This window comes from Brevundimonas sp. FV1ye28 (assembly GCF_058681135.1).
Genome location: NZ_CM178731.1, coordinates 1,404,139 through 1,461,809 on the forward strand (window position 1 = coordinate 1,404,139; position 57,671 = coordinate 1,461,809).

The window sequence follows — 57,671 nt, forward strand, 5'->3', positions numbered from 1 at the left end:
GTCGTTGCGGATGACACCCTTCACATTGTCGAACGTCCCGGCGGTGACGAAACCATCGGTGACGGTGGCGCCGGCGCGCAGGGCCGGGCCAGGACGGCAGGTCGCGGTCTGGACCTGGGTCGGGCAGTTGCCGGAGGAACCGCCCCACGCCAGCGGCAGCTCGATCCCGCGAAGGATCTGCGTGTTCTGGAACTCCGAATAGAAGCCGTCGATCGTCGTGTGGAAGCGGTCGTTGGGACGGAACTCGACCGTCCCCATGAAGCCGTCGCGTTCCAGCTCCGACGACATGACGTAGGGCTTGGAGCCGCCCAGCAGGAAGTCGCCGGCCGCAGTCGTCGGATAGCCCCAGCTGTTGTAGCGCTCGGACTGGTACGGGCTCTCGATGTGGGCGTAGCCCAGGGCGATGCCGATCGTGTCGTCGGCGAACTGGTCGATATAGGAGACGCTGTAGCGGACGCCGTTGTCGCTGGTGCCCGAGTTCAGGGCGCCGATGTCGTTCTGCTCGTAGCGGACGTTGGCGGCGATGGCGCGACGGCCATAGGCCAGCGGACGGATGGTCTGCAGGTCGACCGTGCCGGCCAGGCCCTGACCGATCAGCTGGGCGTCCGGGGTCTTGTAGATGGTCACGCCGCTCAGCAGTTCCGACGGATACTGGTCGAACTCGACACCGCGGTTGTCGCCGGTGGTGACCTGCTCGCGGCCGTTCAACAGGGCGGTGGTGAAGTCGGGACCGAGGCCCCGGATGGAGATCAACTGACCACGACCGTCCAGGCGCTGGACGGTCAGGCCCGGCAGGCGGGCGAGGGATTCGGCGATGGAGACGTCGGGCAGCTTGCCTATGTCCTCGGCCGTGATGACCTCGACGATGGAGGTGTTGCGCGCCTTGGCGGCGATCGAGGATGCGATCGAGCCGCGAATGCCGGTGACGATGATCTCTTCGACCTGGGTCGAATCGTCGTCCTGCGGCGTGGTCTGGGCCTGAGCGACCCCGGCGAAAGCCAAGAGGCTGAGAACGCCCGCAGCGCCTCCGGCCATCAGACGCGCACGCGTGTTGAAGCGGTTGATCATCGTCATCCTCCCTGCGGTCGTCTCGCGATTCTTGTGAAGCGATGCGGACCAGTTGCGCAAAAATATGCAAACTCTGCGCGATGTTGCAAGCCTGTAATGCAGCCGGCTGAATTGAGACCAGGCACAAATCCAGCCGGCAAGCCCGATATTGCGGTGCAACATGCCCACAGGTGCGACGATCTGGCGTTGCCGTTGCCGCATTGACAGGGGACGGCAGGCCTGCAAAATCTTGCAAAGAGGACTGCCGGGCTTTGCATTCGGCGGCATCAAGGAGGAACGAAGCGATGACCCCATCATCCCGTCGCGGACTCGGCCGGGCCCGCAGCATGGCCCTGGGCGTCGTCGCCGCCCTGCTTTCGAGCACCGCGGTCGCCCAGATCGCCGCGCCGCAGGCAGAGTATCGCGCGCGCCTGCCGCAGGATGAGGTGATCTATTTCCTGTTGCCCGACCGGTTCGACAACGGTGACGCCGCCAACGACACAGGGGATATTCCCGGCGGTCGTCTTGACCACGGCTTCGACCCCGCCCACGAGGGCTTCTATCACGGCGGCGATCTGGCCGGGATCGAGCGGCGTCTGGACTATATCCAGGGGCTGGGCGCGACCGCGATCTGGATGGCCCCCATCTTCAAGAACAAGGCGGTGCAGGGCGAACCGGGGCGTGAGTTCGCCGGATCGCACGGCTACTGGATCACCGACTTCACCCGCGTCGATCCCCACTTCGGCGACGAGGCGGCCATGCGCGCCCTGGTCGAGGCGGCCCATGCGCGCGGCATGAAGGTCTATATGGACATCGTCGCCAACCACACGGCCGACGTGATCCGATACCGGGAGTGCCCGGCCAACGACTGCGCCTACCGCAGCCGTGCGGACTATCCCTACACCCGGCGCGGCGGCGTGGATGGCGAGGCCATCAACGACGGTTTCACCGGCTGGAATTTCGATCGGCTGACGCGTGACGACTACGCCTACACGCCCTACGTCCCGGCGGGCGAGGAGACGGTCAAGGTTCCGGCCTGGCTGAACGACCCGGCCTTCTATCACAACCGGGGCGACACGACCTTCCGTGGCGAGAGCTCGCTCGACGGCGACTTCGCCGGGCTCGACGACCTGATGACCGAACACCCGCGCGTGGTCGAAGGGATGATCGAGATCTATGGCGACTGGATCGATCGCTATCAGGTCGACGGCTTCCGCATCGATACGGCCCGGCATGTGAACCCGGAGTTCTGGCGGGCCTTCGTCCCCGCCATGCTGGCGCGCGCCGAGGCCAACGGCATCCCCAACTTCCACATCTTCGGCGAGGTCTATGACGTCGATCCGGCGGTGACGGCGCGCTTCACTCGCGTCGACGGCTATCCGGCGGTGCTGGACTTCGGCTTCCAGTACACGGTGACCGACATCGTCGCCCGCGACGTCCCGCCCGACCGCTTGGCCAAGGTTTTCGCGTCGGACGCCCTCTACGAAGGCGGCGAGGTCGGGGCGATGGGCCTGCCGACCTTCCTCGGCAACCACGACATGGGCCGGATCGGCGGCTTCATCACCAAGGCCAAGCCCGACATCTCCGACGCCGAACTGCTGTCGCGCCAGACCCTGGCCCACGCGATGATGATGTTCAGTCGCGGCGCCCCGACCATCTACTACGGCGATGAGCAGGGCTTCACCGGCGACGGCGGATACGGCGGCGCGCGACAGGACATGTTCGAGACCAGGGTCGCCTCCTATCGCGACGACCGCATCGTCGGCGGGGCGCAGCAACCCTTCTCGACCGAAGCACCGCTGTACCGCGCCATCGCCGATATGGCCCGCATCAGACAGGCCGACGTCCGGCTGCGGCGGGGGCTTCAGACCGTGCGCTTCGCGGCCGAGGAACCGGGCCTGTTCGCAGTCTCGCGCCGGATCCCGGACGCAGCCGGAGAGACCCTGATCGTCTACAACACCTCGACGACTCCCATCACCGCCAACATCGAGGTGGACGCCGCCTCCGCCGACTGGTCCTCTTCGCACGGTGCCTGCCCCGAGGCGGCGACCGCCCCCGCCAGCGTCCGGGTCACCGTGCCTGCGCTCGATTACGTAATCTGTTCTTCCGAAGGTGTGCGTTGACCGCTGAACCCCTGAGCCAAGACCTGCACCCCCTCGCCTCGGGCGGCGTCGCGCCTGCGCGGGAATGGTGGCGCGGCGCCGTCATCTATCAGGTCTATCCGCGCAGCTTCGCCGACACCAACGCAGACGGCGTCGGCGACCTGCGGGGGATCACCGCACACCTGGAGCACATCGCGTCCCTGGGCGTCGACGGCATCTGGCTTTCGCCCTTCTTTACCTCGCCGATGAAGGACTTCGGCTACGACGTCTCGGACTATGTCGGCATCGATCCGATCTTCGGCACGATGGCGGACTTCGACCGGCTGGTAGAGAAGGCCCGTGCGCTGGGTCTCAAGATCATCATCGACCAGGTCTATTCCCACACCTCCGACGAACACGCCTGGTTCCAGGAGAGCCGTCAGGACCAGACCAATCCCAAGGCCGACTGGTACGTCTGGGCCGATGCCAAACCGGAAGGCTCGCCGCCCTCGAACTGGATGTCCGTCTTCGGCGGTCCGGCCTGGACCTGGGATGCGCGCCGGCACCAGTACTACATGCACAACTTCCTCAAGGAGCAGCCGCAGCTGAACGTGAGGAACCCGCAGGTGCAGGAGGCGCTGCTGGCCGTCGCCCGCTTCTGGCTGGACCGGGGCGTGGACGGCTTCCGCTGCGACGCGCTGAACTTCTCGATGCACGACCCGGCCCTGACCGACAATCCGCCGGTCCTGACGCCCGGCAAGCGGACTCGCCCGTTCGACTTCCAGCACCACGATCACAACCAGTCGCACCCCGACATCCTGAAGTTCCTGACCCGCCTGCGCGGAACCACCGACGCCTATCCGGGCGATCGCTTCCTGGTCGCCGAGGTCGGGGGCGAGAAGGCCAACGAGGAGATGCACCTCTACACCGAGGGCGCCGATCGCCTGCATTCGGCCTACGGCTTCCTCTATCTCTACGCCGACAAGCTGACGACGGATCTGGTCGATCGCGGACCCGCCATGTGGCCGGGCACCGAGGGCGAGGGTTGGCCGTCTTGGACCTTCTCCAACCATGATGCGCCGCGCGCGGTGTCGCGCTGGGCCGAGGGGCGCGACCCCAAGGCCTTCGCCGAGATGGCGCTGCTGCTGCTCATGTGCCTGCGCGGAAACGTCTTCATCTATCAGGGCGAAGAGCTGGGCCTGCCCCAGGCCGATGTGCCGTTCGAGCGGCTGGTCGATCCCGAAGCCATCGCCAACTGGCCCGACACCCTCGGCCGCGACGGCGCCCGCACCCCCATGCCGTGGAAGACCGACAACGGGTTCGCCGGATTCTCCGAGCACGAGCCCTGGTTGCCGGTCGATCCGCGCCACCGCGCTCTGGCCGCCGATGCGCAGGAACGCGACCCGAACTCGACCCTGCACCTGGCCCGTCGCCTGATCGCCCTGCGCCACAGCCACCCGGCCCTGCGCATCGGCTCGATGACCATGCTGGAGCGGACCGGAGACCTTCTGCTGTTCCGCCGCGAGGGCGATGGCGAGACCCTGCTCTGCGCCTTCAACCTGGGGCACGATTCCGTCGCCTGGACGCCGCCCGCCGGCTGGTCCGTGGTCGAGGCGGTGAACCAGACGGACGCCTTCTCCGGCTCGCTGGTGCCGATGGCGGGACTGATCCTGTCCGGGCCGACCGGATGAGGTCAGCCGCCGCAGGTCTCGCGCACGATCAGGTCGGTGGGGATGCGCTCGGAGCGCCCGCCACCCTCTCCGGCGTGGTCCAGCAGTTTGGAGACCATCAGCCGGCCGGCCTTCATCGTGTCCTGGGCGATGGTCGACAGGGCCGGTCGCGAGTAGCGACTGAACGGCACATTGTCGAAGCCGATGACCGAGACATCCTCGGGCACCCGCCTGCCCGCATGCAGCAACGCCCGCACGGCGCCAAGGGCGATCAGGTCGGACGCCGCGACGATGCCGTCGAAATCCAGCCCGCGCCGGATCATGGAATCGACCGAGGCTTCCGCGCTCTCGACCTCGAAATGGGCCGGCACGATCAGGTCGGGATCGACGCCCAGACCCGCCGCCTCGATGGCCTCCTGATAGCCGCGCTGACGCTGCATGGCCTCGGGCGGATCGAGGTCGCCGAGGAAGACGATGCGCCTGCGCCCCAGCCGCGCCAGATGGGCCGTCGCCCGTCGCCCGCCGTTGATGTTGTCCGACCCGATCGAGCAGTAGTTCTGGTCCGGCAATTCGGCGCCCCAGACCACGAACCGGCCGTCCGTCTCCGCCATCCGGTTGAACGCCGAGTGCAGGGTGGATTGACCCAGGAAGATCACGCCGTCCGCGCGGCTTGTCGTCATGGCGGCGTTCAGGTCGTCGATGTTCGCGGGCGAAACGTGGCTCATGACCAGATCGCAGCCGCGCTCGCGCGCCGCCTCCCCCACCCCGGCCAGAAGTTCCAGGAAGAAGGGATCGCTCAGTCGCCCTTCCCGTCCCTGCGGTCGCGGGGTCACCAGGGCGATGGTGCCGGACGCGCCGATGGGACCGGCGGGCATATAGCGGCGGAACGGATAGTCATGCTCCTTCGCCAGCTTCCAGATCGTCTGCTTGGTGCGGGCGTTGACCGCAGGACTGTCGTTCAGCGCCCGCGAGGCGGTCGAGATCGACACCCCGGCAAGGGCCGCGAGGTCTTCCAGACGGGTCGATCGCTTGCTCAAGCGACCGCCCCCAACACTGCAAATTTTGCTGCAAACCACGTCATTGCGTCATCTGCACATCGTGCACGGCGCTTGGCAAGAGCTTCGATCTAGAAGCCGAAAAGGAGTGAAGCCGATGCGTATTCCGTTGCTCGTTCTGGCGCTGGGTGCCCTGTGTTCGCCGGCTCTGGCCCAGAACGCGGCGCCCGCGCCTATCACCGTCTCCTCGCCCAACGGGGCCCTGACCGTGGCCGTCACCACCGACGGCGACGGCCGTCCCAGCTACAGCGTCAGCCGCCTCGGCCGCCCGGTTGTGGATGCCTCGCGTCTCGGCTTCATCCTGACCGATGCGCCCAAGCTGGAGCGCGGCCTGGCTGCCACCGCACAGCCCGCCACCGATCACGACGACACCTGGGAGCAGCCCTGGGGCGAGCGCCGGTTCATCCGCAACCACTACCGCGAACTTCGCGTCCATCTGCGCGAGACGACCGCCCTGGCGCGGGTCTTCGACGTCGTCTTCCGCGTCTATGACGACGGCCTCGGCTTCCGTTACGAGTTCCCGCAGCAGGACGCGCTTCAGACCGTCCGCATCGGCTCGGAGCTGACCGAGTTCAACATCGCCGAGGACGGCGAGGCCTGGTGGATCCCCTCGCACGAGTGGAACCGCGAGGAATATCTGTATCATCGCACCTCGATCGAAGAGGCGTCCAACACCCAGACGCCGATGACGATGCGACTGGACTCGGGCCTCCATGTCTCGATCCACGAGGCGGCCCTGATCGACTATGCGGGCATGAACCTGCGCCGCGCCGAGGGCCGTCGCTTCGTCGCCGACCTGACGCCCGGCTTCACCAATGCGGCGGTCGAGCGCGAGGGGCCGTTCAACACCCCCTGGCGCACGCTGCAGATCACCGACACCGCCGGCGGCCTGGTCGAATCCGCCCTGATCCTGAACCTCAACGAGCCGAACGCCATCGGCGACGTCAGCTGGTTCAAGCCGATGAAATACGTCGGCATCTGGTGGGACATGCACCTGGAGACGCGCAGCTGGAACTCCGGTCCCAAGCACGGCGCCACCACCGACTACGCCAAACGCTTCATGGATTTCGCAGCCGAGAACGGCTTTGGCGGGGTGCTTGTCGAGGGCTGGAATGTCGGCTGGGACGGCCAGTGGTTCGGCAACGGCTCGGACTTCTCCTTCACCCAGGCCTACCCCGATTTCGACATCGAGGCGGTGACCGCCTACGGCCGTGAGCGCGGCGTCGAGCTGATCGGCCACCACGAGACCGGCGGCAACGCCTTCCATTACGAACAGCAGATGCAGGACGCCTTCGCCCTGAACCAGCGTCTGGGCATGCATTCGGTGAAGACCGGCTACGTCGCCGACGCCGGCGGCGCCCAGGTCGCCGGACCGGACGGCCGATCGACCTTCACCTGGCATGAAAGTCAGGCCATGAGCCGCCACCATCTGGCCGTCGTCCAGGCCGCGGCAGCGCATCAGGTCGCCATCAACGCCCACGAACCTTTCAAGGACACGGGGCTGCGCCGCACCTATCCCAACATGATCTCCCGCGAAGGCGCGCGGGGCATGGAGTTCAGCGCCTGGGGCCAGCCGGGCAATCCGCCCGAGCACGAGGTCAACCTGGTCTTCACCCGGCTGCTGGCCGGACCGATGGACTTCACGCCAGGCATCTTCGGCATGAACACGCGTTCGCCAGACGGCGTCGCCACGACCTGGGCCAAGCAGCTGGCGCTATACGTGACCATCTACAGCCCGATCCAGATGGCCGCCGATCTGCTGGAGAACTACGAGGCCAATCCCGGCCCGTTCCAGTTCATTAAGGACGTCGCCGTCGACTGGGACGACACCCGTGTCCTGAACGGCGAGGTCGGCGACTTCGTCACCATCGCGCGCAAGGAACGCGGCAGCCGCGAGTGGTTCCTGGGCTCCATCACCGACGAGAATCCGCGCGTCCTATCGGCGTCGCTGAGCTTCCTGGAGCCCGGCGTCCGCTATCGCGCCGAGATCTACCGCGACGGCCCGAACGCCGATTGGCGCGACGGAAACGGCCGCAGCCGCACCGACATCGTCATCGAGCAGCGCGAGGTCACCTCGGCCGAGACCCTGACCCTGCAACTCGCCCCCGGCGGCGGTCAGGCGATCCGCTTCGTGCCGCTCGGACGCGGCCGGTGAGCGCCGCTCTGATCCTTCTCCCCTTGCGGGAGAAGGTACCCGGAGGGCGGATGAGGGGTCACGCCGACCTGTCCGTTTGGCTTCGACACGCTTTCCGTCATCGCCCGCGTGCCCCCTCATCCGTCAGGCTTCGCCTGCCACCTTCTCCCTCGAGGGGAGAAGGGCAATGAGTTCGCCCCTCCTGACGATCCGCCCGCGGCTGAACCCGCTGGCGATCATGAACATGTGCGTCGGCTTCTTCGGTATCCAGATCGGCTTCGGCCTGCAGAACGCCAACACCAGCCGGATCTTCCAGACCCTGGGCGCCGAGGTCGACAGCCTCGCCATCCTGTGGATCGCCGCACCGCTGACGGGTCTGCTGGTTCAGCCAATCATCGGCCATTTCAGCGACCGCACCTGGACGCCGCTGGGGCGTCGCCGACCCTATTTCCTGGCGGGCGCGGTGCTGACGTCCCTGGCCCTGATCGCCATGCCGAACAGCCCGACCCTGTGGTTCGCGGCCGCCATGCTGTGGATCATGGACGCCTCGATCAACATCACCATGGAGCCGTTCCGCGCCTTCGTCGGCGACCTGTTGCCGGATGAGCAACGCACCGCCGGCTACGCGATGCAGAGCTTCTTCATCGGCACGGGGGCGGTGTTCGCCTCCTGCCTGCCCTGGATCCTGTCCAGCCTCGGCGTCTCCTCGGTTGCACCCGAGGGCGTCACGCCCGACAGCGTTCGCTGGGCCTATTATATCGGCGCCGCCTGCCTGTTCTCGGCCGTGCTCTGGACCGTGATTTCGACCCGGGAATACAGTCCCGAGCAGGTCGCAGCCTTCGACGCCGCGCGCCCCCTGCCCGGCCATTCCGCCGGCGAGGAGGCCCCAGCACGGTCGGCGAAATCCTACATACTCGGCGGCATGATCTGGGCTGTCGTCGGGGCGGCCGCGATCATCGGCGTGGCCGTCAGCGGGCTCGAGAAGGAGCTCTACATCGCCGCCGGCGGCATCACCGCCTTCGGCCTGCTCCAGATCGCCGTCGGCGCCCTTCACGCGGCCAAGGCCGCCAACGGCATGACCGAGATCGTCGACGACATCTTCCGCATGCCGGAGGCCATGCGCGGTCTGGCCGTGGTCCAGTTCTTCAGCTGGTTCGCCCTGTTCGCCATGTGGATCTACACCACCGCCGCCGTCACCGCCGTCCATTACGGCGCGACCGACACGACCTCGGCGGCCTACAACGCGGGCGCCGACTGGGTCGGGGTCCTGTTCGGCGTCTACAACGGCGTCGCGGCTCTGGCGGCCTTCGCCATTCCGGTACTGGCGAAGAAGACCGGCCGTCCGGGAGCCCATGCGATCAATCTGGTGCTCGGCGGGTTCGGCCTGATCGGCATCTTCCTGATCCGCGATCCGGGCCTGTTGTGGCTGCCGATGATAGGGGTCGGGTTCGCCTGGGCGTCGATCCTGTCGATGCCCTACGCCATCCTGTCGGGCGCGGTGCCGGGGCGCAAGATGGGCGTCTACATGGGCATCTTCAACATCTTCATCGTCGTACCGCAGCTGGTCGCCGCGACCATCCTCGGCCTGATCCTCAAGCACCTGTTCGCAGGCGAGGCCGTCTGGGCGCTCGTGATCGGCGGGGTCTCCTTCTTCATCGCCGCGATCTGCGCCCTGTTCGTCAAGGAGCCGAGATCCAGCCCTTCTTCCCTTCTTCCGCCCGCGTGAGAGTGATCCCGATGTCCAGACTGATCCCGGCCCTGCTGCTCGGCGTCGCCCTGAGCCCCCTGGCCGCCTGCGCCACCATGAGCCAGCCCGCGCCGTCGGAACCCGCCTTCGTTCCAACCCTCAGCGATACGCCCGCTCCCGGCGCACCCGGCGCGGCCCCCACCTGGGTCAGCGCGGTCAAACAGGGTGTCGGTTCGTCCTACGAGGCCTATGTCGACGGCCAGTATCGTGACGGCGGCCCGACCGGCGCCGTCTCGCGCGTCTGGTTCTCGATCGCCGACGGCATCCTGACCGAGACCATGTACGGCCTGATCCATGAGGCCCAGATCAAGCAGATGCGCTTCGCCGTGATGACCGAGACCGGTCTCTCCGTCGAAGGGACCGACACCACCTCGCGCATCGAATACGCCCATACCGACGAGGCCGGCAGGCCGCTGGCCCCCTCCTACCGGATCGTCATGCGCGACAGGCAGGATCGCTATGAGATCACCAAGACCATCTACACCGACCCCGACAGCCAGACGCTGATCGTCCGCGCCGAGGTCCGCGCGCTGAAGGGCAGCATCACCCCCTACGCACTGCTGGAACCGCACATGGCCAACACCGGCGTCGGCGACAAAGGGTCGGTCGGTACGCTGGACGCGCCGCGCTACGACGATGCGACCGGTCCCTATGGGGTGCTGCGCGCGTCGGAGGGCAACGTCCATCTGGCGGCCGTGACCTATGAGCCGTTCACGGCCGCCAGCGTCGGCTTCGTCGGCACGTCAGATGGCCTGACCGACCTCGCAGACGGCCGGATGGACCACGCCTGGCGCAGTACGGGCGATGCGACCGGCAACATCATGCTGACCGGCGCCCTGCCCACGATCGCGGAGGGAGAAGCCGGCTTCCACACCTTCGCCATCGGCTTCGGCGCGAGCGAACAGGCGGCGTCGGATGCGGCTATCGCCAGCTATCGCACCGGCTTCGACAACGTCCTGGCCAACTATAACGGTCAGGGCGACGCCGTGGGTTGGGAAGACTGGCTGGCCACGCTCACCGAACTGCCCCGCCTCGCACAACAGTCCACCGACGAGGGCAAGCTCGCCTACGCCTCGGCGCTGATGCTGAAGGTGCAGGAAGACCGGACCCACGCCGGCGCCCTGATCGCCTCTCTGTCCAATCCGTGGGGGGATACGGTCGACGCCACCCAGTCCTCGACCGGCTACAAGGCCGTCTGGCCGCGCGACTTCTATCAGGTGGCCATGGCCCTGATGGCCCTGGGCGACACCGAAACCCCCGCCGCCGCCTTCCGCTACCTGCCCCAGGTCCAGGTGACGGCCCGGACGCCCGGCAATACCGGAGCGACGGGCTGGTTCCTGCAGAAGACCCATGTCGACGGCCAGATCGAATGGGTCGGGGTCCAGCTGGACCAGACCGCCATGCCGATCATGCTGGGCTGGAAGCTGTGGAAGGCGAGCGAGGTCTCCGACGCGGAGATCGCCGAGATGTACCGCCGGATGATCAAGCCGGCCGCCGACTTCCTGGTCACCGGCGGAACGATCGCGCTGGACTGGAACGACCGCACCGTCACCCCGCCCTGGTCGCAGCAGGAGCGCTGGGAGGAGCAGGAAGGCTATTCCCCCTCGACCACCGCCGCCGTGATCACCGGCCTGACGGTCGCGTCAGAGATCGCGCGCGCGTCCGGCGACGCCGCCTCGGCGGACCGCTACCAAGCGACCGCCGACGACTATGCCTCGAAGGTCGAAGCGCGGATGTTCACCACGGAAGGGACGCTGGGCGACGGCGACTATTTTCTGCGCCTGAGCCGCAACGAGGATCCCAACGACCGGCTGCCTCTGGGCGAGAACAACGGCCAGCCCGCCCTGCCGGAAGACCAGATCATCGACGGCGGCTTCCTGGAACTGGTGCGCTACGGCGTGCGCGCGGCCGATGCGCCCTCGATCCTGGCCACCCTGCCCGAATACGACGACCAGCGGCGCGAGGACCGGCTGCGCGTCCGCTACGACCTGAACGGCGTCCCCGGCTGGCGGCGCTACGGCAACGACGGCTACGGCGAGAACACCCAGACTGCGGGCAACTACGGCGTCGGCGGCAACACGCCCGGCCAGCGCGGCCGGGTCTGGCCCATCTTCACCGGAGAGCGCGGTCACTACGAATTGGCCCGCCTGCTGGAAGACGGCACGCCGGATCCCGCCGCGATCGACCGCATCCGCCGGACCTATGTGCGCGGCATGGAGCGGTTCGCGAACCAGGGGCTGATGCTGTCAGAACAGGTCTGGGACGGCGTCGGCGCGACACCGGGCGGCTATCAGATCGGCGCAGGCACCGACTCGGCGACCCCCCTGGCCTGGAGCCATGCCGAATATATCAAGCTGCTGCGATCGCTGGCGGATCGTCGTGTCTGGGACCGCTATGCCCCGGTCGAGGAGCGCTACGGCCGATGACGCGGCACGCGATCGTGTGACCGAACAGCCCACCGCGCCGCGCTTGAGCGACCCGAGCGACACCGGACGAGAGACGCCGGCGCGGCCCGGACCCGAACGCTCAACCGGTCGACGTATCGTCGGAGGTCTCGACAGGCTGGGTGGACCGGCGGACCACGAGATCGAAGGGAATGACGACGCCGGCCGGCAGGTCATCGTCACCGGCCTTGGCCCGGATCAACAGACGCGCCGCTTCGGCCGTCATGGCCGCGATAGGCTGGGCGATGGCCGTCAGGGGCGGGTTACTGAACTTCACGATCGGGGTGTCGTCGAAACTGACGATGGCCAGGTCTTCGGGCACGTTCAGCCCGGAAGCGGTCGCGACCCGCAGGGCCGCGAGGCCCATCTGGTCGTTCGAGGCCACCAGGGCGGTCGGACGATCCTCGAGGGTGCAGAAGGCCTCCATGGCGGCGGTCCCCGATGCGAACGAAAAATCGCCTCGCTCGATCAGCGCCTCATCGACCTCCAGACCCCGTTCGGCCAGCGCCTGCCGATAGCCTTCCAGGCGCTCTCCGCTTATCGTCCATTCATCGCTGCCGGTGATGAAACCGACGCGCGTGTGACCCAGGTCCAGCAGATGGGCGGTCGCAGCCTTGCCTGCCGCTCGATCATCCATCGAGATGGCGAAGCCGAGCCCGTCGTCCACCGAACCGATCCGGGCGAATGGCAGTCCCATCTGGACCAGAAGGTCGATGATGAGCATGTTGTCCGAATGCGGCGGCGTCAGGATGACGCCATCGGGGTGCAGGGCCGCGATGGCCGCGCCAACCTCCCGCTCGACGTGGGACGAATGGGTGTCCACCAGCTCGAAGATCATGCGGTAGCCGTGCTCGGCGCATTCCAGCATGCCGCCCAGCAGCATCTTGTCGACCCAGTCGGTGCCCTCGCCCAACCGCCATCCCTCGATGGTCCGGTCGCGATCGTTCAGCGCCAGCAGAAGATAGGAGCGGGAGCCCCCCATGCGCTGGGCTGCGAGACTCGGCACATAGCCCAGCTTCTCGACCGCCGCATTGACGCGGTCGCGCACCTCGGGACGAACGTTCGGCCCGTTGTTGATGACCCGCGAGACGGTCTGGAGGGACACGCCGGCCTCGGCCGCGACGTGCTTGATGGTTACGGAGCGGCGCACGCTGCTCCCATCCACGACTGTGGGACCGATCTGCTCATAAGGTCACGCTAGCCGATCCCGTCTCTGCCGTCGCGTAAAGATCAGGCGGCTTTCTGGGGCATTTCGGCCGCGCAGTGCTGGGCGATGAACTGAGCATGGGTCGGCAGGTCGTCGACGACCCGCTTCAGCAGTTCGGCCGCATGGTCCAGCTGTCCCGGCATGCCGTCGAACGGAATGCGATCGACCAGCGGATGATAGCCGCGCGGCCGCACCCCCATCCCCTCCATCACCGACTGCCAGCTGACCGCACGGAACAGCTCGTCCAGCCCCTCGGCCAGGCTGCCGTTGACACGGAACAGGTCGATCTTGCGCTTGAGCCCCGGCGGCAGTTCCATGTCGCGGCATTCGCGCCAGAAGGCCGTGTCTTCCCGTTCGGTCGTGCAGTAGTGCAGGACGATGAAGTCGCGGATCTCCTCATAGTCCGTCCGCATGCGGCGATTGTATTCTGCGGCCAGAGCTGGGTCGCAGTCGCGGTCCGGCAGGAGGCGGAAGAAGAAGTCCATGCCTCGGTAGATCAGGTGGATCGCTGTCGATTCCAGCGGTTCGATGAAGCCTCCGGCCAGCCCCAGGGCCAGGACGTTCTTGTCCCACAGCCGGTCGCGGACCCCCGTCTTGAACGGCACCACCATCGGCTTGACCACCGGCGCCCCCTCGACCTGGCTCATCAGGGTGGCGGTCGCCTCGTCGTCGCTCAGGTATTTGTTGCAGAAGACGTAGCCGTTGCCGGTACGGTGCTGCAGCGGGATGCGCCAGCGCCAGCCGAAATCCTGCGCCTGGGCCATCGTATAAGGCGTGGGCGGCCCGACATTCTCGGTCTGGACGGCGATGGCCCGATCGCACAGCAGCCAGTGGGACCAGTCCTCGTAGCCGACGCCCAGGGCCTTGCCGATCAGAAGGCTGCGGAAGCCCGAGCAGTCGATGAAGAAGTCCGCCTCCACCGTGCGTCCGTCCTTCAGGATCAGTTTCTCGACGAAGCCGTCAGGGCGAACAGCCACATCGTCGACGATGCCCTCGGTCCGCGTCACCCCCCGCGCCTCGGCATAGGTGCGCAGGAAGCGGGCCACGCGTTTGGCATCGACGTGCAGGGCATAACTGGCGCCCCCGACCGGCGTGCGCGCCGCCTTGAACGGCAGGGTGAACTTCCCGGCCTTCGCCATCGCGGTGGCCGGGGCGAAGTCCTGTAATGCGCCCGTGTATCCGTTCGCCCTGGCCTTCAGCCACAGCTGGTAGAAATCGGCCAGATCGACCGGCGCGCCGATGGTCCCGAAGGGATGGAAATACCGCTCACCCTTCGTCTTCCAGTCCTGGAATTCGATGCCCAGCTTGAAACTGGCCTGGACCTCGCGGATGAAGACCTGTTCGTCGACCCCCAGCTTGGCCAGCAGTTGCAGGAAGGGCGGGACGGTGGACTCGCCGACGCCGATGGTGCCGATATCGTCGGACTCGACCAGTTCGATCCGGCCCATCGCGCCCTTGAAATGTTCGGCCATCAGGGCGGCGGCCATCCAGCCGGCGGTGCCGCCTCCGACGATGCAGATCTTGCGGATCGGGCGGTTGGGATCGGCGTCCATTGAGCCCTCCATCAGGCGGCTTTTGGCGAGGGGAATTGAGACAGGAAGGCCCCGTGACTGGGGGTGCGGGCGACGACGTCGGCGATGGCCGTCTTCATCTGCATCATGCTGGCCGCGAGGTCCTGCGCGTTGACGCCCTCGACGGCGGGATCGATGCGGTCCGGCATGCGATCGAACCCGTCGTAGATGGCCAGCCAGCTGGACGGATGGAACATCTCCCAGCGATAGCGGACGAACTGTCCCCTCGCCTTCCACAGCTCGACCTTGCGGGCCAGGGTGTCGGGGATTTCAGCCTCGCGACGCTCGCGCCAGAAAGGTTCGTCGCGGCCGTTCAGCCAGTAGTGCAGGATGATGAAGTCGCGGGTCCGTTCCATCTCGCGTGCCGACTGGTCGTTGAACTCGTCGATGACGGCGGGGGCGAAGGTCTTGTCGGGGAACAACGACTTCAGCCGCTCGATCCCGTTCTCGATCAGGGCGATGCTGGTGCTTTCCAGCGGCTCAAGGAAGCCGGCGGACAGGCCCAGGGCGACGCAGTTCTTGACCCAGGTGCGGTCGCGACGACCGGGACGGAATCCGATGCGGCGCGGCTCGGTGATCGGCCTGCCCATCAGGTTGGGCATCAGGGCATCCAGGGCCTGCTGATCCGTCATGTGGCGGCTGGAGAAGACCAGTCCATTGCCGGCGCGATGGCGCAGCGGAATGCCCCACTGCCACCCGGCCGCATGGGCGGTGACGCGGGTATAGGGCGCGGGGTCGACGTCCGGCGCATTCTCGCTCTGAACGGCGAAGGCGGCGTCGCAGTCGAGCCAGCGCCCCCAATCCTCGTAGGCCGAACCCAGGGCCTCGCCGATCAGCAGGGCCCGGAAGCCGGAGCAGTCGACGAACAGATCACCCCCGACCTTTCGCCCATCGTCCAGCGTCAGGGCCTCGATGAAGCCGTCCGCAGGTCGCAGGTCGACGCTGGCGATACGCGCGTCGATCCGGCGGACGCCTGACCTTTCGGCATAGGCCCGCAGATGTTTGGCAAAGAGCGACGCGTCGAGGTGCAGGGCCCAGTCGAACACCGAGAGGGACGACGGCGGGTTCGGCGAGGGCTCGACGAACTTCCCGGCCTCGGCCAGAGACGCGCCCAGCGAATAGGCGGCCAGCGGCGTGCGATCTCCCGCCTGCCGTTGCTTCATCCAGTAGTTATGGAACCCCACCCCGCCCAGGTCCTGTCCATACAGGCCGAAGGGGTGGATGAAATCGGATCCCGCGCCGCCCCAGCCGACGAAGCGGATGCCCAGCTTGCAGCTGGCTTCGGTCGCACCCATCACCTCGGCGTCGGTCATCCCGAGCTGGGCGTAGAAGCGGCGGATCGTGGGAATGGTCGCCTCGCCGACGCCGATCGTGCCGATCTCGGAGGACTCGACGACCGTGATGGTCACCGGGCTGTGTCGCAGATGTCGGGCCAGTGCCGCGGCCGCCATCCATCCGGCGGTGCCGCCGCCGACGATGACGACGTCGCGAATGGCGGTATCGGACGCAGTGTCCATGGCGGGTCCTCGGCGGGTAATCTGGATACTCGAAAAGATTGGCCGGCGACAACGCGAAGGTCGCCGCCGGCCGAGGCTTCAGGAGATCTAGAACCGGGCGCGAACGCCCACGAACCAGCGCGGTTCGAACTCGTTGCGGGAGTGGAACTGTTCCGCCCCCTTTTCGAATTCGAGATAGTATTCCTCGATCTCGCCAAAGACGTTGGACCCGTTGGCGTAGATGGTGATGTCGTCTGTCACGTCATAGGTGATGTTGACGTCCACATACTGGGCCGTGTCCTGGTAGATCGGGATGGCCCCGAAGGTGCTGGCCAGGCGAGGCGTGCGGTAGTTCCACGCGATCCTCGTCTGCAGCCGCTCGCCCTGATACCAGAAGGCGGCGTTGATCTGCTGTTCGGAGTTGTCCGGGAACGGCAGGTCTTCGCCCGACAGGTTCTGGGCGTTCTGCGAGCTGTCGGAGAAGGTGTAGCTGCCGTCGAAACCGAAGTCGCGCAGGAAGCTGCCTTCATCCAGATAGTCGCTGAGCGCGAGCTTGGCCCCGACTTCCACGCCTTGCAGCGAGCCGCCTTCACCCTGGACCGGACGGTTGACCGGCACGGTGCGGCGAATGATGCCGTCCCCGTCGGCGAAGCGGCCGTCGTTGACCGTGGCGCGGGTGACGAAGCTTTCGATCTCCAGCTTGAACAGGGCGATGTTGAACATGGTCGCCTGACCCAGATAGTACTCCAGGCTGAGGTCGTAGTTGTTCGACCGCCAGGGATTCAGCTCCGGGCTGCCCGCGAAACTGGCCCCGGTCACCCGGCGGATGCCGACCGGCGGCGCCGTGGGATCGTCAGGCGTCGGACCGGCCGAATCGGCCGTCGAGACGGTGACTCCGCCGCCGTAGTTGCCAAGATCCAGGGGGATCATGGTCTTGTTGTAAGCGGCACGCAGCTTCAGTCGGTCGTTAAAGTCGTAGGTCAGGTTCACGGACGGCAGATAGTCGGTGTAGCTGCGCGACGAGACCGTGTCGCCGACGTCGAGGTTGGTGTCGCCGTAGTTGCGGGTGTCGCCGGTCTGGTTCTGGCGCACGCGCAGTTCGGTCCGGATCGCCTTCAACCCGATGTCGCCGGTCAGGTTGCCCAGGGCGATGGAGGCGTTGGCATAGGCGCTGTCCTCATAGAGGTCGACGTCATAGCTGTTGCCCGGGATGATGACCTCGTAGGCGCTGCCGAACACCCGCTGCTGGAAGCCGACCACGTCGTCGAAGTCGCGCGGATCGACGACCCAGACCCCCGGCAGACCCCGGGTTATCGACCCGTAATCATCTAGGAAGAAGGTGTTGTTGTTCGCGTTCAGGCGGGTCGGACGGTTGACCGTATAGCCCTGGAAGATGGTCCGGGGGTTGGTCGCGCTGACCGGCAGAGCCGGGTTGAAGCCGGGATTGGCCACCTGTTCCCCGGCCGAGCACTGGTTCTGGTTCATGACGACGTCGATCGCCTTCCACTGAACCGAACAGCCGTTGACGTCCGAGAACAGGTGGAAGCTCGTGATCTCCACCTCGCGCGCGGAGTGACGCAGGCCCACGTCGACCTTGGTGATGAAGCCCAGCGCGCTCTCGCCCTGGAACTCATAGCTGCCGTCCATCCGCAGGACCGTCAGCTCGGACTCGTTGCGCTGGTTGCCTTCCGACGAATAGGCCGCGACGGCATAGCTGTCCTGGTTCGACATGTAGTCGGTCAGCGGACGCGTCCCCAGACCGCCGACGATCGGCCGGTCGAAGCCGCTCCAGACCGTCTGCCCGCCGCCGATGTTCAGATGCAGTTGCGGGTCGTTGCCGATGCCGAGCGGGTTCGGATTGATGTAGCGCCCGCCAGCCGAACCGATGACGCCGTTCGAGTACTGCGACGCCGGATACTGGGCCGCGATCGCCGCCGAGTAGAAGGGTCCGCGGGTCCGGTCCAGCGGATCGCGGAACAGGGTGAAGGCGCGGTCGGGCGCGTACTGCCAGTCCGACAGATCGCCCTGAACCTGACCGTTCATGCTTAGAAGCGAGGCCTCGCCATGCAGGGCGCGGGCCGAGAAGGTGAAGGGGCCGCCCCGGTCGTAATCCAGCTCCAGATTGAAGTTGGTCGACTCGTTGTTCTTGGTGCGGTTCACGGTGAACGAGTTCATCCACCAGACGTCGAGATCGTACTCGGTGACGTCCAGCCAGGGGTTGCCGTTGTCGCCGTTCACGCCGGTCGTCGTCGAGGCCGTCGGCGTCGTCCAGGTCAGGCCGTTCCAGCGGTTCGAGATGTTCAGGCCGGCGGCGCGGTCATGCTCCTCCAGCTTGGTGTAGAAAACTTCGCCGGTCAGGGTGAAGCCGTCGTCGATCTGCCAGGTGAAGGCGCCGTTCAGGCCGGTGCGCGTGCGCTCCACCACGCGGGCGAAGCTGTCATAGCCGTGCGGCGCGATCCAGTTGGCGTCCGAGCCGCCCCAGTCGTTGTTGCCGAACACCCCGCCGGAAACGCCGGAGTAGTTGTTGCCCAGGTTGCTCTCGCTATAGACGCCCGACAGCATCACGCCGAAGCGGTCGTTGCGCCAGTTCAGCAGGCCGTTGAACAGATAGTCGTGCTCGCGCGTGTCCTGGCCGGTCGCGTACTCGGCGGCCTTGGCGACCGTCAGCCCCTCGTCGAAGTTGAACGGGCGCTGGGTGCGCAGATCGATCGTGCCCGAGATGCCGGAGATGGCGTTGCGCACGTCCATCGACTTGAACACGACGATCGAGTTCATCAGCTGGGCGGGCACGTCGTTCAGGTTCGGCTGCGCGCTGCCGAGGTTGCCGGGCGCCAGATACTGTTCGCCGTTCAGCAGGGTCACGACCTGCGGCAGGCCGCGAATGTTCACCGTCGCGCCCTCCCCGGCGCTCCGCTGGATCTGGATGCCGCTGATGCGTTGCAGGGCGTCGGCGACGGTGACGTCCGGCAGCTTGCCGATGTCCTCGGCCGAGATCGCATCGACGATCCCGGTACTGTTGCGCTTGATGTCGATCGACTGGGCCTGGGAGGCGCGAATGCCGGTGACGATGATCTCGTCGACGACGGTCTCGTCCTGGTCGAGCGGCGCGGTCTGGATCGGCGCGGTCTGTCCAAAGGCCGGCGAGGCCAGCGCGGTGCCGGCCATAAGGGCCGTCAGAATGGATCTCTTGTGCAGTCTCATGATGTTTCCTCCTCCGTGGTCGCCGCCTCTGGGTGCGGCTTTGTCCAATGTGTGCGTATTCAGGGCTTCAGGGTTTGCGTCGACAGCTGCGCCTCTCCCCCAAGAGTGTTGTCGAGCGCGTCTCGTCCGATCTGGACGCGATAGGGTCCGGCCGCGATCCGCCAGCCGGGTGCGGCCGTGTCGTATTCGGCCAGGATGCGGGGCTCGGCGGTGATGACCACCTCGCGGCTTTCGCCGGGCCTCAGCGACAGGCGCGACCAACCGGCCAGCCGGCGGGCGCCGTCGCCATGGGCGACATAGAGCTGGGGCAGGTCGGCGCCCTCGCGGTCGCCCACATTGGCAACCCGGAAGGTGACCCGCAGCCGGTCGCCGTCCTCGATCTTGAGGTCGCTGTATTGGAACTGCGTGTAGCTCAGCCCGTGGCCGAACGGGAACAGCGGCGCATGGCTCTCGCGCTCGTACCAGCGATAGCCGACGTCCGAACCTTCGGGGTACTCGACCGGGAAGGGCTCGAAGCCGACGGCGGCGCCTGACCCGGCGTTGGAGGCGGCATCCGACGCCTTCAGTTCCACAAGGCCGGGGACGGTCGGTCGCGGCGCCTGGTCGGCGCTGCGCGGGAAGGTGATCGGCAGACGCCCCGATGGGTTCACCTGGCCGAACAGGATGCGCGCGATCGCTTCGCCGCCGCGCTGGCCGGGATACCAGGCCTGGACCACGGCCGCGACGTCCTCCAGCCACGGCATCAGCACGGGCCCGCCGGTCTCCAGCACGACGGTCGTGTTCGGGTTGGCGGCGGCGACAGCGGCGATCAGGACGTCCTGATCGTCCGGCAGGGAGAGGGTTTCGACATCCTGCGCCTCGGTCGTCCACTGGGTCGCGAAGACGACGACCGCGTCCGCGCCCTGGGCGGCCCGCGCTGCGGCGGCCGCGTCATCGCCCGCGACGAACTCGACCTCGGCGTCCGGCGCGACGGCCCGGATGGCATTCAGCGGCGACGACGCGTGATAGGTCAGCCGCGCGAACGAGGCCGCCGCGCCCGACGTCAGCGGGATCTCGATCGGCGCCCCGCCGACGGAACGCACCTGGGACGAACCACCCCCGGACAGGACTCCGACGTCGGCATGACCGCCGATCAACACGATCCGTCGCGCGGTGGCGCGCAGCGGCAGCGCCCCGCCTTCGTTCCGCAACAGGACGATCCCCGCCTCGGCCGCACGCTGGGCCACCTCGGCGTTGGCGGCGTAGTCGATCGTCTGGGCCGTCGCGGGGACCGGCGTGTCCATCGCGCCCGTCTCGATCATCCCGATCAGGATTCGGCGCACCATGTCGTCCAGCCGCGCCTCGGTCACCCGCCCCGCCTCGACCGCCTCGGCCAGGGGCGCGCCGAAATAGATCTGGCGATCCAGTTCCTGACCTGACTCCTGGTCCAGTCCGCTGTTGGCGGCCTTCTCGGTCGAGTGCACCGCACCCCAGTCCGACATGACCCAGGCCGGATAGCCCCAGTCGCGCTTCAGCACCTGGTTCAACAGGAAGTCGCTCTCGCAGGCATAGTCGCCGTTGACGCGGTTGTAGGCGCACATGACCGAGCCCGGACGCCCGCGCTCGATGGCGATCTGGAAGGCCAGCAGGTCGCTTTCACGCAACGCCGCCTCGTCGAGGCGCGCGTCCATGATCATGCGCCCCGTCTCCTGGCTGTTGAAGGCGAAATGCTTGACCGTGGATACGATGTTGTTCGACTGGACGCCGCGGATGTGCTCGCCCGCCATGACCCCGGCCAGCAGCGGATCCTCGCCCAGATACTCGAAGTTTCGCCCGGCCCAGGGATCCCGCGTCAGGTTCACGCCGCCGGCCAGCAGGACGTTGAACGTCTTCGCCCGCGCCTCGGACCCGATCATGACGCCGCCCGCATGGGCGATGTCGGTGTCGAAGCTGGCGGCGGTGGCAAGGCTGGACGGTAGGGCCGTGGCCACGTCCCTGCGGCGTTGCTCGACCTGGTTGGCGACGCCCAGGCTGGCGTCGCTTTCCCGCAGGGCCGGTATGCCCAGACGCGGCACGCCCGGCACATAGCCTGCCGACGGGATCATCTGATCCAGCGGCGCGCCCGGCGTGCGGTCCGCCATCGGCGGGAAATAGCCGTGAACCAGCTGTAGCTTTTCTTCCCGGGTCAGTTGGGCGACCAGGGCCGACGCGCGGGCCGCTGCGTCGCCGACCGTCGCCGAGGACCCGGGCGCGACCTGTTCGAAGGCCCAGGCGGCGGCGACCGGCGTCTGCACGGCCATCAGGGCCACGGCGGCCACCGACAGGTTCCGCCACGCTCTCAATCTCGATGCCGTTCTCATGATCCCTCCAAGTCCAGGCAAGGGATTTCTGGCCGAACGATCCCACAGCGCACGCACAGCGACCGGTCCGCGAAATGACGGCTACGCCATTTCACACGCCCACTCGAAACAGACACGATCCGCGGACCGTGTCGCGCCGTCGCGGACACTGGAAGTCATCGCCCCGGTTTCGTCCCCGAACTTGATCGGCGGCGGACGTCCAGCACTTCGACTTCAGTCATCTGTACGAGTGATCGACTCGATTTTCCGTCCCTTGGAGGGTCTACGCCCTCTCACATGTTGGTAGAGCACGAGTTGAGAGCGTTCACAATCACAAACCGGCCACAAATGGTTACAGCCCGGCCGGAGCGACTTTAGCGTAACAGTTGCGGGCCTTCGGCGTCCGCGAAGCGCTTAGACGGACTGTTCGCGGATCTGGAACAACAGGATCAGGGCCACACCGGCCAAGGCCGTCAGCACGAGCAGAAGAGGCTGGAAATCCCCCTCCCCCGCCATGGCGAACGCCAGGGACGGCGCGATCAGAGCGGGGATGGTGTTCGTCAGGTTCAACAGCCCCATGTCCCGCCCCCGATGCTCGGGCGTGATCAGAAGCTGCATCGCATAGGCGCCCTGAAGCGCCAGGAAGAGGCCCACCCCGGTCGCGAACAGCACATAGCCGGAAGCCGCCGGACCCCATTGCGGCAGCAACGCCATCAGGGCCAACCCGGCCGTCATCATCGTAGCCGTGATCAGGAGGAAGGGTTTCCTCAGCCGCACCGCGTCCGACAGCCGCCCCAGTGCGATGGACAGGGGAACCAGGAGGATGGTCACTGATCCGGCCAGCCAGGCCACCTCACGTGCGATTTGTGACGGCGACGCCGGGGGTCCCGCCCGGTCCACCGTCTCGAAGTAGAAGACGAGATAGGCGAACAGGATGCTGCCTGCGATCTGGATCAGCAGGCGAGCCGTCCAGATGCGCGCCAGATTGCGTCTGCGCCCTGCTCCCGCCTGGTTGACGGGAACCGAGGCGGGCACGATCGCCCCGCGCCTGCGACTGATGAGAAGAAAGGGCGCCACGCAGGCCGTCACCAGACCGCCGACGATCGCCAGCTGCGTGGCTTCGGTCCAGTCCGCCGACGCCGTGACCGCCATCCCCGCGAGAGCGCCCAGGGTGTAGGCCGCCCCCATCAAGCCTCCTGTCAGACCCTTCTGCTGATCCGGGATTTCGTCGGCCGCAATGGCGCTGAGCGGCGCCAGCATCAGGTTGAGCGCCCCCTGGAACAAGACGATGCCGACGATGAGGCCAGCCCGGGTCGAGACCGCGTGCAGGACCGCGAAGGACGCCAGTGTCAGGACCAGACCCAGCGCCACCCAGGGACGTCGTCCGCGGGGCCGCAGCACCGTCCTGTCGCTGACCATCCCGACCAGGATGTTGACCACGCTGGCCACGACCGCCCCGATCAGGGTGGCCAGACTCAACAGGGCGACCTTGTCGTCAGGCGCGATGGCCTCGACCTTAATCGGCAGGATCAGGGTCAGCAGCGGCACATAGGCGATGACGCCTCCGCCCCAGGCCAGGGCGTAGAGCGCCAGGAAGCCCAGTCCGCGCGGCTGGACCGGCGATACCGCGTCGGCGGAGGTCAGGGTCTGGCTCCGAAGGTTCGCCGCATGCGCCATTCTGTCAGGTCAGTGCGCCCGACCACAAGCCAAACGCCGCGCCCATCCAAGCCGGCCGAGGCGAGATACCGGCGTTTTTCGCTCCCGGCCTGGCGATCAGGACGTCGGCGTGGCCCGAAAGTCGCGGACTTCGAACGGTGCCTCAACCCTCAGCGCCGGACTTCCGGTGACGATCACGGGCCGGTCTGGCTCGCCGGACAGACGGTGTCGTTGTTGTTCGGCGCCAGCCGGATCTCGGAGACCGAGACCGTGAAGGCCGAGGCGGTCGTCAGGCCGAACGGCACGTCGATCGCCGCCATGTCCACGCCCTCTCCGCCCAGGCAGGACAGCCGCACCTTCATCGTCCGCCACGCGTTCAGCGGCGCACCCTGGAACAGGTCGGTCACATCGGTCCGACCACGGCCGAACATCAGCCCTACGTCGCCTTGCGGCGCGGCATCCACCCGGTAGCGGAAGCTGATCGCCAGCTCGCCGTTGGCCTGACGAGACAGGTCGATCGGCACGCCCTCGATATAGGCATCGGCCGATCCCGAGCCCGAGAAGGCGAACTGCTGGCCGCTTTCCTGCGCCAGGTCGTCGATCGGCCGGACGCGCACGCCGTCGCGCGGACTGGAGGCCGCCTTGACCGTGCCGGGCTTGTTCTGCCCCCCGGCGTCCCGCAGCATCAGGCCCCAGGGTGCGACGTAGCGGCCGTCGACGAAATAGCTGTCGATGCTGGAGGCCACGCTCTCGACGCCGCTCTCTTCGGACATCATGCCGACCTCGCCCGGCCTGTCGTAGGTCAGGCCATAGCCATAGGCGAACTGCGGATCATATCCCGGCTCGCCCCGGTTCAAAGGCGTCCCGGTCGCATCCTTGGGCCAGCTGAACGACAGCGTCCCGTGGAAGTCGTTGCGCGGCCGTCCATCGGCGTCGCCGATCAGGACATCGGCCACGCCCCCACCTTCCGTGCCCGGCAGCCAGGCGGCGACGAAGGCGTCCGAGGCGTTGAGTTCCGGATTGATCCACATCGGCCGCCCCGACAGGAAGACCGACACGGTCGGCACCCCCGCCGCCTTGAGCCGACGCAGCGTCTCCAGCGGTGCGTCCGGCACGAAGTCCAGCGTGTCCACATCGCCCTGGAACTCGGCGTACGGCATCTCGCCGAAAACGACGATGGCCACATCCGGCGTGTCGGTGAAGGCGCCGTCGGCGCTCAGCATCGCCGTCCCGCCTGCAGCCTCGACCGCTTCCTCGATCCCGCCCCAGATCGACTGGCCTTGCGGGAAGTCGGCATTGGTGTTGCCCGTCCCCTGCCAGGCCAGGGTCCAGCCGCCCGACGCCTGACCGATGTCGTCGGCCGCCGGTCCGGCCACCAGCACACGCGCCCCGGCCCGGATCGGCAGAACGCCCGCCTCGTTCTTGAGCAGGACGAGCGACTTGCGCACCGCCTCGCGCGCCAGGGCGCGATGCTCGGGCGAAGCCAACTGGCTGAAGTCGCCTTCGACCGGCCGCTCCGCCCGGAACACCCCCGCCTTGACCTTGGCGCGCAGGATGCGACGCACCGCCTCGTCCAGCCGTTCTTCGGAAATCCTGCCGGCCCGAACATGCTCCAGCGTGCTCTCGTAGAGAGGCTTCCAGGTATCGGGCGCCATCAGCAGGTCGACGCCGGCGTTGATGGCCAGGGCGCAGCTGTCGTTGCTGCATCCCGGCAGTTGCCCGTGCGCGTTCCAGTCCGACACCACGAAGCCGTCAAAGCCCAGCGGCCCGCGCAGCACGTCGGTCAGCAGGCTGTGGTTGCCTGTGTGCTTGACCCCGTTCCAGCCGGAGAAGCTGGCCATGACCGACAGAACGCCCGCGTCGATCGCGGCCGGATAGCCGCCCAGATGGATGTCGATCAGCTCCCGTTCCGATCCCCGAAAGTCGCCCTGATCCTCGCCCTCGAACGTGCCGCCGTCCGCCAGATAGTGTTTCGCCGACCCCGCGATGCGGCCGGGCGCCAGGGGCCGATCTGCCGACAGCTCTCCCTGAAGCCCCAGCGTCATCGGCCCGGCATAGGCGCGCTGCACCTCGGGGTCTTCGGCATAGCCTTCATAGGCCCGACCCCAGCGGTCGTCGCGCGGCACGGCCAGCGTCGGTCCGAACGTCCAGTCCGCGCCGGTGACCGCGACCTCCATGGCCGTGGCGACGCCGATGCGGTGGATCAGATCGGGATCGCGCGCCGCGCCCAGGCCGATGTTGTGCGGGAAGATGGTCGCGCCCGGCACATTGTTGTGCCCGTGCACGGCGTCGATGCCGTAGATCAACGGAATGCGCGCGCCCGGCCGCGCTGCGGCGGCGGCGCGGAACGCTCGCGCCAGATCGACCCAGGCCTGGGCCGGCGCCTTGTCGTCGCCGCCTGGGCCGGAGCTGCCGCCCGCAAGGATCGAGCCGAGCGGATACTGCGCCAGATCGGCCGGCGTGATCGCGCCGATGTCGGCCTGAATCGTCTGTCCGACCTTCTCCTCCACCGTCATCCGGCTCATCAGCTCGGTGACGAAGGCCTCGGTTTCGGCGTCGCTCATCGCGTCGGGAGAGGCGGCGCGTGGCCAGACCTGCGGATCGGCGGTCGCGGCCGGTGGCACGCTCAGATCCTGCGCTGTCGCTCCGATGGGCGCTGCGAGCAGGACGGCCAGAACCGCCGTCGATGACAGTAGATTTCGCATGGATTTTCCTCGCCCTTTTGAGTTCCCGTGCGCCGCTCTGCCGGCGGCTCTTTGATCAGGATCGCCGAGTATGTGCAGCTCAAGCTGAGATTGTCACCGAAATTGTGAACGCTCTCAATCAGGGCGGCGTCATCGACCCGGAAGACGAAGCTCGAGGCCCTGGCAGGACGGTCAACACGTCGCCGGGCCCGCGACCAGGGCTCCCGGCGGGCGATCCAGCCGATCGCTCAACTGACTTGTGGAGGGCGGCCTTCCGTCCGCCCGATCTGGCCAGAACGGGTCGAAGCGCGCCGACGGGATCGGCGCGCTGCAAAATGGCTTTGGCGCGGGTCCGGCGAGACAGGCGACCAGCGGCGAGCCCCAAGGCTCGGCCGGAGTCGGATCAGCTGGGCGTTTCGCCGGCGAGCGAACGCGCCAGAGCGACGACGATGCGGCGCTGGTCCGAGGTCTCGATGCGACCGTAGGCTTCGAGCAGCGCCTTCGATCCGCTCACCGAGAACAGGTCCAGACCGTCGCCGCCCGGCTCTTCGGCGTCGAAGAAGGCGCTGACGGGCTGGCCGAGGGCGTTGGAGATCAGCATCAAACGCGAAGCCGAGACGCGGTTGGTGCCACGTTCGTATTTCTGGATCTGCTGGAAGGTGACGCCGGTGGCCTTGGCCAGGTCGGTCTGGGTCAGACCGCGAAGCTCACGAACGGCACGGATTCGTTGACCAACGGCGATGTCGATCGGGTTAGGCGTGGGGGATGTCATAAGGCGACGCTATAATATTCCCATCGGCCGACGCAACTCGCGCTCGCCTTTCACGCGATATGCCTTCCCAGATTCCGAGCGCGAGCGCGATCATCAGACCGTAGAACATCAGGTACAGGGTCGAGATATAGGCCCGCGCCATGATGACCGGATCGATCATCATCCCGACGTGGCTGAGAACCGCCAGAAGCTGGAATGCGCATCCGAACAGCAGCCAGACCCGGTGCGTCCTGACCAGCAGATAGAGGAAGACCGCGAGGTTCGCGGCGTCGACCATCAGAATCTTCCACTGAGGCGAAGTCCAATCGTCCCAGTTCTGAACCAGTGGCGACAGGATGGCGGCGATCACAATGGAGATGGCGGCGATTCGCTCGGTGCGCGCGCCTTTCCAGATGGCGGCGCCGCACACCAGGATGTTCAGCACCACCCCGCCGATCTGCGCGGCCGTGGCCAGGAACAGGACGTCGTCGTTGAACATGCAACCGCTCGCGGCGCGCCGGTTCGGCGCACCGCGAGCATAGCATCAGGCGGCAACCTTGAGTCCCGTCGGGCGCGGCATGTCTTCTTCCGGCTTGCCGACGCCGGTGCCTTGCATGACGACATGGCCGAGGCCGACCTGCGGGGCGGCGCATGACAGGGCGTTGTGGGCGGCGACGATCCGGTCACGGGCCTCGCCCAAGGCGCGGACCGAACCTGTGACACCGGTCATGGCGTCACTGCCGAGCACGGCGGACAGACCGTTCTCGCGACGGACCGAGGACATGGCGGCGATCAGATGCGCGGCCTTTTCCAGGGCGGCGTCGATGGCGTCTTCTGTTTCGAACAGGGCGGTGGCCAGCTTCTGACCGTACTCGCGACGTTGCATGGGGTCTCCTTCTCCCGCTGGGCGGGGGTTATGGCAGGCGTTGATTGTGGAAGGCGGGTCAGCGGGTCTGCTGGGCCTGGTCGGACGTTTGCAGAAGCCTCTGGATCGTCAGGGTCGCCCCGACGGCTCCAGCCAGCAGAAAGGCTATGCCGCAGGTCAGGACGATCACCATCAGCAAGTCCCGCCCGATGCGGCGATAGTCGACGGCTTCAGGTGTTCCGCGTTCGGCGGCCGATCGTGTTCGGGCAACAGTACGAGCCCGATGCAGATAATCTCGCGCAGCAGATCGAGCTTCGAGAGATATGGGCTCATCTCTTTGGTCACCGTGAGCAGGTGCAGCACCGCCGATTTCTCGGCCGGGGTTTGCGCCAGGTCCTCGAAGACCGTCTCGAGATAGTCCCAGTTCCAGTTCAGCATCGTAGAGGGCATCAGGGCCTCCTTTCGCTGGGAACAAGGCGGCGCCGACGGGCGGTTGGGCTACTCGGGACGGCTCCCCTACGGGTTCATTCCGTAGTCCGTTGTCGATCAGCATCAGGGCCGCGTCGCGACGCGAGGCGACGCCCAGCTTCTTGCAGGCGGTCTCGATATGTTTGTCGACGGTCTTGGAGGAGATGCCGAGATCGCGCGCGATCTCCTTGGACTGGCGGTGCTGTGCGACACCCACCAGACACTGTCGTTCGCGCGTCGTGAGCCTGTCCAGGCCGGCCATCGATCCATCCCCCACGCACAACCAATAGGGTTAATCGACGAAACGCAAACCCACCCGCGACCGAGCCGAACCTCTACGCAGGCCGGGCCGGGTCACCAAGCCGGATTCTCGCTCTCCGAGCCTGGGCCCAGCCGTCTCCTCTGATGCTGCGTGCCAGGAACCGGCACGGCTTGTCGGCGACCATTGTCAGAGGCGCGCGCCCGACGGCAGGATGGCGGCCAATCTGAATCGGAGCCCCCGCCATGAGAAGCCTGTCTCTGCACCGTCGTTCGGCATTGGCTCTGGCCGGAGGCGGTCTGACGGCGGGTCTCCTTCCCCTGCCTGTCCTCGCCCGAACCGAAGACTGGGTCGCGCTCGGCACCGACGTGAAGGCCGAGTTCAAATGGGCCTGGGATCACTATGTCGAGAAGGCCTGGGGCAAGGACGAGATCAATCCGGTCTCCGGCACGTCCCAGTCCTTCTTCATCGAGGGCCATGACCTGGGCCTGTCGCTGGTCGAGGCGCTGGACACCCTGTGGATCATGGAGCTGGACGAAGAGTTCCAGGCCGGGGTCGATTGGGTCAAGGCGAACCTGGACTTCGACATCGACGGCTACGCCCAGGTGTTCGAGACCAATATCCGCCTGGTCGGCGGCCTGCTGTCGGCGCACCTGGCCTGCGGCGATCCGGTCCTGCTGGCCAAGGCGAAAGACCTGGCCGACCGGCTGCTGAAGGCCTTCGACGCCTCCCCGCACGGCCTGCCTTATCGCTATGTGAACCTGAGGACCGGAGCCGTTCGCGATCCCGAGACCAACCTGGCCGAGATCGGCACCTACATCACCGAGTTCGGCGTCCTGAGCCAGCTGACGGGCGAGCCGAAATATCACGCCGCCGCCAAACGGGCGATGATGCATGCCCTCAACATGCGCTCGCCGATCGGCCTGATGGCGGCCAACATCCACGCCGAGACGGGCCGGTTCATCAGCCGCAACGCCTCGATCGACGTCTATGCCGACAGTTTCTACGAATACCTCTGGGACGCCTGGGAGCTGTTCGGCGACGAGGAGCTGAAGACGGCGGCCGAGCAGTGCCTCAAGGCCATGATCGACCATCAGGGCAAGCGCTACGACGGCCTGCTGTGGTTCCCCATGGTCGATTTCGAGACCGGCGAGGTCACCAACACCTCCCAGACCGTCCTGGGCGCCTATCTGGCCGGCCTGTTCGGGCAGGCGGGGTTCAAGGCCGAGGGCGACGACTTCCTGAAGACCTATGAGACGATGCAGGACCGCTATCTGATCGTCCCAGAGTCGACCGACGTCACCACCGCCCGCCCGCGCACCCTGCGCACCGGCCTGCGCCCCGAAGTGGCTGACGCGGCCCTGAACCTGTGGCAGCATGACCGCGACGACCGCTACCGCGCCATCGTCGCGACCCACTATCGCAACATGAAGTCGAGCTCGAAGGCGGCCTATGGTTACACTTCGCTGCGGGACATCTCGACCCGCCCGATGACCCAGGGCGACAACTGTCCCGGCTACTGGTGGTCCGAGCAGATGAAATACTACTTCATCATGTTCGCCGAGCCGAAGCGGATCGACATCGACCGGTTGGTGCTGAGCACTGAGGCGAACGTGCTGCGGGGGTTCGTGAAGGACTAAAAACGTTCACCTCCCCATTCGCGAAGGCGAATGGGGAGGACAGACCGCGAAGCGGTCAGGAGGGGGCGACACGATGCCTGACAGCCTGAGCTATATCCGCGCGAAAGGCTTCCGACGCCAGATGACGCCGCCCGAAGCGCGTCTTTGGAACTGCCTTCGCGCCGGTCGTTTGCGCGGCCTGAAGTTCCGACGCCAACATCCGGTCGGCCCCTACATCCTCGATTTCTACTGCGCCGAGGCAAAGCTGGCGATCGAGGTCGATGGGGCCGTTCACGAGCAGGCCGATCAGATAGCGCATGACAAGAGGCGGACCGCCTGGCTGGGCGTGCAAGGCGTTCGTGTCATCCGGCTTCGAGCATCGGATGTGCGCGATGAGTTGGACGGCGTTCTCAGTTTCATTCTGACGGTTGTCAGGGAGCGACGCGGTGATCGGTGAGACCGCGTCGCCCCCTCCTGGTCGCTGACGCGACCTGTCCTCCCCATTCGCCTTCGCGAATAGGGAGGTGACGCTTCAATCAGCGTCCGCTCATCGAATACGGCCGCGCCGCCTCGCCCGCCCCCCAGGTCCGGTTCGGCTGCGCCCCCATGACGAAATGGAGTTCGCCGCCGGCGGTGATCTCGTCATGGCCGATCCAGGCGCGGTCCAGCGAGCGGCCGTTCAGGGTGACTGACTGGATGTAGCGGTTGGCGTCCGCCAGACCCGCCGCCGAGATCACGAACTTCCGGCCGTTCGGCAGGTTCAACGTCGTGCGCTCCGTGAACGGGCGGCCGATGACGTACTGACCCGAGCCCGGCGTGACCGGATAGAAGCCCATGGCCGTGAACATCAGCCAGGCCGACATCTGGCCCACGTCATCGTTTCCGGCCAGGCCGTCGGGGCGGGAATGGTACTGGCTCTCGACGATCTGCTTGAGCCGCTCCTGAGTTCGCCACGGCTGGCCCGCATAGACATAGGCGTAGGCCGAGTGGTGGCTGGGTTCGTTGCCGTGGATGTACTGGCCGATCAGGCCGGCGATGTCCTCGGCGTGGGAGTAGTCGAGACCCGTGTTGTCGTAGTCGAACATGGCGTCCAGCTTGGCGACCGTCGCCGCCTCGCCGCCCATAACGTCGACCAGGGCGGCCATGTCCTGGGGCACGAACCAGGAATACTGCCAGGCGTTGCCCTCGGTGTAGTCGGAGCCGTAGTTGATCGCGACCGGGTCGAAGGGTTCGCGGAAACTGCCGTCCGCCAGACGAGCGCGGACGAACCGGGTCTCCTGATCCCAGGTGTTGCGCCAGAAGCCGGCGCGGCGGTCGAACTCGGTCTCGACGTCGGTGCGGCCCAGACGTTCGGCCATGCGGGCGATGGTCCAGTCGTCATAGGCGTATTCGACCGTCTTGGACGCCGCCTCCGGCTCCCGGTCGATCGGCACATAGCCCAGGTCCATATAGTCGCCCAGTCCGCCGTACGGACGGTAGGTCGCAGAAGCGATCATCGCGTCCAGCGCCGCATTGCCGTCGATGCCGGGGATGCCCTTCAGGTAGGCGTCGGCGATGACCGGCACGGCGTGATAGCCGATCATGGTCCAGGTCTCCTGACCGTGGAACGACCAGACCGGCAGGATGCCGTAGGGGCTGACCTGCTGGGCGGCGATCAGCGAGTTGACGATGTCGGTGTTGCGCTCGGCCGGCGCCAGAAGGGTCAGCAACGGGTGCTCGGCCCGGAAGGTGTCCCACAGGCTGAAGGTCGAGTGGACGGTGAAATCGGCATGGTGCACCGCATTGTCCGGCCCCCGCCAGCGGCCGTCGGCGTCGGAGTGGACCGAAGGCGCGATCAGGGCGTGATACAGCGCCGTGTAGAGGGTCGTCCGCAGCTCCGACTCGGCCTCGATGTCGACGACGCCGAGCGCCTTGCCCCACGCCGCACGCGTCGTCGCGCGCTGGGCGTCGAAGTCGAAACCCTCCCCTTCGGATTCCAGATTGGCGATGGCGCCGGTCTCGTCGACCGAGGAGATGGCGACCTTGACCAGCAGAGGGCCGCTGATCTGTCCGAAATCGAAGGCGGCTTCGAGGGCGCGGCCCTGGACCTGCTGACGATCATCCAGCGCCCGGCCCGGCTGGCGGAAGCCGTTGTAGGGGACGTCGGTCTCACGGTTCTGGATCTCGTGACCGACCATGGGTGCGGAGAACCGCATGGCGAAATAGAGCTGACGCCCCGGCGCCCAGCCGCGCATCTCGCGGAAGCCCGTGACCGTGCCGTCCGGATGCAGGCGGATGCGCGACCACAGGACCTTGCCCGGATAGTCGTAGATGGAGTTCCTCAGATCCAGCAGCACCCGCGCCCGCTCTCCTTCGGCGAAGGTGTAGCGGTGCAGTCCGGTACGGACCCCCGTCGTCAACTCGGCGCGGACGGGGGTATCGGTCAGCTGGACCGAATAGTAGCCGGGCTCGGCGGTCTCCGAGGCCTTGTCGTAGCGCGAGCGATAGCCCGATCCCGGCGTGGCGACGTCGCCCACGTCCCAGCGGATCGTCTCGCCCGTCTGCGGCGTGATCAGGACGTCGCCCAGGTCCGAGTGGCCGGTGCCTGAGAAATGGGTGTGCGAGAAGCCCATGATGGTCGGGTCGTCGTGGCGATAGCCCGAGGCCCAGTCGTAGGACTGACGGAAATAGCGATAGTCGGTGTCGGGGCTCAGCTGCACCATGCCGAAGGGCGCGACCGCCCCGGGGAAGGTGTGGCCCTTGCCCGCCGTGCCGATGAAGACGTCCACGGCCTCGACCGGATCCGACGCCTGAGCCCACCCTGGGCCAGCCATACAGACCGCCATCACCGCCGCCAGACCGATACGCCGCATCCGAATGCTCCTGAGCCCTGAACGACAGGACCCTATCAGCCGGGATTCGCCCTGTCGCCCAAGCCGCGACACTTGTGCCAACGAGATCTACGGCACTTGCAAATCATTCGCAGTTCATGGCACAGCCCGTTCGTGACCGACGCCGCCGCAAAACCTGTCGACAAGCCCGCCGCCAAGGCGCGTTCGATGAACGGCGCGCGCGCCTTCTGGCTCAAGGAACTGCACCGCTGGCACTGGATTTCGGCGGGGTTGTCGCTGGCCGGGATGCTGTTGTTCGCCATCACCGGCATCACCCTGAATCACGCGGGCCAGATCCCGGCCGAACCGGTCACGGTCGAGACCAGGGCCACCCTGCCCGCCCCCCTGCTGGACCGGCTTTCGGACTTCCCCGACGAGACCACCGATCCCGTCCCCGACGCCATCGCGCGCTGGGCGACCTCCGAACTGGACGTCTCCGTCGCCGGCAAGCCGACCGAGACCGCAGCCGACGAGATCTATGTGGCCCTGAAAGGCCCCGGCAAGGACGGCTGGCTGACCATCGACCGCACTTCCGGCGACGCCGTTCACGAGACGACGACCCGAGGCTGGGTCGCCTACGTCAACGATCTGCACAAGGGTCGCGACACCGGGCCGGTCTGGTACTGGTTCATCGACGTCTTCGCGGTGGCCTGCATCGTCTTCACGGTCACCGGCCTGACCCTGCTGTGGCTGCACGCCCGGACCCGCGCCTCGACCTGGCCCCTGGTCGGTCTGGGGATCGCCATCCCCGTCATCATCGCCCTCATCTTCATCCACTGACGAGTTCCGCACCATGCGTTCCACCGCCCTGATCCTCGCCGCCGGCGCCGTCTCGGCCGCCGCTCCGGCCGTGGCCTCCGACCTGAACGTGACGATCAACGTGCCCACCATCTCGACGGCGGCCTATCACCGTCCCTATGTCGCGGCCTGGATCGAGCGTGCCGCCGATCAGGTGCCGATGCACACCATCGCCCTCTGGTACGAGGCCGGCGCCACAGCCCGCGGAGAGGGTGACGGCGAGCAGTATCTGAAGGACATCCGCAGCTGGTGGCGCAAAGGCGGTCGCGCGACGACCTTGCCGATCTCGGGCGCGACCGGACCGACCCGCGCGCCGGGCCGCCACACCATCACCGCCCCCGCCGCCCGCATGAACGCCCTGCCCGCCGGACAGTATGTCGTCGTCGTCGAGGCGGCCCGCGAACAGGGCGGCCGCGAACTGGTCCGCGTCCCCTTCACCTGGGGCGGCGCCGCCAACACCGCCTCCGCCTCCGGAACCTCCGAACTGGGCGCCGTCAGCGTCTCGGTCACCCGCTAAGGATCGCCGCACATGAAAAAGTACATCCTTCCTGCCTTGGCGGTCCTCGCCGCCGTCGCCGCCCCGATGCAGGCCAGCGCCCACCGCGGCTGGCTGAAGCCGTCGCACACCGTCCTGTCGGGCGACAGCTTCTGGGTGTCGTTCGACGCCGGCGCCTCGAACGGCGTCTTCATCGCCGACCACGCCCCTCTCCGCCTGTCGCCCCAGTCGCTGGTCATCACAGCGCCCGACGGTTCGGTCGGCGCCGCCGCCAACCTGATGCAGGCCGCCTATCGCACGACCTTCGACGTCGAGGTCAACAAGCCCGGCACCTGGAAGATCGCCAACGCCTCGGCAGGCATGAGCGCGACCTGGATGCTGAACGGCGAACAGGGTCGCTGGCGCGGTCCGCAGGCGGAGATGGCCGCCAACATTCCGGCCGGCGCGACCGACGTCGTCTCGGCCTTCAGCGCCAACCGGATGGAGACCTTCGTCACCCTGGGTAACCCGACCGAGACCGTCTTCGTCCCGACCGGCGTCGGCATCGAGATGGTCCCCGTCACCCACCCGAACGACCTGGTCGCGGGCGAGGCCGGCGTCTTCCAGTTCCTGAAGGACGGCCAGCCCTATGCCGAGGCCCAGATTGTCGTGGTGCGGGACGGCCTGCAGTATCGCGACAACCCCGAAGAACAGACCGTGACGACCGATGCCGAGGGTAAGGCCTCCATCACCTGGCCGGAAGCCGGCATGTATTGGGTCAACACCTCGTGGCGCGACCCGTCGGCGCCGGCCGGCGGCGGCCGCAACGGCCCGCCGGTCGCTTCGGCTCAGTACACCGCCGTCCTGCAGGTCCTGCCCTGACCCCTCGCGGCTCGCGCGGCGGACCGCCGCCGCTCGATCTGCGCCAGGCGGACGAGCGGTCGGCGACCCGCGTCCTGATTCCACCCATGGACGCGCCGCCGTCAAAGCCGCCCGGCGATGACGTCCTGCGTCTTGGTGGCGAGACGATGGGGACGACCTGGTCGGTCGGCGCCGTCGCTCCTCCGGGGGTGACGGAGGCTGACCTGCTGGCCGCCGTCCAGGTTGAGCTCGACGCCGTCGTCGCCGTCTTCAGCCCGTGGGAGCCGACCAGCGAGATCAGCCGCTTCAACGCCGCGCCCGAGGGTGTCTTCGCCCTGTCCGAGGCCTTCTGGTCCGTGCTCGACGCGTCGATGGACATTGCTGACGACACCGACGGTGCGGTCGATCCGACGCTGGGCGCCCTGGTCGATCTGTGGGGGTTCGGCCCGCCCGGACCACGCATCGGCTCACCCGTCCCCCTGGATGAAGAGATCGCCGCCGCCCTGGCCGTTAGCGGCTGGCGCAGACTGCGCCTCGACCGTGATGCGCGCGGGGCCTTTCAGCCCGGGGGAATGAAGCTGGACTTCTCCGGCATCGCCAAGGGCCACGCGGTGGACCGGGTCTCCGAGACCCTGAGCCGCCTCGGCGCGACCTCCCACCTCGTCGAGATCGGCGGCGAGATGCGCGGTCGGGGCGTCAAGCCCGACGGTCAGCCGTGGTGGATCGGTCTGGAGCAGCCTCCGGGCGCCCCCTCCTCTCGAACGGTCGCCGCGCTGGTCGACATCGCAGTCGCCACCTCCGGCGACTGGCGCCGCGCCTTCGAGCACGAGGGTCGCGTCTATCCGCACACGATCGACGGCAGCACCGGCTGGCCGATCGAGAACGGCGTCGCCTCCGTCACCGTCTTCCACGCCAGCGCCATGACCGCCGACGCCTGGGCCAGCGCCTTGACCGTGCTCGGCCCGGAGGCAGGCCCGGCGACCGCCGAGGCCTATGATCTTGCCGCCCAGATGGTGGTTCGCACCGCCGACGGCGTCATCGAACACCTGACCCCCGCCTTCGTCGCCATGATGGACGAGGACGACGCGGGGTGATCGACGACCCCGTACGCTGGCTGTGGGCGGCCCTGACCGTCGTCGTCTGGATGGTCGTCACCGGCTGGGCGATGTGGCGATCCCGCAAGACGCCCGCCGCCGTCGCCCAGCCCGGCTCCACCTTGATCGCGGTCGCCAGCCAGACCGGCTTCGGCGACGAACTGGCCGCGATGACCGCGAAAGCCTTCACCGACGCCGGCCGGCCCGCCCAGATCAAATCCTTCGCCGAGATTGCGCCCGCCGACCTGACCGCCGCCGCCCGCGTCCTCTTCATCGCCTCCACCACCGGCGAGGGCGACGCCCCCGACAGCGCCTCCGGCTTCCTCCGCAAGGTCATGACCGGCCCGGCCGATCTCTCCGGCGTCCGCTATGGCCTGCTGTCCCTCGGCGACCGGACCTATGCCGAATACTGCGGCTTCGGCCGCGGGCTGGACGGCTGGCTCAAGTCGGCGGGCGCGACGGCCCTGTTTGATGCGGTTGAGGTCGACAACGGCGACGCCGCCGCCATCCGCCACTGGCAGGGCGAGCTCAGCCGCCTGACCGGCAGCATCGCCGCCCCCGACTGGGCGCCCCCGGCCTATGCCGACTGGCGTCTGGTCGAGCGTTGCCTGCTGAACCACGGCAGCCCCGGCGAAGGCGCATGGCATCTGGCGTTCGAGCCGGTCGACGGCGTCCTGCAATGGGTCGCGGGCGATATCGCCGAGGTCGGCGTCCCAGCCCCCGAGGGGGGCCTGGCCCATCGCGAATACTCCGTCGCCTCCCTGCCTTCGGACGGTCGGGCCGAGTTCCTGATCCGGCTGATGCTGCGCCCCGACGGAACGCCGGGACTGGCCTCCGGCTGGCTGATCGAGACGTTGGAGGTCGGCGATGTCGCCCCGATGCGCATCCGCGCCAACCGCGCCTTCCATGGCCCTGACGCCACGACGCCGATGATCCTGATCGGCAACGGCACCGGCATGGCCGGGCTTCGGTCGCACCTGAAGAGCCGGGCCGCCCAGGGCTCCACCGCCGGCGCCTGGTTGATGTTCGGCGAGCGCACCGCCGCCCACGACAGCCTCCACGACGACGAACTGCGAGCCTGGCTGGCGAACGGCATCCTGACCCGCCTCGACCGCACCTTCTCGCGCGACGCCGGCGACGGCCGCTACGTCCAGGCCGTGATCGAGGCGGAGGCCGCCGCTGTCCGCGACTGGATCGCGCGCGGCGCCGTCCTCTACGTCTGCGGCAGTCTGGAGGGCATGGCCGGCGGCGTGAACGCCGCGCTGGAGACCGTGCTCGGCGCCGATGCCCTGCGCGACCTGGTCGAAGCCGGCCGCTATCGGCGGGACGTCTATTAGAGAGGCGGGTTCGCCCTTGTCTTGAAGGGGCCCGTCCGCCTTAAGTCGGGAATGGCCGCGCCCCTTCCAGAACCTCTTCAGAAGACTTTCGATCAGGGGGTCGCCTGGATCCGGGATCACCTTCTCAACCACGCCGAGCTCAGCCTGAAGCGCGTCCTTCGCGACGCACCGGGCCACGCCCAGACCCAGCGTCACATCGGCATCGCCCTGGCCAAACAGGGTCGCGTCGACGAGGCTCTGGAAATGCTTGGCGCCGCTGCGGCGGCCGAGCCGGACGACGAAGGCATCCGATCGGACCTCGCCGCGGCGTCGAGCGAGGCCCCGATCCACGCCGTCTACTCGACCGACCACGCCGAGCGATCGTTCCGTGTCGTGGACTATCCCTATCGCTCGACCGTCCGCTACGGCGCCGGTCGCCCGTCTCACCCGGAACTGACCGCCATCATCGAGGCGGCGCGCGACGGATACGAGGCCGTCGTCGACGCCTTGGGCGAAATGGCTTCGGACTTCCAGCAGATCGCCATGGGCGGGACCTACGAATTGCGTGAGCCGTTCTGGCTCAACGGGTGGTTTCCGCCGCTGGACGGCATGGTCCTGACCCATTTCCTGCGACAGGGAAACCCGGCGCGGTTCATAGAGATCGGCTCAGGCGTCTCGACGAAGTTCGCCCGTCGCGCGGTCGAGCTCTACGGCCTGCGCACCCACCTGACCTCCATCGATCCGCAGCCGCGCAACCAGATCGACAGCCTGTGCGACCAGGTCATCCGCCAGCCGCTGGAGGACGCCGACCCCGCCCTCTTCGAGGCGCTGGAGCCTGGCGATATCCTGTTCCTCGACAGCTCGCACCGCAGCTTCCAGGGATCGGACGTCACAGTCTTCTTCATGGACATCCTGCCGAAGGTTAAGCCAGGCGTCCTGATCCACATTCACGACATCTACCTGCCCGACGACTACATCTCGGGCCACGTCCACCGCATGTGGAACGAGCAGTATCTGCTGGCCACGGCCCTTCTGTACGGCGACCGCTTCCAGGTCCTTTTCCCCAGCTGGTTCGCCCACCGCGACCCGGCCCTATCGGCACAGGCGAAGGCCAGGCTGCAGGCAGGCCCGCTACAGACGCTGAACCTCTACGGCGCGTCCTTCTGGCTCACGAAGACATAGGCCAGCGGGGTCTCAGCCGCCCTTGGCGAGCCGTTTGGTCATGGCTTCGAACAGGGTCAGGGTCTCGGGACTGACGTGGTGCTCGATGCCCTCGGCATCGGCTTCGGCCGTCTCGCCGGACACGCCGAGCGCGGTCAGGAACTCGTGCACGATCCGGTGTCGCTCACGCGAGGCCTCGGCCATCGCCTCGCCCGCCGGCGTCAGGGTGATCGATCGATAGGGCCGGGTTTCGATCAGCCCGTCCCGCTGCAACCGCTGCAGAGCCTTGGCCGCCGTGGCCGGAGCGACGCCGAGGCAATCGGCCAGATCCGTCAGCCGAGCCGACCCCACCTCGGCGATCAGGTCGCCGACCAGCTCGACATAGTCTTCCGCCACCTCGCTGGAGCGGGCGTCGCGCATGCGTCGGAAAGCGGCGGCGCGTCGGGCGGCGCCGGGAACCTGGACCACATCGGTCTCCTGAATCGGGCGGTCGCGCCGCCGGGCCTGAGCACCCTAGCCGACACAGGCGGCGATTTCATCGTCCTGTCGTCATAGGTCCCCAAGAGGGCGACGTGATATCCAGATTTCAGATGCCTCTTCTCCGGCCCGCCCTGATCACGCTCGCCCTGCTGGCCTCGCCCGTGGCGGCTCAAGCGCCCGCGACCGCGCCGATCCCGGCCGCCGCCGAGCCTTTGCAGTTCTATGTCTTCAGCTTCACCGACACCCCCATCGCCGAGGCGGCGCAGGACGTGGTCGGCGGCGCCCTGGGCTACGATCTGACCGTCGACCCTGCGGTGGAGGGCGTCATCGTCACCTTCCGCGCCGACGGCTGGTATTCCTCGGACGCCCTGCTGAAGGATTTCGGCGCCGCCCTGCTGGACCAGGATGTCGCCCTGTTGCGCTCGGGTGCGGGCGCCTATTCCGTCGTTCCCCGCGCCAACGTGCCGATGATGCTGGCGCGCGGCGGGACTTTGTTGACGCTGGCCGAGCCGACCACGGCGCGTCCGCCGGTCCCTGTCGCAACCGTAGCCGCCCCCGCCGCCGTCTATGGCCGGGACCGCTGGTGGGACGGGGCCTTCGCCGCCCTGCTGATCTTCTTCGGCGGGGCTCTGGCTGGCGCCGTGGCCCTGTTCGGCGGCCAGACCGTCTATCGCCGCGCCGAAGAACGGGGCCGGATCGCGGCCCCCCTGCTGCAGATCACCGACCAGCGCCGTCCGCTCGCCCGGCCGCCCGAGGGCGCCGAGGCCGATCCCGGATTGGTCATTCCCCGCTTCGAAGAGCGACGCCCCTAGGCCCGGGTCCGTGGAGCCCTAGAAGACCTCATCCACCTCGGGCTGCAGTCGGGGATCGCGGGCGATGGCCTCGGGCCGGGTCGGGTCGAACCGGGCGGGCTCCGAGAGCCGCAGCCGGTCATAGGTGGCCTGGGCGTCGGCCGCGGTCGCCGCGCTGTCGCGCAGGATCGTCGGCTTGAGGAAGATGAACAGGGTCCGGCGTGTCTGGCTGTCGCGACGCGAGCGGAAGGCGGCCCCGACCAGGGGAAGGCTACCGAGGCCCGGCACGCGGCTGTTGGTGCTGTTGCGGTCGTCGGTGACCAGCCCGCCCAGGACGATAGTCTCGCCGTCATCCGCCAGGGCCGAGGTCTGCAGACTGCGGCGATTGGTGATCAGGTCGGCGGCGCCGATCACGGCCGTCGGCACCAGGGATGAAATCTCCTGGGCCACCTCCAGCCGCACCACGCCGCCTTCGTGCACCCGCGGCACGACGCGCAGGGTCAGGCCGACGTCCTCGCGGCTGATGGTGGTGAAGGGGTTGGTCGAGTTGCCGTCGGTGGCGAAGCTGCCGGTCCGGAACGGCACGTTCTGGCCGACCACGATCTCAGCCGGTTCGTTGTCCAGCACCGTGATGCTGGGCGAGGACAGCAGGTTGGCCGCCGAGTTGGTGCCCACCGCCTGAAGCAGCAGGCCGAAGTCGCCCTCCGACCCCGCCGCCAGAGACAGGCCCGCCCCAAGCAGACGCCCCGCCGGATAACCCAGCGCCGTCAACACGGTGCCGAGATCGGTCCCCGCGTTGGAGAAGCCCGTACCGCCGACGACGCCATCGGCCGGGACCGCACCGCCGAGGCCCAGCTGGACCCCGATCTGTTCGCCCAGCTCACCGGTGATCTCGACGATGGCGACCTCGATCTTGACCTGGGCCCGACGCAGGTCGAGCTGGGTGATGACGTCCTCCAGCATGGCGACCGTCGCCGGCGGGCCGCGCATGACCACGGCATTGAGCTCGGGCGAGGCCTGGACCGTCACGCCATCGGCCGTGAAGCCCTCGGGCCGCGCCGCGGCTCCGGATTCGGGCAGAGCCGCCGATGTCGCTCCGCCGCCCGACGTCAGGGCGCCGGCCGCCAAGGCCGCCGTGTCGCGGTTGGACGCGCTGAGGCTGGCCAGGCCGGTCGTGCTGCGCAGCGAGCGGGCCACGGGGTTGGTCGCCGACGGTTCACCGCCCAGCAGGCCGCGCACGATGTCGGTGATGGACTCGGCGTCGGAGTTCCGCAGGCGCACGACCCGCGTCACCGGCGTCGCCCCGCCCGGCGTGTCCAGCGCAGCCACGATCGACCGCGCCTGGGCCAGATCGGCCGCGTCGCCGCGAATGAGGAGCACGTTCGACCGCTCGTCCGCCGATACGCGCGGTCCGCCCGCGTCCGATCCAAGCAAGGCGCTGACCGACGCCGCCACCTCGGTCGCCGAGGCGTGACGCAGGGCGATGCTGTCGAACGACGTGCCCCCGCCCTGATCCAGGCTGGCGGCCAGTTGCTGCACCCGGCGGATGTTCTCGGCGTAGTCGGTGACGACCACGGCGTTCGGCTCGGTCAGGGCCTCGATGGCGCCGAACGACGACACCAGCGGACGCAATGCGCGCACGGCCTGATCCGACGGCAGGTTCCGCAGGCGGACAAGACGCGTCACGATCTGCTGGTTTGAACTTGCGGCGCCCGTCTCCGACGCCCCGCTCTGGACCACCGTCGCCTGAGGCACCACACGCCAGACATTACCGCTGCGCACCGCCGCGAAGCCGGAGGTCCGCAGCACGGACAGGAACAGCTCCCACACCCCATTGCGGCTCAGCGGCTCGGCCGAGACCACGTTGACCACGCCCTGGATCTGCGGGTCCAACACCAGGGTGCGGCCGGTGATGCGGCTGACCTGTTCGGCCACGTCCTTGATGTCGGCGCCGCGCATGTTGATGACGACGTCCTGGGTCGCGACCGGTGCGGGTGCGACCGTCTGCGCGAACGAGGCCGAGCCGACGGGGCCGGCGGCCAGGCTCAGCGCCAGCATGCTCGTCGTGGTCAGGCGGAGAAACTTCGTCACGCCGGGCTCCTAGCGAATGGGAAGGTTGACGGTCAGGCGACGGCCCGACCGAAGAATGACGACGCGCGCCTGTCCGGCGGACCGGGCGCGTTCGATGAGGGATTGATCCAGGCCCGCGTCGCCGACCGCCTGGCCGTTCAGGCTCTCGATCACGTCGCCGGGCTGCAGGCCGAAACGACGCAGTTCAGGAGAGGGGTTTGGGCCGACGCGATAGCCGGACGAGGTCGCGGTCACGCCCGCCGCACCCGCAGCGGCCGCGATATTGGGCGTCGCGCCCGTATCGGCCGGTCGCGGCGCCGGCTGGGCCGCAGCCGCCGCCGCTGCGCTGGCGATGGGCGATGACAGGGCGAGAGCCGCCGCAGCCTCTGACGACGGGGGCGGAGGCCCGGCGGGAACGACGCTGATGCCGGCGCCGGGGGTCGAGGGCGCCGCTGCCAGGGCGCCCGCCACGGGCTCGGGGAAGTCCAGCCGTTGCCGCGTTCCGCCGGAGGTCAGGATGACGTGGTCCACCTCGATCTGTTCGATCACGGCGTCGCCGACCGGGGTCTGGCCCACGCCATAGATGGTGGCCGGGCCCTCGCCGACAGAGATCAACGCGGTCGAGGCGCTGGCCGGATAGGCCATGATTACGCCCTTGAGCACCAGACCCAGGGTCGAGGCCGGCACGCCGCCGGACGCCGTCGCTCCGCCGAAGGGCGCCAGCGACACGATCCGCGCGACGTCCGCATCGCCGCCGGGCGCAGCGGCCCCGCCAAGGGGTGCGAGGGCCTCGGCCACAGCGACTTCATCACGTCCGTCGTCCCAGCCGGTCAGCCGCCAGGTCAGTCCGGCCAGGGCCAGGGCCAGAGACCCCACCACCACGACGCTGACGACCCTCAGAGCGATCTCGTCCCTGCGATCCGGGGTCATGCCGCCGCTCCCCGGTCGACGAAGCCCGACAGACGCACCGCCTCGCGACCGCCGGTCGGCGAGACGGCGACGTCCACGGCGACCAGGTCCGGGTCTTCGGTATTGCGGCGCTGGACCCGAACGTCCCAATCCCGGTCCATCATGCGGACCACCGACACGTCCGGCGTCTGCACGGGACCTTCCAGGTTCAATTCGACCAGTCGGTTCTCGGCCACCCACTGGGCCACGACCCGCTGTTCCAGCCCGCGAACCCCATCGACATGGGCCTGGGTCGCGCGCGTCAGCCCGACCGTGGCGATGGCCAGGATGAACAGGGCGACCAGCGCCTCCATCAGGGAATAGCCGTCACGTCTCATGCCGGGACCTCTTCGGTCACCGGCTCGGCCACGGCGTTCAGTCCGTCGAAGGTCACACGCCAGCGCTGGTCCCCCTTGGCCAGGCCGAAGACTGCGACCGGGGCCGCGCCGTCGGGATCGATCGTCACGGGCGAAGCTACGCCCAGCCCGACCATCCGGACGCCGGCCGGAAACGCGTGCCCGTCGGCGAGGGCATCGACCACGCCGGTCGCGGCCCCATCGCCGCGCACGAAGACATAGCCCTCGCCGTCGAAGGCCAGGCTCAGCGGACGCCGGGTCACCAGGACGTCGTCGGCGGCCAGGCGGAGCCGGTCGGCCAGACGGTTCGCCTCGGTCTCGACGCCCATGCCGCGATCGGCCGCGCCGAAACCCAGGGTGACGACCGCCGACATCACGCCGACGATCATCAGCACCACGAGAATCTCGACCAGCGTCATGCCGGACCGCCGCTTCAGACTGTGTCCCCCGACACGGGTCATCAGCGCGTTCGTTCGTTCAGGTCGGCGTCCAGCTTCTCGCCGCCCTCCTCGCCGTCCTTGCCGTAGGACAACAGGTCATAGGCACCGCCCGTGCCCGGACTGCGATAGACGTAAGGCTTCCCCCACGGATCGGTCGGCAGCTCGGTCAGATAGGGTTCGCCCGGATAGGCGCGCGGCTCGGGCGCCGCCGTCGGCCTTTCGACCAGGGCGGAAAGGCCTTGCTCCGTGGTCGGATAGTCACCGTTGTCGAGGCGATACATGCGCAGGGCCGTGGCGATGGTCTTCAGGTCGGTCTTGGCCACGGTCACGCGCGCTTCGTCAGGGCGGCCGATGACATTGGGCACGATCAGGACGGCCACGACCGCAATGATCGCAAGAACCACGATCATCTCCACCAGAGTCAGGCCGGCGCGCCGCGTGTCAAGACGACGGCTAAGCTTGTGACGCTGGGACAAAGTAATCATGACACTTTTTCTCGACGGCATGGGCAGTGGCGACAGGCTTGTTTTGGCTGCTATAGACCGGGTCATCGCCTCCGACCACGCCCTTCTCTTGAGTTTCGCCAATGCTCGGTCGACCCGCCCGTTCGAACCTTCCGAGCCGAGGCTTATGGCGCATCGTCGATGACAGAATCATAGCAGTCGATCGGTCCTATGCGGGTCCGACGACGGTTCTGGTCCCGTCCGAAGACGTCCTGACACTGACGGTCGACCTGCCCTTCCCGACCCGCGCCGCACGCGTCGCCAATCTCGCCTACGCGCTGGAAGACGCCGTCGGCGAACCGCTCGCCACCCTGCATTTCGCGCTGGGCATGGAGGTCGCCCCGCGCCGCCACGTCGCCGGGGTCGTGCGCCACACCCGGATGCAGTCCTGGATCGCGCTCCTGGCCAAGGCCGACCTCGAAGCATCCATCTTGCTGCCCGACGCCCTGACCCTGCCGATGCCCTCGCCGGGAGCCTGGGTGGTGAAGGCGGAGGGGCCCCGCGCCCTGGTCCGCACCGACAACGGCGCGGGATTCGCGGCTCCCACCGCCATGCTGGACACCGCCTGGGCCGCCGCCGGGAAGCCGCGCATCCAGACCGTGGGCGATCCCCTGCCCGAAGCCCTGGCCGATGGGGTCGAGGCCGAGACCGCCCTGCTCGGCGCGATGGGTGAGACGGTCGCCGTCCTGCCCCCGCTCGACCTGCGCCAAGGCGTCTATGCGGCCACCCGCGTCGGCGCGCCGAACGCGGCCAAGACCATCGCCCTCGTCGCCGGCATCGGCATCCTGGCCCACATCGGCATTCTCGGCATCGACACCCTGCTGCTCCACAACATGGCAGAGAAGAAAGAGACCGAGGCTCGCGCCCTGCTGCAGTCCGTCGCGCCCCAGATCGCGGCCGAGGACGATCTGATCGCCGCCGCCGACCGTATCCTGCCGAGTGCGGGCGGCGCAGTCCGACCCTTCACCCGCCTCTTGGCCCAAACGTCGGGCGCCATGCCGGGCGCGGGCGCCGTGGCCTTCAACACCGCCGTCTACGCGCCCGGTTCGCTGGACCTGGGCGTCGCCGTCTCCGACGCTGCGACCCTGGACCGCGCCGTCGCCGCCTTGAACGCCTCGGGCCTGACGGCGACCGGCGCTCCCGCCGCCGTCGATGCGACCCAGGCCACCAACGGTCTCAACGCTACCATAGCGGTCAAGCCCGGAGGCGCAGGATGAGGTCCCCCGCCCTCGACAGCGCCGCCGCATGGATGGCCTCGCGCTCTCGCCGCGAACAGGCGATGCTCGCCTTCCTCGGCGGCCTCGTCCTGATCGCCGTCGTCTGGCTGCTGATCCTTCGCCCCCTGCTGGACGTCCGCCAGACCGCCATCGGCCGCATCGCCGCCTACGAACAGGTCATGGTCGACGTTCGCACCGCAGGCGGCGTGGTCACCGCCCCGACCGCCGCCCTGTCCGGCCCGCTCCAGACCGCCATCCCGACCCAGGCCGCCACCTTCGGCATCACGCCCACGGTCTCCGGCGATGACGGCTCCGCCGAGGTCAGCGTGACCGGCGCCCGCTACGACGCCGTCATCCCCTGGCTGGCCTCGCTGGAAGCCTCCGGCGCCACCCTGTCCAGCGTAAACATCAAACGCGGCGCGTCCGACGGCATCGTCGACGTCACTCTCCGCGTACTTCAACCATGAGCCTCGCCGAAGACACCGCCCCCACCGCATCCCTCGCCTACGGGTTCGCCCGCCGGCGCGGCGCCATGATCCTGCGCGGCGACGGCGCCCCGGTCTGCCTGCACCGCCGCAGTGCGACCCTGGAGACCCTGATCGAGGTCCGCCGCATCAACGGCGCCGACATCGCCTTCGAGGCCGTGGACGACGACCGTTTCGACGCCCTTCTGCGCGAACAGACCGGCAGCGAGGCCGCGCCCGCCGCCGACTACGCCGCGTCCGAGGACGACCTCGCCGCCCTGGCCGAGGACGCCGCCGCCGTCGACGACCTGTTGGACAGCCGCGACGACGCCCCGGTTGTGCGCCTGATCAACGCCCTGCTGCTCCAGGCCATCCGCGACGGCGCCTCCGACATCCATATCGAGGCCGAGGAGAAACGCCTCGTCGTCCGCTTCCGCATCGACGGCGTCCTGCGCGAGGTGCTGGAGCCCGCTCGCGCCCTCGCGCCCCTGCTGGTCAGCCGCATCAAGGTCATGGCCCGCCTCGACATCGCCGAAAAGCGCGTCCCCCACGACGGCCGCGTAACCCTGCGCATCGGCGGCCTCGACGTCGACGTCCGCGTCTCCACCATCCCGTCCCAGCACGGCGAGCGGGTCGTCCTGCGCCTGCTCGACCGGGGCTCGACCTCGCTCGACCTCGCCCAGCTGGGCATGAGTGATCGCGACCTCGAGACCTTCGAGCGGATGATCACCCGTCCGCACGGCGTCATCCTGGTCACCGGCCCGACGGGCTCGGGCAAGACCACCACCCTCTATTCGGCCCTGACCCGGCTGAACGACCGCCGCCGCAACATCATGACGGTCGAGGACCCGATCGAATATGCGCTGGACGGCATCGGCCAGATGCAGGTCAACGCCCGTATCGACCTGACCTTCGCCCGGGGTCTTCGCGCCATCCTGCGTCAGGACCCCGACGTCATCATGGTCGGCGAAATCCGCGACCACGAGACCGCCGAGGTCGCCGTCCGCGCCTCCATGACCGGCCACCTGATGCTGTCGACCCTGCACACCAATACGGCGGTCGGCAGCGTGACCCGGCTGATCGACGTGGGCGTGGAACGCTATCTGCTGGCCCCCATGCTGTCCGGCCTGATCGCCCAGCGTCTGGTCCGCCGCCTCTGCCCCCACTGCAAATCTGCCGATCAGGCAACACAGGCCGACTCGGAGATGACCGGCGGCGTGGTCCCGGTCGGCGCACCGCTCTTCCGCCCCGTCGGCTGCCCCGAGTGTAGGGGCGAGGGCTACAAGGGCCGTCTCGGCGTCTACGAGGTCATCGAGATCGACGGCGAAATGCAGCAGGCCATCCATGACGGCGTCGCCGAGGCCGACCTGATCCGCCTCGCCCGCCAGCGCGGTCCGGGTCTTCTGGAGGACGGCGCCGCCAAGGCCCTGGCCGGCGAGACCTCCGTCCAGGAAGTCGCCCGCGTGGTCCGCGAGGACGCCTGATGCCCGTCTTCGCCTTCCAGGCCGTCGACGCTGAGGGCAGGCCGCACAAGGGGACGATCGAGGCCGCCTCGGACGTCGGCGCGCGCCAGCTGGTCCGCGACCGAGGCCTGCTGCCCACCGCCGTCGCCCTGGCCGGCGAGCGTCGCAAGACCGACCTGTCCAAGGGCATCGTGATCTTCCAGAAGGGGATCAGCTCCAAGACCCTGTCGGCCGTCACCCGCCAGCTCTCGACCCTGATCGGCTCCGACATCCGCATCGAGGAGGCGCTGCGCATCGCCGCCCAGCAGACCGAGGGCCAGCCCATCGGCGTCGTCCTGACCGACGTCCGTTCCGCCATTCTGGAGGGCCGCAGCTTCGCCTCGGCGCTCGCCCGCCACCCCAAGGTCTTCCCCGAATTCTATCGCGCCTCGATCGCGGCGGGCGAACAGTCGGGCAAGCTGACCACCGTCCTGTCCCACCTGACGGACTTCGTCGGCAATCAGGAGAAGGCCCGCCGCAAGGTCCAGCTGGCCCTGCTCTATCCGGCTTTGCTCGCGGGCGTGTCGCTGCTGATGATCACCCTGATGATGATCTATGTCGTGCCGGACATTGTGAAGGTCTTCGTCTCGCGCGGCGCCGAACTGCCTTTCCTGACCCGCGCCCTGATCGCCCTGTCGGCCTTCGTCCAGACCTTCGGCGTCTATGTCGTGATCGCGCTGGTCATCGCAGGCGTCGCCTGGAACCGCTGGCTGGCCGTGCCCGCCAATGCGCGCCGCTTCGCCGAATTCCTGCTGAAGACCCCGCCCTTCGCCGGCTTCACCACCCACCTGAACGCCGCACGGTTCGCCGGCTCCCTGGCCACCCTCGTCCGCTCCGATGTGCCCCTGGTCGAGGCGCTTCAGGCGTCCGCCGCCGTCACCCCCAACCGTTTCGCTCGCGAGCGGGCCTTCCTCGTCGCCGCCCGGGTGCGCGAGGGTTCGTCCCTTCGTCGCGCCATGGCCGACGCCGACGTCTTCCCGCCCCTGCTGCTGGCCATCGTCGCCGCCGGCGAACAGTCGGGCAAGCTCGGCCACGGCCTCGAACGCGCCGCCCAGGACCTGGAGCAGGAGCTGGATTCGCTGGTCCAGGCCCTCGTCTCCCTGGTCGAGCCCGGCGTGCTTCTGGTGATGGGCGGCATCGTGCTGCTGATGGTGCTCGCCATCCTCATGCCGATCGTGAACCTCAACAACCTCGCCGGGCTGTGAGCAAGCTACCCCAAACCTCCCCGCTCATCCCGGCGAAAGCCGGGACCCAGTGGTTTGGGCGCTCATCGGCTGAATATGAACGCAAGCCCCACTCCAGCGCACCGTGCTTCACGAAAGGTCTGGGTCCCGGCTTTCGCCGGGATGAGCAGAGCTTGAAAGACTACAGCGTGGTCTCGATCGATACTGGCGCCCCGACGCCCGGCAACAGGCCGACGCCGCCCGGCTCAACCGAGGCGGTCAGTCCGCCGTCCGCCTGCAACCGCGCCTTCATCACCTCGGCGTTTGTGTCCACGCGCGCGAAGGCCACCGTCGAGGCCGCCTCGTCGGACCGCACCGTCCCGTTCAAGGCAGGCAGCGGCGTCGCCGGTCCGCCGGTCGTCGGCGCACAGTCGCCCGGCGAGACGGCGATGGAGCCCACACTTTCGGGCGGCCCTTTGATCGACAACCGCGCCACGTCGAACCGCATCACCGACGAACAGGCGAACGGCAGGCCCGGCGCCGCCGCATTGATCAGCCGCATCGAGCCCGTGCCTCCCAGATCGCGCACCAGCATCCGTCCCGGCCGCGCCAGAACCTGTCCCGTCGCCGCCGTGTCCGGCCCGCGCAGACCCAGCCGCAACGCGCCCGACAAATGCAGGATCGAAGAGAACGGCATGACCGCCCAGCGCGCCCCGAACCCGCCCGGCATGGCCCGCTCTCCGGCCCACACCGTCCCGACCGCCTGCCGCTCCCCATTCGACGACTTTGCCACGATGATCTCGGACGGCGCCATGGCGATCAGGGCCAGCGCGTACGCCCCGACCGCGACCCCGCCCAGCACCACGCGCCAGCGGGTCACCTTGACCGTCAGGCGCTCGAACTGAAATGCGCCTCCGGCCCGACCGCCTTCGCCCTCGCGCGTTCTCCAGACCTTCAGCATCGGCGTTTCTCCGTTCGCCCGTCGATACCACGCGCACGGGTTCAGCGAAGCGCCGTCGCAAAGGTTTCACCCTGATCGAGGTGCTGATCGCCCTGGGCCTGTTCGCCCTGATCGGCGTCGCCGGCTTCACCCTGTTGAACAGCGTCCTGCGCACCCAGGACGCGACCGACACCCGCCTCGGCCGAATGGCGGAGATCCAGCGCGCCATGCTGGTCATCTCCTCCGACCTTGACCAGATCACCGGCTCGCTCGGCGGCGGCGCGACCAGCCTGTCGCTGCAGAAGGCCGATATCGCCGGCGGCATCGTCAACATCCGCTACGACCTCAACGGCGACGCCCTGACCCGAACGGTCACGGGTGCGGGCGGCGAGCGGGTCCAGACCCTGCTGAGCCAGGTTTCGTCCCTGCGCTGGACCTTCCACCGCCGCCGAGGTGACTGGCTCGACGCCTGGCCCCAGCCGCCACAACCCGCCCTGCCGCCCGGCATCGGCCCCGATGGCCAGCCCCTTCCCACGGGCCCAGGCCCGGACGAGGGCGTCACCGCCGTCGCCCTCGACATCACCCTGACCGGCCTCGACGGCCGGCCGACCGCCACCCTGCGTCGCGTCGCCTCGATCCCCCTGATGGCCCCGCCGCCCACCGTCGCCGCGCCGCCGGGATCCCAGTCATGAGGATCAAGCCGACCCGCCGCGAGGGCATGATCCTGCTCAACGTCCTGCTGGTCCTGGCCGTGGCCAGCGTCGCGGTGCTGATCATGGTCTCGACCCAGGACATGGAGGTTCAGCGCTCCACCCGCCTGCGCGATGCGGCCCAGGCCAGCGCCTACGCCCGCGCCGGAGAGCTGTCGGCCGTCACCACCCTGCGCCGCGACGCCCTCGTCGCCGCCGGGACCGACAACCTGTCCGAACCCTGGGCCCAACTCGGCCAGCAGGACATCGCCGTCCCCGGCGGCCATTTCGCCCTGGCCATCGAGGACGCCCAGTCCCGCTTCAACCTGAACAGCCTGCACTCCGGCGAGGCCGCTCCCATCGCCCTGTTCCAGGCCATCGGCGCAGAACTGAATGTCGATCCCGCCTCCCTGATCCGCATCGCCACCGTCGTCCGCGTGGCCGGCCCCCTGACCGACGACGGCCTGACCGTTGCAGCGGGCGTGCCCCGCTCCGACCTCGACAAGCTGGCCCCCTATGTCGTCATCCTGCCCGAGGACGCGATGACTAACCTCAACACCGTGGGCCTGCCGCTCCTGACCCTGATGACACAGGACGCCGACGTCGCAGGCAAGCTGCTGGCGGCCCGCACGCGTCGCGGCTTCCTGATCCCGGCAGACCTCGCCAGCGAGGGGGCGCCGAGCCTGCCCGGAACAGGCTTCACCTCGAACCACTACCGGGTCGTCACCACCGTCACCGTCGGCGATGTGACCCAGGCCCTGGACAGCAGCATCGCCCGCATCCGCCGCGACCGCACCGTCGATGTCGTGGTCACGGGCCGCCGCCGCACCGCCGGCTGAGCAGCCCCCAACGCTTCCTGACAAGACGTCGCTTCCTGACAAGAAAAGGCCGGAGAAGGTTTCCCTTCCCCGGCCCAAGTTGCGTTCAGGAGTGAACGATTTCTAGAAGCGGTAACGGACGCCCGCGAACACCTGGCGACCGGTGTGGTGATAGACGTAGGTGCTGTCGCGCGGCCCGTTCAGATCGCCGTGGTTCTGGCGGTTTTCCTCGTCGGTCAGGTTGATGCCCTCGATGGAGACCGAGAAGTTGTCGGTGACGTTGTAGGAGGCCGAAGCGTCGATCGTCGTCGTCTCCGTCTTGCCCTGGAACGGAATGCCGCGCGTGCCGCCGTTGGATCCCGGAACCGACTGGAAGTAGGTGTCGCGATAGGCGGCGGAGATGCGCGCGTTGAACCGCCCGTCATCATAATAGAGCGTCGCGTTCCATGCGTTCGGCGACAGGTTCACCAGATCGGCCGTGACGAAGACGTTGCAGGTCGAGTTGGTGCAGTAGTCGATCTCGGACTCGACGTGGGTGTAGTTGAGCTGGGTACCCAGGTTCGACAGCGGACCCGGCAGGAAGCGGAACGGCTGCTGATAGCTGATCTCGAACCCTTTCAGCGGCCCGCCCGGCGTGTTGGTCGGGGTGCTGAAGACATACTCCAGGGCCGGATCGCGACCGCCGCCGGCCGGGAAGGCCACCGCATTCAGCGCCGTCAGGTCGGCATAGGTCAGCCTCTGCTGCGTCGTCTGCACATAGGTCGAGATGTCCTTGTAGAAATAGGCGAAGGACAGAAGGGACTCGGGCGCGAAATACCACTCCAGCGACAGGTCGTAGGTCTTGGCACGGTAGGGCTCCAGTTCCACATTGCCGAGCGAGGCGGTGTTGTTGGCCGCGTTCAGGGCGCTGAGAGAGAAGACCGGAACCAGGCTTCCCACGGGGGGGCGAGCCATGACCTTGGCTGCCCCGAACCGCACGATGACGTCTTCGATGGGCTCCAGCGAGATGTTCAGCGACGGCAGAGTGTCGTCATATTCGTTCTCGCCGGTGATCTGGGTCGCGACGCCGGCGATCGCCGAATAGCCCAGGGCATCGATCTCGGTCTTGACCTGGCGAACGCCGACATTGCCGCGGAACGGCATGTTCCAGACCGTGGTGTCCCAATCGACCTGGACGAAGGCGCCGGTGTCGGTCTCCGTCACTTCACGCCAGGAGCCCAAGGTCGACGTGTTTTCCAGCCCCACAAGACGGAAGTCTCCGCCCGGCACGCCCGTGTCGCAGTTGCAGCTGTAGTTGAAGGCCGCATCCAGGGCCGCGAGATCGGGACGAACCCACGACGTGGCCGATCCGGACGGCAGGTCCAGATTGCGACCGAAGCCGGTCAGCAGGTTGCTGATCTGCGCGATGCTCGTGCCCGCGGGCAAGGCCGGAGCCGTGTTGCTACGGCGCTGGTAGGCGGAGCTGCTGGAGGTGAACTCCTTGTAGGCCACCCCGGCCTTCAGGGTGAAGACGTCACTGATGTCGAACTCGAAGTTCCCCTCGGCGGTGGTGTAGGCGTTTTCTTGGAAGTTCGACGACGAACGCAGTTCCGACAGTGGCTGAGCGCCCGCCGGACCGGTGATGGTCCAGTTCGCCGGATTGGTGACGTCGAAGCCGTAGTTGATCAGCGGGGTGTCGCGGCTCTGGCGGAAGTCGATGCTGTAGCCGTCGGTATTCTGGCGATCGATGATCGCACTGACCTGGGTCGGGTTGCCGAAGTCCGAACGAGCCTGTCCGGCCAGCGCATTGACGCGCAGACGGTCGCTGAACTCGTGCTTCACGCTGAAGGTGTACTGGAGGAACTCGGTCTCCAGAATGTCGAAGCGGTTCTCGGACCGGATGTCGATATCGTCGAGCATCAGATAGACCAGCTCGCCGGTCTCCGGGTCGGCCTCGGCGCCGCGGATGATCACCTGAGGCTTGCCGCCCTGGCTGGCGTTCCGGCTCAGCGACCAGGCCTGCAGGAAGTTCTCGTTCCGGGTCGAGTCCAGCTTCGAATACAGGACGTCGAGGCCGAACAGGGTCGCACCGTTGCCCGGCCGCGCCTGCAGCGAAAGGGTCGCGCCCAGACGCTCCTGGCTGTGCTCGAGCCGGCCGTAGCGCGGGATGCGCGGGTGGAACAGACCGCCCGCAGCCGCTGCGCCGCCCGGAAGCGCCGCCGGGTTGGCGAACCCGTTGTCCCCGTTGGCCGGACCCCAGCGCACCGAGCTGAAGCCCTCTTCGAGGCTGTCCTTCTCGCTGTAGGCCAGCGAGAACAGCGCGCCCAGTTGCCCGTCCATCCAGGTGTTCGAGATCAGCCCAGCGAAGCGCGGGCTCAGGCTCTCGGACAGGTCGTTGTAACCGTACTGGGCCGACAGCGCCGCGTTGAAACCCTCCCGATCGAAGGGGCGGCTGGTGTTCAGATCGACCGTCGCGCCCAGGGAACCCTCTTCGACCTCGGCCGAGGCGGTCTTGCGCACCGTGATGTTGTTGAACAGCTCCGAGGCGAAGACATTGAAGTCGAAGCCCCGCCCGCGGTTCACGCCGCCCGAGGAATCGGTCGCACTGGTGGTCGCCTGAGCTTCGATGCCGTTGATCCGCGTCCGTGTGAACTCGGAGCTCAGGCCGCGAACCGTGATGCTGCGACCTTCGCCAGCATCGCGGTCGATCGACACGCCGGGGATACGCTGGATCGACTCGGCCAGGTTGGTGTCGGGGAAGTCGGCGATGTCTTCGGCGCTGATGGCGTCGACGACGCCGGCCGAGTTGCGTTTGACGCTGAGCGCGTTGGCAAGGCTCGCCCGGAAACCGGTGACGACGATCTCATCGACCTGGGTCGCCTGATCGTCCTGCGCCGGTGCGGTCTCTGCGGCTTGTGCGGAGGCGGCTGCGGCCCCCATCGTCAGGGCGATAGCCAGGCCGGATACGCCGGCGACGAGCCCACTGCGGAGCGCGCACGGGCGCCCCTTGCGATACTGATACATAGTGCCTCCTCCCAAGGAATGTCATTTCGCCGGCTTTTCGCCGCTCTATTATCGCCGACCCGGAGCCTTCCCCGTAGCCGATTGACACCGGTATCATTTGCAGCCGAAGCTTGGTCCTGACACCGGTATCAATGAGAAGCTAACCCAATGAAGACCGGTCTTGCAACCCGTCTCGTTCAAGGGTGTCTCAAGACTGTCATTCCGGCCACAGCTCCCGGCTGAGGCTGGAGCGCCGGACGCCCTAGCCCGGCTCCCCGTCCCGGAACCGCCATTTCATGATCAGCACGCCGCTGGCCATCACCAGGGCGGCAGAGTTTGCGATCGTTACCGGCCAGGCCTGGGTCAACACGCCATAGACCACCCACAGACCGAAACAGGTCACGGTCAGGGCATAGGTGCGCAGCGACACGGACGACGCGTCGCGTTCCTTCCAGATCTTGATCATCTGCGGCGCGAAACTGACGATCGAACAGGCCGCCGCCGCCGTGCCGAAGCCGTTGGCAATCAGGTCGCTCACGCCTTGGCCCGCGTCCGCGAGGGCGACGCCGTCTTCGGCTGAGCCGCCGCCACGTCCTCCGCCCGCTTGCCGGGCGCACCCTTGATCGGGCCGGCCGGCTTGCCCGCATGCACCGCCAGGCCACGCTTCTCGACCTCCTCTAGAATCGCGTCCAGTTCGGCTTCGGTCAGGTGCTCGATGCCGATGAACCGCGCGTCGGCCCGCTTCTGGGCATAGATCAGCTCGTCCAGCTTGGCCTGCATCGCCGCCCCGTCGCGGTTCTGGGTGTTCTGGATCAGGAACACCATCAGGAAGGTGATGATGGTCGTGCCGGTGTTGATCACTAGCTGCCAGGTCTCGCTGAACTTGAAGATCGGCCCCGACACCGCCCACAGGACGACGACGCCCAGACAGGCGATGAAGGTCCACGGCTTGCCTGCGATCTTGGCCGTAAGGGTGGCGAACCGGACGAACAGCTTTTCCATGCGCGACAAACTGCTCCGCTTGGGGTCAGGTTCCTAGGTCGGGTCGCCGACAATGTTCAACCTCGGGATTCCCATGATCGTCACCGCGTCTCAATGGATCGCCGTCGTCGCCGGTCTCTGGCTGATCGCCTTGGGCGCCTACATGCTGGTCCAGCCGCGCGGTGCCCTGGCGGCGCTCGCTCGGATGGGCGGCTCGACGCGCATCCATTTCGGCGAAATGGCGCTGCGGATCCTGATCGGCCTCGCGCTGATCGGCGCCGCCCCAGGATCCCGATTTCCGCTCGCCGTCACCGTGATCGGCGGCTTCCTGATCGCATCAGCCCTCGTCCTGCTGATCCTGCCCCGACGCTGGCACGCCGCCTATTCGACATGGTGGTCGTGCCACATCCCCGTCGGAGCAGTCCGCCTGATCGCGCCCCTGTCCTGGGCCATGGGCGCGATCCTGCTCTGGACCGTCGTCTGAGCCGCCCTGTCGATCAGTGCGCGGTCGGCGGCGCCACCCGCGCCATCGTCTTCTGCTCGAACGCATAGCCCAGCGACAGCACGGTCGCGTCCTGCCACTTGCCGGCGATGAAGCTGAGGCCGACCGGCATGCCCCGATCCATGCCCATCGGCACGGTCAGGTGCGGATAGCCCGCCACGGCGGCGAGCGTGCTGGCCGAGCCCTGGCCGTCGTCATCGTCGTCGCGGTCGTTGGTCCAGGCGCGCGAGGTCGTCGGCGACACCAGGGCCACGACCCGATTGTCCGCCATCATCCTGTCGATCCCCTCGACGCCCGACAGCCGCAGCGAGGTCTCGCGCGCCGTGACATAGGCCTGGTCTTCCAGTCCCCCGGTCGCCTCGGCCCGCTCGAACAGCTCCTGTCCGAACAACACGGTCTCGCGCGGCTCGGCGGCGTTGAAGGCGATGACGTCGGCCAGGGTCCGCGTCGGCACCTGGGTGGGGTCCGTCGAGGCCAGATAGGCGTTCAAATCGACCTTCAGCTCGGTCAGCAGGACGGTCAGCTGCGCCCCGCCGATGGCCCGCATGTCCGGTCCCTCGGTGATCTCGACCAGCTCGGCGCCGGCGTCGCGCATGGCCTGCAGCGAGATTTCGAACGCGGCCTTGGTGTCGTCGGAGAAGCCGTTCGCCATGAACCGCATGACCCCGATCCGCGCGCCACGCAGGGCGTTGGCATCCAGTGCGGCGACATAGTCGACCTTCTTCGCATCGGCCTCGGCCGTCGCGGCATCGGCGGCGTCCGATCCGGCGATGGCGTTCATCACCATCGCTGCATGCTCGACCGTATCGGCGATCGGACCGGCGGTGTCCTGGGAATGGCTGATCGGCACGATGTGAGTGCGGCTGACCAGTCCCACGGTCGGCTTGAACCCGACCACGCCGTTGACCGAGGCCGGACAGACGATGGAGCCGTTCGTCTCCGTCCCGATGGCGACAGGCGCCAGCCCCACCGCCACCGCCGCCGCGCTGCCCGACGACGATCCGCAGGATGTCCGCGTCGTGTCATAGGGGTTGGGCGTCAGGCCGCCGACGGCGCTCCAGCCGCTGATCGACCGGGTCGAGCGGATGTTGGCCCACTCCGACAGATTGGTCTTGCCGAGGATCAGGAAGCCCGCGTCGCGCAGGCGCGTCACCAGCGGCGCGTCACGGCCCGGCGCATTGTTCGCGAGCGCCAGCGAACCGGCCGTGGTCGGCATGTCCGCAGTCTCTATGTTGTCCTTCAACAGGATGGCGAGCCCTTCGCCGACGGGCCGTCCTGCCGTCGGTTGCGCCCAGCGAATGACCGCATGAGACCGGCTCGCGTCCAGCCGACACAGCGACCCGTCGATCGCTTCTCCACCGGAGTTAGGCTCCGGCGGCGTCGCCGGAGCCAGGTAGGCGCAGTGCGCCTCAGCCGCCGCAGCCTGCTCGGCCAGCATCGGCGCCGTGTCCTGTGCGAACGCCGGCGCCGACAGCCCCGCGAGAATCAGCCCCCCGAGGGCGCCCGCGATCCGATCGTGCGATCGAGGAAGTCGAGATAGGTACGCCATTGTTGCAGCTGCCTTTCGTTGCCCCGAACGCCATGCCGCTGCCCCGGATAGAGCATCAGTTCGAACGGAATGGATTTGGCCTGAAGCGCGTCGATGACCCGCGTCGAGTTTTCGAGGATGACGTTGTCGTCCGCCATGCCGTGCATCAGCAGCATCCGGCCCGTCAGGTTGTCCAGGCGCGGAATGGCATCCGACGCGGCGTATCCTTCCGGGTTCGCCTCCGGCGTCGACATGAACCGCTCGGTATAGTGGGTGTCGTAAAGGCCCCACTCCGTCGGCGGCGCCCCGACCATGGCCGAGGCCAGCCCCATCTCCGGCTCGGTAATGGCCATCAGGCTCATGAACCCGCCATAGGACCAGCCCATCATGGCGATCCGGGCATCGTCGACATAGGGCAGCGACCTCAGATAGTCGGCGCCCAGAACCTG

General features: G+C 67.9%; 47 protein-coding genes and 1 pseudogene (2 of these 48 only partly in view). 21 read left to right on the forward strand and 27 right to left on the reverse strand.

From position 1 onward, the window contains the following. Positions 1 to 1,068: the 5' portion of a TonB-dependent receptor gene (locus tag ACW171_RS07065; RefSeq protein WP_492096370.1), read on the reverse strand. The gene continues 1,713 nt to the left of window position 1, outside the view; only the first 1,068 of its 2,781 coding nucleotides appear in the window; its start codon is at positions 1,066 to 1,068; its stop codon lies beyond the left edge, outside the window. Between the two features lie 284 nt (positions 1,069 to 1,352). Between ACW171_RS07065 and ACW171_RS07070 the strand changes: the two genes are divergently transcribed. Both ACW171_RS07070 and ACW171_RS07075 read left to right on the forward strand, forming a co-directional pair. After that, complete coding sequence (locus tag ACW171_RS07070) at positions 1,353 to 3,170, forward strand: alpha-amylase family glycosyl hydrolase (RefSeq protein ID WP_492096371.1); 1,818 nt, start codon at positions 1,353 to 1,355, stop codon at positions 3,168 to 3,170. Positions 3,171 to 3,181: 11 nt separating this feature from the next. Next, the gene (locus tag ACW171_RS07075) at positions 3,182 to 4,819 is read left to right on the forward strand and encodes an alpha-amylase family glycosyl hydrolase (protein ID WP_492096600.1); all 1,638 of its coding nucleotides are present in this window, start codon (positions 3,182 to 3,184) and stop codon (positions 4,817 to 4,819) included. A gap of 2 nt (positions 4,820 to 4,821) precedes the next feature. Here ACW171_RS07075 and ACW171_RS07080 read toward each other — a convergent pair whose 3' ends face one another. Beyond that, on the reverse strand, positions 4,822 to 5,874 hold the full coding sequence (locus ACW171_RS07080) for a LacI family DNA-binding transcriptional regulator (RefSeq protein ID WP_492096372.1): 1,053 nt from the start codon (positions 5,872 to 5,874) through the stop codon (positions 4,822 to 4,824). A 76-nt stretch (positions 5,875 to 5,950) separates the two neighbouring features. Here ACW171_RS07080 and ACW171_RS07085 point away from each other — a divergent pair, with 76 nt between their 5' ends. The 3 genes from ACW171_RS07085 (at position 5,951) to ACW171_RS07095 (ending at position 12,160) form a co-directional block, all read left to right on the forward strand. Beyond that, positions 5,951 to 8,008: a glycoside hydrolase family 97 protein gene (locus tag ACW171_RS07085; RefSeq protein ID WP_492096373.1), complete on the forward strand. Its 2,058-nt coding sequence runs from the start codon at positions 5,951 to 5,953 to the stop codon at positions 8,006 to 8,008. Between the two features lie 166 nt (positions 8,009 to 8,174). Beyond that, on the forward strand, positions 8,175 to 9,713 hold the full coding sequence (locus ACW171_RS07090; protein ID WP_492096374.1) for an MFS transporter: 1,539 nt from the start codon (positions 8,175 to 8,177) through the stop codon (positions 9,711 to 9,713). A gap of 11 nt (positions 9,714 to 9,724) precedes the next feature. Then, positions 9,725 to 12,160, forward strand: a complete 2,436-nt coding sequence (locus ACW171_RS07095; protein WP_492096375.1) for a glucan 1,4-alpha-glucosidase — start codon at positions 9,725 to 9,727, stop codon at positions 12,158 to 12,160. A 100-nt stretch (positions 12,161 to 12,260) separates the two neighbouring features. Here the strand turns inward: ACW171_RS07095 and ACW171_RS07100 are convergent, their stop codons facing one another. The 12 genes and pseudogenes from ACW171_RS07100 to ACW171_RS07155 form a co-directional block, all read right to left on the reverse strand. After that, positions 12,261 to 13,328: a LacI family DNA-binding transcriptional regulator gene (locus tag ACW171_RS07100; RefSeq protein ID WP_492096376.1), complete on the reverse strand. Its 1,068-nt coding sequence runs from the start codon at positions 13,326 to 13,328 to the stop codon at positions 12,261 to 12,263. 80 nt (positions 13,329 to 13,408) lie between these two features. Further along, complete coding sequence (locus ACW171_RS07105; RefSeq protein WP_492096377.1) at positions 13,409 to 14,938, reverse strand: tryptophan halogenase family protein; 1,530 nt, start codon at positions 14,936 to 14,938, stop codon at positions 13,409 to 13,411. An 11-nt stretch (positions 14,939 to 14,949) separates the two neighbouring features. Then, a complete protein-coding gene (locus ACW171_RS07110; protein ID WP_492096378.1) occupies positions 14,950 to 16,473 on the reverse strand; it encodes a tryptophan halogenase family protein in 1,524 nt (507 codons plus the stop codon). A gap of 87 nt (positions 16,474 to 16,560) precedes the next feature. Further along, positions 16,561 to 19,653, reverse strand: coding sequence for a TonB-dependent receptor (locus tag ACW171_RS07115; protein ID WP_492096379.1), 3,093 nt, complete (start codon positions 19,651 to 19,653; stop codon positions 16,561 to 16,563). Between the two features lie 59 nt (positions 19,654 to 19,712). Next, the gene (locus ACW171_RS07120; RefSeq protein ID WP_492096380.1) at positions 19,713 to 21,992 is read right to left on the reverse strand and encodes a beta-glucosidase family protein; all 2,280 of its coding nucleotides are present in this window, start codon (positions 21,990 to 21,992) and stop codon (positions 19,713 to 19,715) included. Between the two features lie 393 nt (positions 21,993 to 22,385). Continuing rightward, a complete protein-coding gene (locus ACW171_RS07125) occupies positions 22,386 to 23,648 on the reverse strand; it encodes an MFS transporter (protein ID WP_492096381.1) in 1,263 nt (420 codons plus the stop codon). 173 nt (positions 23,649 to 23,821) lie between these two features. Further along, positions 23,822 to 26,332, reverse strand: a complete 2,511-nt coding sequence (locus ACW171_RS07130) for a glycoside hydrolase family 3 N-terminal domain-containing protein (protein ID WP_492096382.1) — start codon at positions 26,330 to 26,332, stop codon at positions 23,822 to 23,824. Between the two features lie 382 nt (positions 26,333 to 26,714). Next, on the reverse strand, positions 26,715 to 27,083 hold the full coding sequence (locus tag ACW171_RS07135; protein ID WP_492096383.1) for a helix-turn-helix domain-containing protein: 369 nt from the start codon (positions 27,081 to 27,083) through the stop codon (positions 26,715 to 26,717). Then, positions 27,064 to 27,561, reverse strand: coding sequence for a hypothetical protein (locus tag ACW171_RS07140; RefSeq protein ID WP_492096384.1), 498 nt, complete (start codon positions 27,559 to 27,561; stop codon positions 27,064 to 27,066). The genes ACW171_RS07135 and ACW171_RS07140 overlap by 20 nt, the downstream gene beginning before the upstream one ends. A 45-nt stretch (positions 27,562 to 27,606) precedes the next feature. Next, positions 27,607 to 27,948 (reverse strand): hypothetical protein, encoded by a 342-nt coding sequence (locus tag ACW171_RS07145; protein ID WP_492096385.1) that lies wholly within the window; start codon positions 27,946 to 27,948, stop codon positions 27,607 to 27,609. Between the two features lie 171 nt (positions 27,949 to 28,119). Then, the gene (locus ACW171_RS07150) at positions 28,120 to 28,377 is read right to left on the reverse strand and encodes a hypothetical protein (RefSeq protein WP_492096386.1); all 258 of its coding nucleotides are present in this window, start codon (positions 28,375 to 28,377) and stop codon (positions 28,120 to 28,122) included. Positions 28,378 to 28,489: 112 nt separating this feature from the next. Continuing rightward, positions 28,490 to 28,657 (reverse strand): annotated as a pseudogene (locus ACW171_RS07155) (LuxR C-terminal-related transcriptional regulator); the annotation flags it as partial. Positions 28,658 to 28,899: 242 nt separating this feature from the next. Between ACW171_RS07155 and ACW171_RS07160 the strand changes: the two are divergent. Together ACW171_RS07160 and ACW171_RS07165 are read left to right on the forward strand one after the other, a co-directional pair. Further along, positions 28,900 to 30,294: a glycoside hydrolase family 47 protein gene (locus tag ACW171_RS07160; RefSeq protein ID WP_492096387.1), complete on the forward strand. Its 1,395-nt coding sequence runs from the start codon at positions 28,900 to 28,902 to the stop codon at positions 30,292 to 30,294. 73 nt (positions 30,295 to 30,367) lie between these two features. Further along, positions 30,368 to 30,730, forward strand: a complete 363-nt coding sequence (locus ACW171_RS07165; RefSeq protein WP_492096388.1) for an endonuclease domain-containing protein — start codon at positions 30,368 to 30,370, stop codon at positions 30,728 to 30,730. A 79-nt stretch (positions 30,731 to 30,809) separates the two neighbouring features. Here ACW171_RS07165 and ACW171_RS07170 read toward each other — a convergent pair whose 3' ends face one another. Then, complete coding sequence (locus ACW171_RS07170) at positions 30,810 to 33,125, reverse strand: GH92 family glycosyl hydrolase (protein ID WP_492096389.1); 2,316 nt, start codon at positions 33,123 to 33,125, stop codon at positions 30,810 to 30,812. Between the two features lie 186 nt (positions 33,126 to 33,311). Here ACW171_RS07170 and ACW171_RS07175 point away from each other — a divergent pair, with 186 nt between their 5' ends. From ACW171_RS07175 to ACW171_RS07200, 6 genes are all read left to right on the forward strand, one after another. Continuing rightward, complete coding sequence (locus tag ACW171_RS07175) at positions 33,312 to 33,923, forward strand: PepSY-associated TM helix domain-containing protein (RefSeq protein WP_492096601.1); 612 nt, start codon at positions 33,312 to 33,314, stop codon at positions 33,921 to 33,923. Positions 33,924 to 33,936: 13 nt separating this feature from the next. Then, complete coding sequence (locus tag ACW171_RS07180; RefSeq protein WP_492096390.1) at positions 33,937 to 34,458, forward strand: DUF2271 domain-containing protein; 522 nt, start codon at positions 33,937 to 33,939, stop codon at positions 34,456 to 34,458. A gap of 12 nt (positions 34,459 to 34,470) precedes the next feature. Beyond that, complete coding sequence (locus ACW171_RS07185) at positions 34,471 to 35,298, forward strand: DUF4198 domain-containing protein (protein ID WP_492096391.1); 828 nt, start codon at positions 34,471 to 34,473, stop codon at positions 35,296 to 35,298. An 86-nt stretch (positions 35,299 to 35,384) separates the two neighbouring features. Beyond that, complete coding sequence (locus tag ACW171_RS07190) at positions 35,385 to 36,371, forward strand: FAD:protein FMN transferase (RefSeq protein ID WP_492096392.1); 987 nt, start codon at positions 35,385 to 35,387, stop codon at positions 36,369 to 36,371. Next, positions 36,368 to 37,708 carry a sulfite reductase subunit alpha gene (locus ACW171_RS07195; protein ID WP_492096393.1) on the forward strand — a complete coding sequence of 447 codons (1,341 nt, stop codon included), beginning with the start codon at positions 36,368 to 36,370 and terminating at the stop codon, positions 37,706 to 37,708. Before ACW171_RS07190 ends, ACW171_RS07195 begins: the two co-directional genes overlap by 4 nt. Positions 37,709 to 37,759: 51 nt before the next feature. Beyond that, entirely contained in the window at positions 37,760 to 38,869 is a 1,110-nt protein-coding gene (locus ACW171_RS07200; protein WP_492096394.1) for a class I SAM-dependent methyltransferase, read from the forward strand. Between the two features lie 12 nt (positions 38,870 to 38,881). On the opposite strand, the gene mntR is transcribed toward ACW171_RS07200, so the two are convergent. Next, positions 38,882 to 39,316 (reverse strand): manganese-binding transcriptional regulator MntR, encoded by a 435-nt coding sequence (gene mntR / locus ACW171_RS07205; RefSeq protein WP_492096395.1) that lies wholly within the window; start codon positions 39,314 to 39,316, stop codon positions 38,882 to 38,884. A 122-nt stretch (positions 39,317 to 39,438) separates the two neighbouring features. On the opposite strand from mntR, the gene ACW171_RS07210 reads away from it, so the two are divergent. Further along, positions 39,439 to 40,140: a hypothetical protein gene (locus ACW171_RS07210; protein WP_492096396.1), complete on the forward strand. Its 702-nt coding sequence runs from the start codon at positions 39,439 to 39,441 to the stop codon at positions 40,138 to 40,140. Between the two features lie 18 nt (positions 40,141 to 40,158). On the opposite strand, the gene gspD is transcribed toward ACW171_RS07210, so the two are convergent. The 5 genes from gspD to gspG are packed head-to-tail and all read right to left on the reverse strand — an operon-like array spanning position 40,159 to position 44,418. Continuing rightward, positions 40,159 to 42,210 carry a type II secretion system secretin GspD gene (gspD, locus tag ACW171_RS07215; protein ID WP_492096397.1) on the reverse strand — a complete coding sequence of 684 codons (2,052 nt, stop codon included), beginning with the start codon at positions 42,208 to 42,210 and terminating at the stop codon, positions 40,159 to 40,161. Positions 42,211 to 42,219: 9 nt separating this feature from the next. Beyond that, positions 42,220 to 43,119: a type II secretion system protein N gene (locus ACW171_RS07220; protein ID WP_492096398.1), complete on the reverse strand. Its 900-nt coding sequence runs from the start codon at positions 43,117 to 43,119 to the stop codon at positions 42,220 to 42,222. Next, positions 43,116 to 43,475, reverse strand: a complete 360-nt coding sequence (gspI, locus tag ACW171_RS07225) for a type II secretion system minor pseudopilin GspI (RefSeq protein WP_492096399.1) — start codon at positions 43,473 to 43,475, stop codon at positions 43,116 to 43,118. Before gspI ends, ACW171_RS07220 begins: the two co-directional genes overlap by 4 nt. Then, a complete protein-coding gene (locus ACW171_RS07230) occupies positions 43,472 to 43,954 on the reverse strand; it encodes a GspH/FimT family pseudopilin (RefSeq protein ID WP_492096400.1) in 483 nt (160 codons plus the stop codon). Before ACW171_RS07230 ends, gspI begins: the two co-directional genes overlap by 4 nt. Beyond that, positions 43,954 to 44,418: a type II secretion system major pseudopilin GspG gene (gene gspG / locus ACW171_RS07235; RefSeq protein WP_492096401.1), complete on the reverse strand. Its 465-nt coding sequence runs from the start codon at positions 44,416 to 44,418 to the stop codon at positions 43,954 to 43,956. Before gspG ends, ACW171_RS07230 begins: the two co-directional genes overlap by 1 nt. Positions 44,419 to 44,519: 101 nt before the next feature. On the opposite strand from gspG, the gene gspL reads away from it, so the two are divergent. From gspL to ACW171_RS07255, 4 genes are read left to right on the forward strand one after another with little or no spacing between them, the layout of a single operon-like run. Beyond that, positions 44,520 to 45,653 (forward strand): type II secretion system protein GspL, encoded by a 1,134-nt coding sequence (gene gspL / locus ACW171_RS07240; protein WP_492096402.1) that lies wholly within the window; start codon positions 44,520 to 44,522, stop codon positions 45,651 to 45,653. Continuing rightward, on the forward strand, positions 45,650 to 46,120 hold the full coding sequence (locus ACW171_RS07245) for a type II secretion system protein M (protein WP_492096403.1): 471 nt from the start codon (positions 45,650 to 45,652) through the stop codon (positions 46,118 to 46,120). The genes gspL and ACW171_RS07245 overlap by 4 nt, the downstream gene beginning before the upstream one ends. Next, the gene (gspE, locus tag ACW171_RS07250) at positions 46,117 to 47,601 is read left to right on the forward strand and encodes a type II secretion system ATPase GspE (protein WP_492096404.1); all 1,485 of its coding nucleotides are present in this window, start codon (positions 46,117 to 46,119) and stop codon (positions 47,599 to 47,601) included. The genes ACW171_RS07245 and gspE overlap by 4 nt, the downstream gene beginning before the upstream one ends. Then, positions 47,601 to 48,824, forward strand: coding sequence for a type II secretion system F family protein (locus tag ACW171_RS07255; protein ID WP_492096405.1), 1,224 nt, complete (start codon positions 47,601 to 47,603; stop codon positions 48,822 to 48,824). The genes gspE and ACW171_RS07255 overlap by 1 nt, the downstream gene beginning before the upstream one ends. Before the next feature lie 160 nt (positions 48,825 to 48,984). Here ACW171_RS07255 and ACW171_RS07260 read toward each other — a convergent pair whose 3' ends face one another. Next, the gene (locus tag ACW171_RS07260) at positions 48,985 to 49,743 is read right to left on the reverse strand and encodes a hypothetical protein (protein WP_492096658.1); all 759 of its coding nucleotides are present in this window, start codon (positions 49,741 to 49,743) and stop codon (positions 48,985 to 48,987) included. Here ACW171_RS07260 and ACW171_RS07265 point away from each other — a divergent pair. Both ACW171_RS07265 and ACW171_RS07270 read left to right on the forward strand, forming a co-directional pair. Continuing rightward, positions 49,689 to 50,414, forward strand: a complete 726-nt coding sequence (locus tag ACW171_RS07265) for a prepilin-type N-terminal cleavage/methylation domain-containing protein (RefSeq protein ID WP_492096406.1) — start codon at positions 49,689 to 49,691, stop codon at positions 50,412 to 50,414. The two genes, ACW171_RS07260 and ACW171_RS07265, sit on opposite strands and share 55 nt — an antisense overlap. Next, positions 50,411 to 51,250, forward strand: a complete 840-nt coding sequence (locus ACW171_RS07270; RefSeq protein WP_492096407.1) for a hypothetical protein — start codon at positions 50,411 to 50,413, stop codon at positions 51,248 to 51,250. Before ACW171_RS07265 ends, ACW171_RS07270 begins: the two co-directional genes overlap by 4 nt. A 102-nt stretch (positions 51,251 to 51,352) precedes the next feature. Here ACW171_RS07270 and ACW171_RS07275 read toward each other — a convergent pair whose 3' ends face one another. The 3 genes from ACW171_RS07275 to ACW171_RS07285 all read right to left on the reverse strand — a co-directional run bounded on the left by ACW171_RS07275 (position 51,353) and on the right by ACW171_RS07285 (position 55,213). Further along, positions 51,353 to 54,232, reverse strand: a complete 2,880-nt coding sequence (locus tag ACW171_RS07275; RefSeq protein ID WP_492096408.1) for a TonB-dependent receptor — start codon at positions 54,230 to 54,232, stop codon at positions 51,353 to 51,355. A gap of 241 nt (positions 54,233 to 54,473) precedes the next feature. Continuing rightward, entirely contained in the window at positions 54,474 to 54,749 is a 276-nt protein-coding gene (locus ACW171_RS07280; RefSeq protein WP_492096409.1) for a SemiSWEET family sugar transporter, read from the reverse strand. Beyond that, a complete protein-coding gene (locus tag ACW171_RS07285) occupies positions 54,746 to 55,213 on the reverse strand; it encodes a low affinity iron permease family protein (RefSeq protein ID WP_492096410.1) in 468 nt (155 codons plus the stop codon). The genes ACW171_RS07280 and ACW171_RS07285 overlap by 4 nt, the downstream gene beginning before the upstream one ends. Positions 55,214 to 55,286: 73 nt before the next feature. Here ACW171_RS07285 and ACW171_RS07290 point away from each other — a divergent pair, with 73 nt between their 5' ends. Then, positions 55,287 to 55,676 carry a hypothetical protein gene (locus ACW171_RS07290; RefSeq protein WP_492096411.1) on the forward strand — a complete coding sequence of 130 codons (390 nt, stop codon included), beginning with the start codon at positions 55,287 to 55,289 and terminating at the stop codon, positions 55,674 to 55,676. 13 nt (positions 55,677 to 55,689) lie between these two features. Here the strand turns inward: ACW171_RS07290 and ACW171_RS07295 are convergent, their stop codons facing one another. Together ACW171_RS07295 and ACW171_RS07300 are read right to left on the reverse strand one after the other, a co-directional pair. After that, positions 55,690 to 57,132: an amidase gene (locus tag ACW171_RS07295; protein WP_492096412.1), complete on the reverse strand. Its 1,443-nt coding sequence runs from the start codon at positions 57,130 to 57,132 to the stop codon at positions 55,690 to 55,692. Positions 57,133 to 57,179: 47 nt separating this feature from the next. Then, a protein-coding gene (locus ACW171_RS07300; RefSeq protein WP_492096413.1) for a S9 family peptidase crosses the window boundary here: on the reverse strand, positions 57,180 to 57,671 show its 3' portion. 1,752 nt of this gene lie beyond the right edge of the window; only the last 492 of its 2,244 coding nucleotides appear in the window; its start codon lies off the right edge, out of view — the gene reads right to left on this strand; its stop codon occupies positions 57,180 to 57,182.

Coding starts and splice junctions, on each gene's coding strand:
- ACW171_RS07070 (WP_492096371.1), top strand. CDS start 1,353: ATGACCCCATCATCCCGTCGCGGACTCGGCCGGGCCCGCAGCATGGCC.
- ACW171_RS07085 (WP_492096373.1), top strand. CDS start 5,951: ATGCGTATTCCGTTGCTCGTTCTGGCGCTGGGTGCCCTGTGTTCGCCG.
- ACW171_RS07090 (WP_492096374.1), top strand. CDS start 8,175: ATGAGTTCGCCCCTCCTGACGATCCGCCCGCGGCTGAACCCGCTGGCG.
- ACW171_RS07095 (WP_492096375.1), top strand. CDS start 9,725: ATGTCCAGACTGATCCCGGCCCTGCTGCTCGGCGTCGCCCTGAGCCCC.
- ACW171_RS07105 (WP_492096377.1), bottom strand. CDS start 14,938: ATGGACGCCGATCCCAACCGCCCGATCCGCAAGATCTGCATCGTCGGA.
- ACW171_RS07110 (WP_492096378.1), bottom strand. CDS start 16,473: ATGGACACTGCGTCCGATACCGCCATTCGCGACGTCGTCATCGTCGGC.
- ACW171_RS07115 (WP_492096379.1), bottom strand. CDS start 19,653: ATGAGACTGCACAAGAGATCCATTCTGACGGCCCTTATGGCCGGCACC.
- ACW171_RS07120 (WP_492096380.1), bottom strand. CDS start 21,992: ATGAGAACGGCATCGAGATTGAGAGCGTGGCGGAACCTGTCGGTGGCC.
- ACW171_RS07125 (WP_492096381.1), bottom strand. CDS start 23,648: ATGGCGCATGCGGCGAACCTTCGGAGCCAGACCCTGACCTCCGCCGAC.
- ACW171_RS07130 (WP_492096382.1), bottom strand. CDS start 26,332: ATGCGAAATCTACTGTCATCGACGGCGGTTCTGGCCGTCCTGCTCGCA.
- ACW171_RS07135 (WP_492096383.1), bottom strand. CDS start 27,083: ATGACATCCCCCACGCCTAACCCGATCGACATCGCCGTTGGTCAACGA.
- ACW171_RS07140 (WP_492096384.1), bottom strand. CDS start 27,561: ATGTTCAACGACGACGTCCTGTTCCTGGCCACGGCCGCGCAGATCGGC.
- ACW171_RS07145 (WP_492096385.1), bottom strand. CDS start 27,948: ATGCAACGTCGCGAGTACGGTCAGAAGCTGGCCACCGCCCTGTTCGAA.
- ACW171_RS07150 (WP_492096386.1), bottom strand. CDS start 28,377: ATGCCCTCTACGATGCTGAACTGGAACTGGGACTATCTCGAGACGGTC.
- ACW171_RS07160 (WP_492096387.1), top strand. CDS start 28,900: ATGAGAAGCCTGTCTCTGCACCGTCGTTCGGCATTGGCTCTGGCCGGA.
- ACW171_RS07165 (WP_492096388.1), top strand. CDS start 30,368: ATGCCTGACAGCCTGAGCTATATCCGCGCGAAAGGCTTCCGACGCCAG.
- ACW171_RS07170 (WP_492096389.1), bottom strand. CDS start 33,125: ATGCGGCGTATCGGTCTGGCGGCGGTGATGGCGGTCTGTATGGCTGGC.
- ACW171_RS07175 (WP_492096601.1), top strand. CDS start 33,312: ATGAACGGCGCGCGCGCCTTCTGGCTCAAGGAACTGCACCGCTGGCAC.
- ACW171_RS07180 (WP_492096390.1), top strand. CDS start 33,937: ATGCGTTCCACCGCCCTGATCCTCGCCGCCGGCGCCGTCTCGGCCGCC.
- ACW171_RS07185 (WP_492096391.1), top strand. CDS start 34,471: ATGAAAAAGTACATCCTTCCTGCCTTGGCGGTCCTCGCCGCCGTCGCC.
- ACW171_RS07190 (WP_492096392.1), top strand. CDS start 35,385: ATGGACGCGCCGCCGTCAAAGCCGCCCGGCGATGACGTCCTGCGTCTT.
- ACW171_RS07200 (WP_492096394.1), top strand. CDS start 37,760: ATGGCCGCGCCCCTTCCAGAACCTCTTCAGAAGACTTTCGATCAGGGG.
- ACW171_RS07210 (WP_492096396.1), top strand. CDS start 39,439: ATGCCTCTTCTCCGGCCCGCCCTGATCACGCTCGCCCTGCTGGCCTCG.
- ACW171_RS07220 (WP_492096398.1), bottom strand. CDS start 43,119: ATGACCCCGGATCGCAGGGACGAGATCGCTCTGAGGGTCGTCAGCGTC.
- gspI (WP_492096399.1), bottom strand. CDS start 43,475: ATGAGACGTGACGGCTATTCCCTGATGGAGGCGCTGGTCGCCCTGTTC.
- ACW171_RS07230 (WP_492096400.1), bottom strand. CDS start 43,954: ATGACCCGTGTCGGGGGACACAGTCTGAAGCGGCGGTCCGGCATGACG.
- gspG (WP_492096401.1), bottom strand. CDS start 44,418: ATGATTACTTTGTCCCAGCGTCACAAGCTTAGCCGTCGTCTTGACACG.
- gspL (WP_492096402.1), top strand. CDS start 44,520: ATGCTCGGTCGACCCGCCCGTTCGAACCTTCCGAGCCGAGGCTTATGG.
- ACW171_RS07245 (WP_492096403.1), top strand. CDS start 45,650: ATGAGGTCCCCCGCCCTCGACAGCGCCGCCGCATGGATGGCCTCGCGC.
- gspE (WP_492096404.1), top strand. CDS start 46,117: ATGAGCCTCGCCGAAGACACCGCCCCCACCGCATCCCTCGCCTACGGG.
- ACW171_RS07255 (WP_492096405.1), top strand. CDS start 47,601: ATGCCCGTCTTCGCCTTCCAGGCCGTCGACGCTGAGGGCAGGCCGCAC.
- ACW171_RS07265 (WP_492096406.1), top strand. CDS start 49,689: ATGCGCCTCCGGCCCGACCGCCTTCGCCCTCGCGCGTTCTCCAGACCT.
- ACW171_RS07260 (WP_492096658.1), bottom strand. CDS start 49,743: ATGCTGAAGGTCTGGAGAACGCGCGAGGGCGAAGGCGGTCGGGCCGGA.
- ACW171_RS07270 (WP_492096407.1), top strand. CDS start 50,411: ATGAGGATCAAGCCGACCCGCCGCGAGGGCATGATCCTGCTCAACGTC.
- ACW171_RS07275 (WP_492096408.1), bottom strand. CDS start 54,232: ATGTATCAGTATCGCAAGGGGCGCCCGTGCGCGCTCCGCAGTGGGCTC.
- ACW171_RS07285 (WP_492096410.1), bottom strand. CDS start 55,213: ATGGAAAAGCTGTTCGTCCGGTTCGCCACCCTTACGGCCAAGATCGCA.
- ACW171_RS07290 (WP_492096411.1), top strand. CDS start 55,287: ATGATCGTCACCGCGTCTCAATGGATCGCCGTCGTCGCCGGTCTCTGG.
- ACW171_RS07295 (WP_492096412.1), bottom strand. CDS start 57,132: ATGCTGGCCGAGCAGGCTGCGGCGGCTGAGGCGCACTGCGCCTACCTG.